Source organism: Pelosinus baikalensis, assembly GCF_020819555.1.
GTDB lineage: Bacteria > Bacillota > Negativicutes > DSM-13327 > DSM-13327 > Pelosinus > Pelosinus baikalensis.
In genome coordinates this window covers 1-57,671 of record NZ_JAJHJB010000018.1, presented here as the reverse complement: position 1 = coordinate 57,671, position 57,671 = coordinate 1, and the positions used below count along the sequence as shown (strand labels likewise).

Below are 57,671 nucleotides of genomic sequence, written 5' to 3'. Positions count from 1 at the left end.
CTAGAGGCAATTGTCAGCGATGTGAATGCCTCAAATATTGAAACGCTGTTAACGGATATTGACCTTGTCATGGATGGCACGGATAATTTTGAGACTCGCTTCCTTTTAAATGATGTCTGTTTAAAAAAGAATATTCCTTGGGTGCACGGGGCTGTATTAGGGAGTTATGGTCTTACTGCGAACATGATTCCAGGACAAACTCCATGTTATCGATGCTTCATGCCTGGAATGCCAGAAACAGGGGCTGGCGGCACTTGCAGCTCAGTTGGAGTGCTGAATATGATTACGGGTATCATTTCATCTTATGCATCGGCAGAAGCTTTAAAAATACTGGTTGGCAGTTCTGATATCAGAAAGTCAGCCCTTTTCATTGATGTTTGGAATAACTCTTTTCATAGCAAAGAGCTATCGAGGCAATCAGATTGTCCTGCCTGTGTTAAACATGAATATCATTATCTTGCTAAAGGAAAAGGTACCTATACGACTTTGCTATGCGGGCAAAAAGCAGTGCAGATTGTGCCAGGTCAGGTTCGCAAGATGGATTTTTCCGATATTCTAAAGCGTTTGGCCCATGTTGGAGAAATTCAATCCAATCCTTTTCTTTTGCGTTTGAAAATTCATGAGATAGAAATAACTCTTTTTGCTGACGGACGGGCGATTATCAAAAATGTTGAAAATGAAAATAAAGCAAAGGCCCTCTATACAGAGTATTTTGGATTGTGATCAATATGCAATGCATTACACATTTGTATATTTTTTGGATCATGACATTTAGTGATTGTCAATATGATTGTCCCGAGTGTAACTTTTCTTTCTCAGCAGTGTAGCTGCTGCCTGAAGAGCAATTAACGAGTGGTATTACAGAGGATCTTATACGCCTATCCATTGGACTGGAAGATATAGATGATTTACTGTATTATCTCGATAAAGCGCTTACTGTAAGTCAGTAATATAAAACAAACCGGTCTCTACAGTTTGAGACCGGTTTGTTTTTATACTGTTTTCATCCACTTTTCAAATTCCTCAACGACTTCCTCTCGGGCAACTTGCACGGCCTCGCCGCTCCACTCTTGTCCGGTATCCCCATCATACCAGAGGTCTTTATTGCTGAATGTACCTGTAGGGTATAATTTTTCTTGTATGGCTGTATGCATGCCATCAAGTAGGCTTTGCTTAATGGTTTTACGTGATGTTCTATGACCTGATTTTTCTGTAGGGGTTACTTCAAGACCCGTCTCCCCTTTGCTGATTTCAATATGAGATAACACTTTTCCTTGTGCTTGGGCTGCTGAAATGGACTGTCTGGCAGCACTAGTTGCTTGTTCATGGCTAATCGTATCGTCAGACACTGTAATTCTAATATTTCCTATGATTAGTTTATACATAGAATACACCTCCCAAGAAAAAATATATGCATTTTTAAAAAATATAGAACTAGATAATAGACACCAATAGTGTTAATTTGACTTTCAAGATAGGGTGGGATATAATATTATTCAAGTCCTAAGATACAGAGTAGTAGGCTTTGTTTATGGTGCAGAAAGTTGGCGGATGATGCGAGCCAGCCCTTAAATTTGCTGAACTCACTGTGGAGGATCAGCTATGAATTAGTAATAGCTGACGCTTGATTAGTGTTAACAATCATTGAGAGGATGGCAACAGCTGTCAATCAGGGTGGTATCGCGGGTGTATATAACTCGTCCCTGGCTAATAAGCCAAGGGGCGGTTTTTTATTTTTTATAAATAGGAGGATTTTAAATGAACGAAAGATATAATCCTAAAGAAATTGAATCTAAATGGCAGAAATACTGGACTGAAAATAATGCTTTTAAAACGGAACTCAATCGTCAGCGTCCAGAATATTATGTTTTAGAAATGTTTCCTTATCCTTCCGGCAATTTACATATGGGTCATGTTCGCAACTATTCCATTGGTGATGTAATTGCGAGATTCAAAAGCATGCAAGGTTATAATGTACTTCATCCTATGGGATGGGATTCTTTTGGGATGCCTGCTGAAAATGCGGCGATCAAGCATGGTGTTCATCCTGCAGAGTGGACCTGGGAAAATATCGCTAATATGCGGCGTCAACAGCAGGAATTAGGCTTATCTTATGATTGGGATCGAGAAGTGGCAACCTGTCATCCTGATTATTATCGTTGGACCCAATGGTTATTCTTATTGTTCGTAGAGCGTGGACTTGCCTATAAGAAGAAAGCTGCAGTGAATTGGTGTAATGAATGTAATACCGTGCTCGCAAATGAGCAAGTAATTGATGGTGCTTGCTGGCGCTGTGATTCTGTCGTAGTTAAAAAAGAATTAGAACAGTGGTTTTTCAAAATTACAGACTATGCGGATCGGCTTTTAAATGATCTTAGTGAGCTTAAGGGCTGGCCTGAGAGAGTTAAAACGATGCAGGAAAATTGGATTGGTCGTAGTGAAGGTGCGGAATTCAGCTTTGCTGTGGCCGGTTCTAAAGAAAAAATTGCTGTATATACAACACGACATGATACGGCTTTTGGTGTAAGTTATGTAGTATTGGCACCGGAGCATAAATTGGTAGAAAAGCTGATTGCTGGTAAAGACAATGCAGGGGAAATTCGTCAATTTGTTGATAAAGTACGCAATATGAGCGAGATTAGCCGAACCTCCAGTGAGTTTGAAAAAGAAGGTATATTTACAGGGGCTTATGCTATAAATCCGTTCACTGGTCAAGAGGTGCCAATTTGGGTAGCAAATTATGTTTTGGTGGAATATGGTACTGGGGCAGTTATGGGCGTTCCAGCCCATGATGAACGAGACTGGCAATTTGCCAATAAATATAATTTAACTAAAAAGATCGTTGTGCAGCCTGAAGGGCAAGAATTGGCACTAGACACGATGGAAGGCGCATACAGCGGCGATGGTATCATGGTCAATTCTGGGCAGTTTAGTGGTATGAAGAGTGAAGCAGGTAAAGTAGCAATCGCAAAATGGTTAGAAGAACAAGGCTATGGCAAACGCCATGTAAATTATCGTTTGCGCGATTGGCTGGTATCTCGTCAACGCTATTGGGGGGCACCAATTCCTCTTATCAATTGTGCTGACTGCGGTAGTGTGCCTGTTCCAAAGGAACAGTTACCTGTTTTATTGCCCGAGAATGTAAATTTTGCTGCAGGCTCGGTTTCGCCGTTAGCCAAGGTGGAAGAGTTTGTAAATTGTACATGCCCTAAATGTGGTGGCCCTGCGAAGCGTGAGACTGATACGATGGATACTTTTATTTGTTCCTCATGGTATTATATGCGTTATGCAGACCCTAAGAATACAAATCTTCCTTTTGATTCCTCAAAGGCTGATTATTGGGCACCTGTCGATCAATATATTGGTGGTATTGAGCATGCGATATTACATCTTTTATATTCAAGGTTTTTTACAAAAGTGCTTAAAGATGCAGGATTAGTAAATGTAAATGAGCCATTTAAGAACCTATTAACACAAGGAATGGTTATAAAAGATGGTTCCAAAATGTCTAAGTCTAAGGGTAATGTTGTGTCTCCTGAAGAAATTATTGCAAAATATGGGGCTGATACAGCTCGATTGTTTATTTTATTTGCTGCTCCGCCGGAACGTGACTTAGAATGGAATGATCAAGGCGTAGAAGGTTCTTATCGATTCCTTGGACGTCTGTGGAGAATTGTGGATCACTATGCTTCTTTCATGGCAGGAGAAGAATCGGGATATGACAATAGCACTCTTAGTAAAGAGGAACGAAATCTTAGACGTGTATTGCATGCAACGATTAAGAAAGTAACAGAAGATATTGGTGATCGCTTTAACTTTAATACCGCCATTAGTTCTATTATGGAATTAGTAAATGCAATGTATACCGCTAAGGATCAGAATCTAGCTGTCAATCCTGGGTTAGTGCGAGAACTTGTTTCAAGTTTATTATGCTTGTTAGCCCCTTTCGCGCCTCATATCACAGAAGAATTGTGGAGTGAAACCATTGGTCAAGGTAGTGTCCATAAACATATATGGCCTGTGTTTGATGAGGATGCTATAAAGTTAGAAGAAGTAGAAATTGTTGTACAGATTAATGGGAAAGTGCGGGAAAAAATTGTTGTTTCTGCCGCACTTACGCCAAAGGAATTAGAAGAAAAAGTATTAGAGCAAGAAAAAGTGCAGGTACTGATTCATGAGAAACAAGTGATAAAAGTAATTGCCATAGCAGGAAAATTAGTTAATATTGTAGTACGTTAATGAATTTATTTTAGAATGTAATGATATAGAAATAGTCCGGTCGAATATATCGATCGGACTATTTCTATATCATTACGTGGAACTGCTACTTAAAAAGAAGATATCCTTTAATTGAATCAAGAAACTTTTCTGAAAATAAATTGCCAAGAGAATCAAGGACATGTATAATAATACTAATAAGATAATATCAAAATGATAATATCAAAATGATGATATAAGAATTATCTTAAATGGAAACCGCCAATTACTCTATTTTTTTCTAAAGAAGACTTGATTCTGGTGGGGTTTTAACTTCCATCGGATATGATAATTAGCGGGAGGTTAAGGATATGAATGAATCCAAACATGGTTTTTTTAAAGATGATGGCAGCAACCATCAAATACATTCCTCGAATACGGTAGATATGGTTATTTTCAGTGCAATTGATAGTGAAGATAAAGATCCAAGACGACTGCCTGATAAGGTACTGCAAATTCTTTTGGTAAAAAAGAAAAAGGACGTATTAAAAACAAATGGCAATGCATCCCAAGAGGGAAAATGGTCTTTGCCAGGAGGGTTTGTTAATTACGAAGAAAGCATTGATGAAGCTGCTGTAAGGGAATTGAAGGAAGAAACAAACTTGGAGAATGTATATATGGAGCAGCTTTATACATGGGGGCGAGTCTATACTAACCTTCATAGAAGGGTGATAAGCACATCCTACATGGCCTTGGTAGATCGAAAAAAGTTTACTGTAAAATCAGGTGAAGATGCAGAAGATGTACGATGGTTTAATGTCCGCAGTAATGTGATTGGCAAATATAAACATCCAACGATAAATGGATATATTCTTGAGCAAACCTTTGAAATTATAATAGAAAATAAAGAAATAACCATAAAAGATCATGTGATAGTAAAAAATACAGTGGAGGGACATATCTCAAAAACAGAAAACACGTATGTCGAGAATAAAGATGGCTTAGCTTTTGAACATGCTAAAGTTATACAGTATGCTCTTGATAGGTTGAAAAATAAAGTAATGTATACAGACATTGCTTTTAGCTTGATGCCAGAATTATTTACGCTTACTGAACTGCAAAAAGTGTATGAGGTTTTATATCGCCGGGAATTAGCAGATGCTTATTTTCGAAAAAAAGTTAAACGAATGCTGACAAAAACAACATTATTATCAGAAGGCAAGCAGTTTAGACCTTCCAAGTTATATCTTTTTAATCCTCGATGGAAGGATGAAGAGGAATAATAGAGTGAGGCGCTACAAAGAAACAAAGAATCATAGTTTGTAAGTTTAAATAGTCTGTATCTTTATTCAATGTGAGAGAGGGGCAAAAAAATGGCTATATTTAATGGTGAAAGATTAGCAGCAGAAATTTTTAAAATTGAAGCAGATAAAATTCGGCGAGGCTGGTATTCTGATAAATATTTTAGTAATAATGTAATCTTATTAGAAGCATTGGCAAAGGAAGGGTATACGTTTTCCGGCAATAGTGACATTAAAGATGTGGATTGTTCTATGGTGCAGGTTGGCGATGTTGAAGTTGAAATGCAATTTTTTACTCGCAGAAGACCATGGAGTTTAGTCGCTGGGGTAGATGAGGCTTTAGCAATTATAAAAATGTGTACTGGCTATTTTGATGAAGAAGGAAAATTCGTAAATACCTACCATACATTAGAGGTTGAAGCAGTGCAGGATGGCACCTTCGTTGAGTATGATGGAGATCCATTTAGTGTACAACCCGTTATTAGAATTCGTGGCCGTTACCGGGATTTTGCTAATCTAGAGACGGTGATCTTAGGGGTTATTGCTGAGCCAACTCGAATTGCCACGAATGTATATAATACGTTAGTCGCTAGTCGCTCTAAAGATATTTTATTTTTTCCTGCACGATTTGCTCACTATAAAATGCAGGCTTTGCATGGATATGCCTATTCATTGGCGATTCAAGCCTACAACCAAAAATATAGTAAGAAAAATTCTCGATTTGTAAGTACAGATGAACAGGGAACTTGGTGGGGCGGAGAAGGTGGAGGAACCATTGCCCATGCGACAATTTGTTGTTTCTTGGGAGATACCGTTGAGACCATGATGCAGTATTCCCGCATTTTTGACAAAATCGTTTCCAGATTGGTATTAGTTGATTTTCATAATGATTGTGTCGGTGAAACGAAAGCTGTAATGACGAAGATGTTTGCTGCCTACCTTGCTTATTATAAGAAAGGTCAATTTGATGAAGCGGAAAAATATAAGCTATATGGGGTACGTCCTGATACCTCTAAAAATATGCGGGATAAATCCATTGTTCCTACGGGAAATAAGCAGCAGGATATGGGAGTGTCACCGAGACTTGTGTGGAATTTGCGAGAAGCAATTGACAGCGTTTATCATGAATGGGATCTAAATGAAGAGGAAACTGCAATTGCCAAAGAGTGGTGTGAACAAGTCAAGATTTGTGTCACAGGGGGATTTAATGCAAAAAAAATAAGAGAGTTTGAAGAGATGGATGTACCTGTGGACATTTATGGAGTTGGTTCTTCTTTACTGGAAAACTCTGATGAAACCAATAATGATTTTACTGCGGATATCGTTCGGGTAAAGATTAATAGTCAATGGTGCAATCTTTCTAAAATTGGCCGCTCTGTCTGCGAAAACCCTAATTTGGAAAAAATTCAATAATCATATAAGAAAATAATCCCTATTGTAAAGGAAAAACTATGTTTTTGTCGAAGGAATAAGCAAGTTACAATAGGGGGGGATATCGATGGTTGAGCAGCGGAATAAGTTATTATTTATTGTGATGCTGGCGATATTGATTGTAGCAGGCAGTTTCTATAGTTTTTGGCAGAAGAACACGGTGGCGGAAGTGGTATCTTCCGATGACGTTGCAGCTAAAAATGACTTTCGTCAGCCAGAACAATCTGATGAGATCTTTGTATATATAAGCGGTGCTGTTCATAAACCAGGTGTATTTAAAGCGTCTCCTAATGCTAGAGTATTTGATATTGTAGCGATGGCTGGCGGTCTTACAGCTGAGGCTGATAGAGCTAAAACCAATTTAGCTCAGAGTATCAAAGACGGCATGCATATTCATGTAGTGGATAAGCTTCCGGTTTCCAATGAACATTCAGCAACGACTGGCACCACCAAGACAAAAGTAGGTAATAAAGTCAATATTAATCATGCTGATAAAAGCGAACTAGACACACTGCCAGGTGTGGGACCTGCGTTAGCAGAGCGAATCATTGAATATCGCCAAACAAATGGCAGTTTTACCAGTATTGATGAGCTAAAGAATGTTCCTGGGATCGGATCAAGTAAATTTGTAAAAATGAAAGAAAAAATCACAAATTGATAATTAGATCAGTTTGTGATTTTCTAAAACTAAAGGCGCCATAGGCGATATTGTGGAAAATGCCGATATTTCCAAAGTATTCTAACTGGTGCTGAGTAGAGCACAACTATATTTTTATGGTAAGTTGTAAAATTAAATGCCGTAAGGCAGAAAAATAAAAGGCTCATGGGAATCCGGTATATAATGTTAAGCGACCAAGCAAAAACATTACCGGAGGAAAAACCCATGAGTCAAAAAGATTATACCGTAGAAAACAAGAAAAATAAACACATTTTTGCGAACATAAGCAATCGGGATTTACCTGTAAAAAAAGATAAGAAAAAAGGCATATATAGACGGGTAAAAATCGCACATAAAAATTTAAAAGGCACAAATATAGAAGAAAGACCAATTGAGATAGAGCACAGAGCAGAATACGGTCATTGGGAAATGGATTGTGTAGTTGGCTCACGCAAAGGTAAGGGTGCAGTTTTATTGGTTTTGAGTGAGAGATGTAGTCGAGAAGAAATCATTTGTAAAATGCCAGGAAAAACGCAAGAATCAGTAAAAGCAGCAATGGATAAGTTGGAAATAAAATACGGGAAACGCTTTAGAGCAAAATTTAAAACAATAACTGTAGATAACGGCAGTGAGTTTTTAAACTTTAAGCAAATTGAGCAATCAATACGTGTTCCTGAGGAGTCCAGAGTGAAAGTATATTATGCACATCCTTATAGTTCATGGGAGCGCGGAACTAATGAAAATATTAATAAAATGATCCGTCGATTTATTCCTAAAGGTACCGATATTGGTAAAATTACTCAAGCACAAATTAAAAGAATCGAACTATGGATAAATAACTATCCACGAAGAATCTTTGGATATCAGTCTGCGAGCGAGGTAGCTAGTAAGGTAAGTGCATAAACAAACATTTTTGTTGTCGAGGGAAGGTCTAATATCTAACATTATATGGATTTCCATAATATGGACGACATTTAAACTTGCAATTTATAAAAATACTGGATAGGTTGAAAAGATGTTGACGTAGTTCAATTTTTGTGTTATGATTTTTTAAACATAATAATTGCTGATCAGGATAACTGAAGGCTAAAGGTGTCTCTATAACGGAGATTCTTTTAGCCTTTTTTATATACTAAGCTGACTGGATAACCAGAGGCTGGCTTCTTTCGTAAAAGCGAAGGAACCAGTCTTTTTGATTTTAGGGAAGTGAGAAAATGTCAATTATGCTAGTTGGCGCAGATCATTTAGGAAGTATCGAAAAAAAATTGCAGACATTAGGAATTCATGCAATTGATCATGTTACAGGTAGAAATGTTTCTGATCGAAAACGCTTTAAGTTTCCCTTATCTACAACTTTGATTGTTATTTTTATTGATTATATTAATCATACTACAGCGAAAAATATTAAGCAGCTGGCCAAATCTCAAGGGGTTCCCCTCGTGTTCGCAAATCGTTCTTGGAGTTCATTACAAGATAATTAGTCGATTTCAATTTAAAAGAACTATGATAGCTATGTTTTTTATTAAGAAGGAGGTCTTTGTAGTGCAGTCCTGTTCCGATGCGAAGAATAATGTGGCAAATTTAAGAGGGGCGATTAAACCATTGCCTTCTCAAGTGTTTGATATTATTGAGCATTTTTTATTAAACGTTCAACATGGTCACTTAATTTTAATGATACAAGATGGATTTGTTGTTAAAATAGATAAAATAGAAAAGTTTATGATCTCGGCTAAAAGTAGAGAGGGTAGTTATTCAATAAAGGCAAAGAAAAAACATCCTATGCAAATGAAAATTTTATCTGATTTACAAAGCATACGATACGGACAATTGGTCATTCATGTGAATAATGGGCAAGTGGGGCAAATTGAAAAGACTGAAAAAAGGCGTATTGAAGAGCTAGAAGGACTGTATGGTGATGGCATATGAAATCTGAGAAGTCTTTTTAGCTTCGGTAACTATAAAATGAAGGTATACTCTTGTAATGATTTTTTTAATACTATGGTTGACAACAACATTTATAAGCGTATAATGAAATGAGAAAGTTATTGTTGTTGTTGATAATTTTATAGATGTATTATTATCTTGGTTGATCAGACACACTGAAGACTGGAGATGCTCTTTGAGGCATCTTCAGTTTTTTTATTGTGATAAAAGTAAAAGTGGAGGAAGAAAGATGAGTAGAAAAAAAGATATAGAGAGTTTAAGTTGCACAGATTGCAGTATTTACAATTGTAGAAGCCAGGACAAGAAATTCCCGGGGTTCTGTTTGACCACTAAAGATAATGATGGGCATTCTATTGCAGATGATATTGAAGAAATTAAAAATTATCTGCAAGGAGATGAACAAGATGCAGTGGTTGCTAGAGCATCAGCCCAAGTGGAGGGGCTTTTTTATGGCAAGTTAACAAGGGTAGAGGAAATTATTGAATTTGCTAACCGCATTGGTGCTAAAAAAATTGGTATTGCAACTTGTGCTGGTTTGATAGAGGAATCAAAAATCTTTGCAGATATTCTTACAGCCAGAGGCTTTGACTATTATAGTGCCATTTGCAAAGTAGGCTCTGTCGACAAAACAGAAATTGGCATATTAGAAGAGCATAAAATAAGACCCGGCGGCCATGAAGCAATGTGCAATCCTATCTTGCAAGCTCGTATTTTAAATTACCATAAGACAGATTTAAATGTCGTGGTTGGTTTGTGTGTAGGACATGATTCTTTATTTATAAAATACTCTGATGCACTGGTTACTACTCTTGTAACCAAAGATCGGATCACAGGTCATAACCCAGTTGCGGCTTTATATACGACTCACTCGTACTATAGACGATTACTGCAAGCAAAAGAATAATTCAGCTTTTGTATGTTCAAGAAAATGTGAATGACTTTTGAGGTGGAGTAGTATGATACAAGTAAAAGGGGTACACAAATCATTTGGAAAGCAGCAAGTATTAAATGGAATTGACCTTACCGTAGAGAAAGGTGAGGTAGTTGTGCTATTAGGTCCCAGTGGCTCTGGCAAGACAACTTTTTTACGGTGCCTAAATTTTTTGGAGCATCCAGATGATGGAGAAATTACAATTGGAGAGACTCGTGTTGATTGTAAAACCGTTACTAAGAAAGAAATATTGCAGCTTAGAAGAAATACTGCAATGGTTTTTCAATTATATAATCTGTTCAAAAATAAAACTGCACTGGAAAATGTAATGGAAGGGCTGGTCGCTGCCCGAAATATTCCTAAAATAGAAGCAGAAGAGATCAGCCGAAAGATTTTAGACAAAGTAGGATTGGCTGCTAAATATGATGCGTACCCCAGTGAATTATCAGGAGGGCAGCAACAGCGAGTTGGCATAGCAAGAGCCCTTGCCTTAAATTCGGAAGTCATTCTCTTTGATGAGCCGACCTCTGCTTTAGATCCAGAATTGGTTGGGGAAGTACTGGCTGTTATGAAAAAAGTGGCAAAGGAAGGGTTAACTATGATTGTTGTAACCCATGAAATTTCTTTTGCCAGGGATATTGCTAATAAGGTATTGTTTATGGATGGAGGAGTTGTTGTGGAACAAGGTACTCCTGAAGAGGTGCTTTTTCATCCAAAAGAAGAACGAACGAAGCAATTTTTAAAACGAATTTTACCTGCTTCGGATTATTCTATATAAAGACAGTAATTGTACTGTTTAAATATATAATTGAACAACAGAATGTTCAGTGAGGATGTGGTAACATGACAAATCGTAATATACTATTTGATTTTGATAAAACAATACCTCGCCAAGGGACTGGCAGCCGCAAATGGGATGCTTTGGAGAATGTATTTGGCAGTAATGATGTACTGCCTCTTTGGATCGCTGATATGGATTTTTCTTCACCCAAAGCAGTGTCCACTGCGATCATAGAACGTGCTAAGCATCCAATCTATGCGTACAATACTCAGGAGAAATCTCTTTATCAGTCCGTAATCGAGTGGGCGAAGAAACGTCATGGCTGGGAAATTGAAGAAGAGTGGATCCTGCTTGCTCCTGGTGTTGTTCCATCTATAAGTCTGTCAATTTTTGCACTTTCAGAACCAGGCGATGGTATTATTATTCAACCTCCTGTGTACCCGCCATTTTTTGCTTCTATTAAAGATAATGAACGTAAGGTAGTTGAAAATCCCCTTCTTTTAAAAAATGGACGCTATGAAATCGACTTTGAGGACTTAGAGCAAAAACTAGCTGATCCAAATAATAAATTGCTTTTATTATGCAGTCCCCATAATCCTGTTGGTCGTGTGTGGAGCAGAGAAGAGCTGGAAAAGGTATATGAACTTTGCCAAAAATATGAGGTTGATGTATTGGCAGATGAGATACACAATGATTTAGTATTTCAAGGTCACAAGCATACTATTTTTGCCTCATTAGGCACACCCGTATGTAAACAAAGTGTTACCTTTATGGCTGCTAGCAAGACTTTCAATGTGGCTGGGCTCAATTTCTCTTTTATAATTGTTCCGTGTAAACGCAGACGTGGGTTGATTCAGAATTGGATTACCAAGTTGCATATCAGCCGCAATAATGTTTTTGGCGGAATTGGTACTGAAGCTGCTTACAGAGACGGCGAAGCCTGGTTGGATGCATTGCTGATATACCTTGAAAAAAATGCAGATATATTGGTTGAGTTTATTCAAACCAGGTTGCCGGAAGTGAAAGTAAGTAAACCAGAAGGCACTTATTTAGTATGGTTAGATTTCCGTGCATATTTTACAAATGATAAAGAATTGCAGAAGTTTCTTGTACACACGGCGAAGGTTGGATTAAACGCAGGCAGAAATTTCGGAACGCAAGGTGAAGGGTTTGCTCGTATTAATATTGCCACGCAAAGAAGTGTCTTGCTAGAAGCGTTAACAAGAATTGAAAAAGCATTGTTGAACTACAAAAAAATATAAGACTAGACAAAAGAAACAATACAAAAATCCTGCACATTCATGCAGGATTTTTGTATTTTAGTGGAAAACCTATATGCTTATAAAGAATAAAGGTGTCTTGATCATTGAGAGGTAAAAGTAATCATTGAAGGGGTAATTGTCATATGCCCAATATCATTATTTTGATTACAGCAGCATTTACAGCTGGTATTTGGTGCGCTAGTTATTTTATGTGGTTGTTACCTTTTTTATATGTTGGCAGTTTTATTATTACTGTTATTTTGATTTGGAAAATTCACAAACAGCAGTCAGTGACTTGGCTGCTGGCTGTATTATTTTTTATAATCGGTATGTTGCGCTTTATTAATGCAGATGCTTTTGCTATAAACGATATCAGCCGATATGAGGGGGAAACGATAACTGTATATGCTACGATTGAAGAAATACCTCATGTGACGTATTTAGCACAAGAGAAAAGTAGAATTAGCTATATCCTAGCAATTAATGAAGCGCAAGCTAAAAATACTAAAAAAGAAACTGCTTCAGGAAAATTGTATCTGTATGCTAGACAAGCAAATCAGGAGCGGGTTTTTAAAGCGGGAGACAAGATTAAAGTAACTGCTGAAGTTATTGCTTTACATGGATATAATAATCCAGGACAGTATGACAGTGTCGCTGCTGCACATCTGCAGGGTATTAGAGGTCGTATGTCTGTTTCGGGTAATGCGATACACTTAGTTAGTGAGAATCACTCATTCTGGAAAGAAATTATGGAAAAATGGCGGATAGCGATAATCAGTAATATTGAACGTGTAATGCCACCGAGCCATAAGGCGATTCTTGTAGGAATGCTGTTTGGTGGTTATGGCGGAATTCCTCGGGATGTGGTGGCTGATTTTGCTACAACAGGAATTGTACATATCTTGTCCGTATCCGGCTCACATATTGCTTTGGTAGTAGGGGTCATAACCGTAATAGGCACAGGAATATTCAGGCGCTTTACCTTTGCGGATCAACTAATCCCCTTATTTGCAGCTCTTTTTATTACTTTATATGCCGTGTTTTGTGGATTGACACCACCAGTGTTACGTTCTCTTATAATGGGGTTGATTGGGTTAGGTGCGGTATGTCTGAATCGGGAGAAAGATGCTGCAGTTGCATTATGTTTATCCGTGTTAGGGATGCTGATTTATCAACCAGCATTAATTTATGACTTAAGCTTTCAATTATCTTTTACCGCAACAGCAGGCTTAGTGTTTTTAAATGCTAAAACTGTAAAAATGCTGGAAAGTACGATTCCACTTTGCCTGGCTCGGCCTTTGGGTGTTACCATAGCTGCCCAAGTAGGTGTATTGCCTTTTATTGCTTGGCATTTTAATAGTTTTTCTCTTAGCTCTTTTGTAGCGAACTTATTCATTGTTCCTATTATTGAAGGGATTGTCATATTGGGCTTGTTTGGTGCCTTTAGTAGTATGATCGTTGGTTTTATTGGAGCAATATGCTTAGTGACTTGCAGTTTAATGATTAGCTTGGTTTTACAATTGACGGAATGGCTGGCAGACATGCCTGCTGCAAAGATGTATGTGCCTTCGATTGGACTGGCTGGTAGTATAATATATTATTTTTTGGTAAGCTGGGTATATGGGTATAAACCGAAAAATATGTTATCCTTAAAAGATACGGTGGAAAGATGGCCTCAAAGAAGTGCTCTAATAGTGTTGATGCTTGTTTTTTGCATTCTAGTATATCGTGTTTATCCTGCTCCTCTTTCTGTTCATTTTATTGATGTAGGACAGGGAGATGCGGCTCTTATCATAACACCCCATGGACGGGCAATTTTAGTGGATACAGGAGGCACTCTAGGGGAAAGTACAGATTTTGATATTGGTTATAGAGTTCTGCTGCCGTATTTAAGACATTATGGTGTACTGACAATTGATTATCTTTTTTTGACCCATGGTCATCAAGATCATGCTGGGGGAGCGGCAGGAATCGCTGGAGAGATACCGATAAAGCATATTATGTTGTCTCGTGAAAATTATACTCAGGCAGTGTTAAATCTATTGAAGGCAGCACCTAACAGTACCCGTATTGCGGTTTATGAAGGGCAAAAAGTGGAGCTTGATGGTGCAGTTGTTAACGTACTGCATGCTGATACAGGATTGAAAGAAAAACAACCAAGTAATGAGGTGTCCAGTGTCGTACAGGTACGTTATGGAAAACATAGTTTTTTATTCACCGGAGATCTTCCAGCCCAAGGAGAAGAAGAGATGCTACATAGTGGTAGGGATGTTTCGAGTACGGTATTAAAAGTAGGTCATCACGGTTCAAAAACATCTTCTACCGTAAAATTCTTGCAGACTGTTGATCCGGAATATGCAGTTATTTCTGTAGGGAAAAATAATTCTTTTGGGCATCCTCATGAAGAGATCATCCAGCGCTTGTTGTTTTATGGGAGTAAAATCTATCGCACAGATGAGCAGGGAGCTATCGTATTTAAGACGAATGGCAGTACAATAACAGTTGATACGTTTTTAAAAGATTGAAGAATAACGGGAGGTATTTATGGGGTATGCAGAGGTTATTCAAGGGCTAAAAAAAGGGCAGGTGAAATCTGTTTACCTATTATACGGCGAAGAGGCTTATTTTATAAAGCAGCTCGAGCAGGCAGTGATCACTGCCGTATTAGCACCTGAGGAAATAGACATGAATCTTCTTACTTTAGATAAGGACCCAGCTATAAATGAATTAATTGCCTTAGTTGAAACGGTTCCATTTATGGGGGGGAAGAATGTAATTCATATTCGGGGTACTGCATTACTGCGTCCACGAAAAAATGGTGGAAATGAGCAAGGGGAAATCAGTGACAAGGTTGAGGAACGCTTATTTAAGGTCATCAGTGATATGCCGGATTATACGCATTTGATTCTCTCGACTATGGATAAGGTAGATAAACGGCGTAAATTGTTTAAACTAATCGAAAAGCATGGAGCTACTGTTGAACTAGCCAATATCAAGGCAAGGGATGTGAGAGGCTGGCTTACGGCTAAATTGGCTGAACTGAACAAAAGAATGGATAGCGATGCTATGGAGTATTTTGTAGGAGTAGTTAGCATTATGCCTCAAATATCCCTAAGCTTTTTGCATAACGAATTAGAGAAAGCTGCTTTATTTACAGACGGAAAAACTAGAATTAGTCAATCTGATCTCATAACGATTATGTCGAGTATACCGGAAATTTCTATATTTTCAATGATTGATGCAGTTAGTCAAAAGCAAATGGGCAAAGCATTACAGTTAATGGGAGAGCAGTTAAAGTCGGGAGAACATCCTCTTAAGTTGGTATCTTTATTAGCCCGGCAAGTACGCTTGATGTGGCAGGCTAAAGAGATGTCAAAGGGTGGATATGGCAGTAGAGAAATCGCCGAAAAACTTGGCTTAGTGCCTTTTATCGGTGAAAAAATGCTGAAACAAAGTAAGAATTTTACCCCAGAGGTATTAAAGGAAGTTACGTTAGCCTTAGCGGCAGCTGACTATGATCTAAAATCCGGTAGGGCTAATAAATCGGCTTTAGAGGAAATCATTATTGCTATGTGTAGATAAAGGTAGAGGGAGAAGAATCAGTGGGTGCGCCCACCTGATTCTTCTCCCTCTACCTTTAGTAGATGATAACGTAAAAAGCCTCTGAACATAGCAAAATGAACAGAGGCTTTAATCTTAATTAATTAGCTAAAGCGTTAATTTTACGAGCTAATCTCGATTTTTTACGAGCTGCGGCATTTTTATGAACAACACCTTTGCTGGCTGCCTTGTCAATAGTTTTGCTGGCATTAATAAGAAGAGCTTTCGCTTCATCAGTGTTACCAGCAGTTACAGACTCAACTACTTTGCGAGATACAGTTCTAATGGTTGATCTCACCGCAAAGTTTCTAGCACGTCGCTCAGCATCAGTTTTTACGCTACGTTCAGATGACTTAATGTTTGGCAAGTGATTCACCTCCTTAAAGAGCATGTTACCTATAGTATCTTAGCATGTGATTATGGAAAATGCAAGTAACAAATAATAATTTATAGCTATAAGTGGGAATTTCTCAATGGTTTGCATACTTATAGGAAGATACTTTTATTACGGGATGTGTTAATTGCATAGCTAGTAACATTTTAGGGCAAAATAATTTTGATTTTAGACCTAAGGAGTGGATAAAAGTGGAGCATTTTACAGGTACTTCTCGTACTGATTTAGCATTAGAAGCAAGAGAATTATTAACCAAACAAGTGAATGAAGATATTCCAGGAGTTTTGGTGGAAACATCAGAAGATGAAGAGGTTGTTCTTACTAAAGTTGATATTACTACACCGGAAGCGGAAAAGATCATGGGAAAGAAACAGGGAACTTATGTCACGATAGAAGCTCAGGGACTCCGTTATAAGAATACTCCTCTGCAAGAAAAAATAATGAAACTATTAGCAGATGAGTTGGTAGGTATGGCGGAACTATCCAAAAAAGCAACAGTCTTAGTAATTGGTTTAGGCAATCGTAATATTACTCCTGATGCTTTAGGTCCGCGGGCTATTGACAAAATTGTAGTAACACGACATTTGCAGGAAATCTTATCCCCTGAGCTCAAGGGAGGAGTACGGTCAATTTGTGCCATTGCACCAGGTGTTTTAGGGATTACTGGTATGGAGACTGTAGAGATTGTACAGGGATTGGTTAGTAAAATAAAACCAGATCTTGTTATTGCTATTGATGCCCTAGCTGCAGCTTCTAGCCGTAGAGTGATTACCACCGTACAATTAGCCAATACAGGTATCAGTCCTGGTTCTGGTGTAGGCAATAAACGATTTGGTTTGACCCAGGAATCCTTAGGAGTGCCTGTAATTGCTATTGGCGTACCGACCGTTGTTCATGCTTCTACCATTGCCATGGATACGATTAATATCTTGCAAGAGCATGCGCCATTCGCTCGCTACTTTAAAAGCATGGAGAATTTATCCGATGCGGACCGTCATACGATATTGCGTCAAGTATTACCAGAGGTATTGGGTGATTTGATGGTAACTCCCAAAGAGGTAGATCGTTTTATTGACGATATTGCGGTAGCTGTCGCTGGGGGAATTAATCAAGCCATGCACCCTCATATTGATTACGAAAATATACATGCTTATTTGCATTAATAAAATGTAACACTGGTAGAAAAAAGCTTTATTCCTCCTATGGATCTCTAAGCGTATTTCAGTACTATCCCTTTCCTCCCAAGCATATACATTGTATGTAAACAAAAAAGTGTGACAACCTGTGCCTTATTTCTTAGCGCAGATGTCAAGGGAGGAAAGGATGTTAACAAGGCGTGCACGTCACCAGGCAAGGTATCGGCATAAAAAAATAGGATTTGCAATACTTGCTCTGCTTTTCTTAAGCGTAGTAATGTGGCAAGGTTTAGATAAATCTCAAGATGTTATCCCAGCAAGTACAAATGGTTCCTTGCGACAAGAACAATATGGATTGCCTCAATGGCGTGATATATTATTTTCAGGCATTCCCGGTTTGATTCGTACTACAGAGCCTAGACCAGTAGTAATTGTAAAAAATGAGCAGAATGTACAGCAGCTGCTAAGAGAGACGATGCGGTTTTTAATTGGCGTGGATATTGCTGATATACGTTCTATATTGCAGGTTGAAATTCCCTTGTTGACAAAGGTTAAATCTTTACCTCAAACGGTGAGTGCTATGACCTTGCCCAACTTTCCTAAGTTTGAAAAAAAAGAAACGGTACCAAGCGGCAAGCCTTTGGTTGGTCTTTATTATACACATACAGCAGAATCCTATGTTCCTAATACGGGTGCTACTCATAAACCTGGAGGGCAGCTAGGCGATATTGTAGATGTAGGGGGAGCACTAGCCAAGCAATTAGGTACTTATGGTATTTCTACGCTGCAAAATACTACTGTTAATGATTATCCAAGCTTTATGAAAGCTTATGATGCTTCAGAGGTTACAGTAAGAAAAATGATAGCTGAGAACCCATCAATTCAGATGTTTTTTGACATTCATCGTGATGCTGGTAACAAAGAAAGTCACACCGCGATGGTAAATGGTGTAGAAGTTGCGAAAATTAAAATACTAGTTTGCATAGGGCAGCAGGATTTAGTTCAGCCTCATTGGCAGCAGAATCATGCTTTTGCTAAGTTAATTGATGCTAAATTAAATCAGCGTTTTCCAGGTCTTTCTTTTGGAATTCAAATGGAAAATTGGCGATATAATCAACATCTTCATCCACGGGCTTTATTGCTTGAGGTAGGGTGCCAGGAGAATACAAAAGAAGAAGCGCAGCGCGCCATGGAAATGTTCGGTGATGTATTAGCTGAGATTATTAATGAAAATAATATACAATAAAGAATGTAGATGTATATTTTATATTAAGAGGTGAGGATGTGTTTTGCTCCTTAGCTTATAGGGATGTTTTAATGATTGTTCGTGGTTTAATGATTTTAGTTGTAGTTATAGCCCTAGGGTTATCTGTAGCAGAACAACAATTAAATACGTTAACACAGCGGCAGGAATTTGTACGTATTTTTGATATAAGCCGCAATCACGAGGGTGTTTATACTATGGAAGTATTAGGCTCTGGCTGCAGTATCAGTGCAGTGTATGCAATCGCTGAAATTAAGAATCAGGATGCTAGTGTAAGTATTAAGACTCCTTTGATTAGCTGGACGGTTCCTAAGTATTTATATATTGATTGCCGCAAAGAGCTGGCTTGGCTGACTTCAAAAATGAAGCATTTGGAAAAGTATCTAAGACAAGGATGGGAAATCACAAATGTTTATTTACGGCAATTTAGGTAATACTTGCAGGTGTTAGGTTCCAGGTGTTATAATCAATAGCAGTAATTATGCTATTGATTTCGAGAGGAGGCCTATATGAAGACGAATAATATCCGCAATTTCTCGATAATTGCTCATATAGATCATGGAAAATCCACCCTTGCTGATCGCCTGATTGAGTATACAGGCACCCTATCTTCCCGGCAGATGGAAGCTCAGGTTTTGGATAATATGGATCTGGAACGAGAACGTGGTATTACAATAAAAGCCCAATCTGTAAGGCTGGAATATACGGCTAAAGATGGCGAGACTTACATGTTAAATCTTATCGATACACCAGGACACGTTGACTTTACCTATGAGGTATCACGTAGTTTGGCAGCTTGCGAAGGAGCACTCTTGATTGTAGATGCTGCCCAGGGGATTGAAGCCCAAACCTTGGCAAATGTGTATTTAGCTTTAGACAATGATTTAGAAATCATTACAGTTATTAATAAAATAGACCTGCCAAGTGCTGATCCAGAAAGAGTAAAACAAGAAGTAGAAGATGTAATTGGTCTGGATACTTCAGAGGCTGTGCTAACTAGTGCTAAATCGGGTATTGGCATTGAAGAGGTACTAGAAGCAATTGTGAAGAAAATTCCACCTCCTAAAGGTACCGTTGAAGAACCATTATGTGCACTTATTTTTGACTCTCACTTTGATGCCTATAAAGGTGTTATTGCCTATGTAAGAGTAATCAATGGTATTATTAAGCCGGGTATGAAAATGAAGATGATGGCTACAAATAAAATTGTAGAAGTAACTGAAGTAGGCGTCTTTAGACCTGCTATGACTAATGTCAGTGAACTTGCACCTGGCCATGTGGGGTTTGTAGCTGGGAGTATTAAAAATGTAAAAGATGTTCGTGTTGGCGATACGATTACAGATGCCGACCGTCCCGTTGCCGAGGCACTGTCAGGCTATCGTAAAGTTACGCCCATGGTATATTGTGGCTTGTATCCAGTAGACAGTTCTGAATATGATCTTTTGCGAGATGCTTTGGAAAAATTAAAGCTGAATGATGCATCCTTGGTCTTTGAACCAGAGACTTCTAGCGCTTTAGGTTTTGGTTTTCGTTGTGGATTCTTAGGGCTATTACATATGGAAGTGATTCAAGAGCGATTAGAACGAGAGTATAATATTACCTTAATTACAACAGCACCAAGTGTTATTTATAAAGTCTTCAAGACAGATGGAGAAATCTTTGAAATTGAAAACCCTTCTAAATTACCAACACCTCAGGAAATTGAGCATATTGAGGAACCATATGTTAAGGCAATGGTTATAGTGCCTAATGACTATGTAGGTGTGGTCATGGAACTATCACAAGAAAAACGTGGCGAATTTAAAGATATGAAGTATTTAGATGTGACTAGAGTGATGCTGACATATGAATTGCCTTTGAGTGAAATCATTTATGATTATTTTGACCGTCTAAAATCGGCTACAAGAGGCTATGCATCCTTAGATTATGAATTGTTGGGTTACCGAGAATCTAAGCTTGTAAAATTAGATATTTTACTAAATACAGAACCTGTGGATGCTTTGTCAATTATTGTACATCGTGATAAAGCAACCTATCGAGGACGAATTTTGGTCGAAAAGTTAAGAGGAATCATTCCCAGACAAATGTTTGAAATTCCCATTCAAGCTGCGATTGGCAATAAAGTAATTGCTCGTGAAACAGTAAGAGCCATGCGTAAAGATGTTTTAGCGAAATGCTACGGCGGCGATATTAGCCGTAAACGTAAACTTTTAGAAAAACAAAAAGAAGGTAAAAAACGCATGAAGCAGGTAGGTAATGTAGAAGTACCGCAAGAAGCCTTTATGGCTATATTAAAGATTGATTAAGGTGATGAAATGAAGACGGGTTTATACATTCATATTCCTTTTTGTCAGCAAAAATGTTTATATTGCGATTTTCCTTCCTATGATAATCTTACCCATCTATATCAGCCTTATGTTGCCGCCTTATGCCAGGAAATTTCTGGCTGGGGCGGTGTTTTATCTGGCACCTTGATTGATACAATCTATATTGGCGGCGGAACACCGACTCTTTTACCCGCAGATGCTTTAAAAACCATCTTAACTAAAGTGCATGAAAGTTTTTCCATTGACGAAGCTGCAGAAATTAGCGTAGAAGCCAATCCCGGCACAACGAATCAAGAGAAATTATTAGCCTTAAAATCAGGTGGTGTCAACCGGATTAGCTTTGGTGTGCAAACTTTTTCCGATGCATTATTAAAGTCAATTGGCAGGATACATAGTGCTGAGCAGGCTGTAAGATCAGTAAAGGAAGCGCAAGATGCAGGTTTTAGTAATATTAATCTTGACTTGATGTATGGATTGCCAGGTCAATCCTGTAAGGATTTAAAGGTTAGTATCCAAGAGGCAATCAAACTTGATGTTACTCATATCTCGGCTTATGGATTGAAAGTAGAAGAAGGGACACCTTTTGCTGCTATGGATCAGTTAGGAACACTTATATTGCCAGAAGAAGATGATGATGAAGAGATGTATACCTTTACAACTGAATATTTACCTCAGCATGGCTTTAGGCGCTATGAAATATCTAATTTTTCTAAAGTCGGGTATGAATGTCGTCATAATTTTAAATATTGGAAATATCATCCTTATGCAGGGGTGGGAGCCGCGGCTCATTCCTTTTTCCAGAAAGAGCGGCTTAGTAACATAACTGATGTATCCCAATATATAGATTGTGTGAAAAAAGGTAAGCTGCCAATTGAATTTCGAGAAAATCCTAGCAGTGCGATCGCTATGGCAGAATATATTTTTTTAGCCTTGCGGACGGTACAGGGTTTATCTATTTTAGAATTTCAGGAATATTTCAACCGTGGATTTTATTTGGAGTATGGAGAAATTGTGTCAGAACTACTTCAAAAAAAGTTGATTGCTGTAAAAGAGAATCAGATAAATCTTACTGTTTTAGGCATGAAGTATGGAAATGTTGTATTTCGTGCATTTTTACCTGGATAAATCAATTATTATATCTTGACATTCGGGCGCAGGAGTGGTATTTTTTTAGTAGGTGTTAGCACTCTACAAGGTCGAGTGCTAACAATAGGAGGTGGAACTCGTATGCTAGATAAGAGAAAACGTAGTATTCTTCAAGCGATTGTTGATGATTATATTTCCACCGCAGAGCCTATTGGCTCACGAACTATTGCCCGCAAACATGATTTAGGGGTTAGCCCTGCAACCATTCGTAATGAAATGGCTGATCTTGAACTATTGGGTTATATTGAGCAGCTTCATACTTCATCAGGGAGAATTCCTTCTGCAAAAGGGTATCGCTTTTATGTAGATTCTTTATTATCACCAACGCAAATGTCTGAAAGGGAAATTGCGTTAATTAAAAATTGGTATCAGGAGAAAACTCGTCATGTTGAAGAGGTTTTTCAGGAAACTGCAAAGATATTATCCAAAATAACAAGTAATATTTCATTAGTTTTAGTGCCGCAAGTAACCCAATGTGCCTTTAAGTATCTAAAATTTCTACCTTTTGATGACTGCCGCACAATTTTAGTTGTCGTGACAGATACAGGATTTGTAGAAAACAAGGTGATTGATATACCGACAGGGCTTTCATTTAATGATTTGCAGCGTATTGCAGAACACATTAATAGACGTTTATCAGGATTATCCTTTGAGAATATCGAATTATCCATTCTGCGAGAAATTCAAAATGAAATGCTAATTGATGTGGACTTGTTTGAAACTGCATTAGGGATACTAAAACAGGCATTGGTTGTGGAAAAGAATGAGCGATTGTATCTTGGTGGCACCACGCAATTATTAAGTCAGCCAGAATTTAAAAATATCGAAAAAGTAAAATCTTTTTTAGATATGCTGGAAGAAGAACATTTGCTGGCGAATATTTTGCAAAAACAAAAAAATGATGGTGTTATTGTTACTATTGGCGATGAAAATAAATATAGCGGAATTCAAGACTGCAGTATGGTGCAGGCTACTTATCGTATTGATGGTCAAGTAGTGGGAACGGTAGCTGTATTAGGTCCGACCAGGATGGATTATGGCAAGGTCATGTCAGTTTTAGAGTTTATGCATAATCATTTAGGAGAAGTACTTAAGAAGTATAAAATATAGAGTGGTAATACTCTTCCTTCTATAGTAAAGGGTATTACTGGCTCTATTATACATATAATAGAACTGTAATTTGGGAGGAACCAGGGATGAAGCTAAAGCAAGCTAATAGTGGTTCTGAAGTAGATGAAAAGTTAGCGGCACTAATGACAAATGGGAATGCCATCAGAGTGGTTACGTCAGCTGTTGAGGGCACTATTGGTCCTAAGGGGCTAGATACCATGTTATTGGGTTCTTCCGGTGAAGTCATAATTACAAATGATGGCGTTACTATTTTAGATAAAATGGATGTAGATCACCCGGCAGCCAGAATGCTGATCAATGTTGCCAGAGCCCAGCAAGCTGAAATTGGAGATGGCACAACAACTGCAACTATTATGGCTGGTGGTTTGGTAGGAGAAGGCGTAAATCAAGTCATAAGAGGTGTGCCCATTGCCCGTGTCATCGAGGGAATCAGACATGGTGTGACGCTGGCATTAGAGCAGATTAAGGATCGAGCAAAACATATTTTTGATATACAAGATCCCATCCTACACCGTATTGCTATGATTGCTGGCCGCGAATATAGTGATATTGCTCAATTGGTTATTAAGGCTGCAGGGCTTATCGGTATTGAAAAATTACGTGAGTCCAGTTTTAAACTGTCAGAGATTATTTTCTCTCAGGAAGGCGCTGAGAACGAGGTCTTTATGGGCGTTATCGTTGATAAACAGCGATTAAATCAAGATATGCCTGTAGAGAGTAGTCAAGTAAAAGTATTGGTCATTGATGATGCCTTAGAGCCTGAAGAAATTGGTGATGAGGCGTTAAGTACAGAAGCTGGTTTTAAGCGGTATCTGGAATTGCAAAATGAGTTTAAGACCAATGTACATAAAATTGTAGAACTTGGTGTTAAGGTAGTATTGGTAGATCGGGGTGTCCATGATAGTGCAGAAGAAATACTGACAGATGCTGGTATTATGGTAATTCAGCGAGTGGTGCCAGAGGAACTGCGCCGTGCCGCGGATCATGTAGGAGCGCGTATGATTAAACGCACAGGTCTTAAGAAAGATATTGCGAACATTACTAGCTCTTTGGGTTTGGCGACAAAAGTGTATGAAGATGAAAAATTGAAGCATATTCGTATGTTGGGTGGTGCTGGCAAGCCTATGGCTACCATTTTAGTGGGGGCAGCTACCAAAGAAGTGGTTGGTGAACGGCAACGTATTGCCAAAGATGCAGCCTCTAGTGTGCAAGCTGCTGTTAAGGGTGGTTATGTGCCTGGTGGCGGGTCTATTGAAATTGCTATTAGCCGTGACATTGCTAAGACTAGGGATGCAGTTAAAGGTATGGCGGCTTATGGGGTAGATTGTGTAATACATGCATTACGCAGACCGTTAGCACAAATTGTAGAAAATGCTGGCTATAATCCTTTGGAAAAGGTGGAGGATGTCATTGCAGCCCATGCCAATCAAAATAAAGATTCTTTAGGCATTGATTGCGATACTGGTGAAGTGGTTGATATGATGACTCTTGGCGTAGTGGATCCTACAACGGTGAAATTACATGCCGTGAAGGCGGCGGGAGAAGTTGCTATTGCTATTTTACGCATTGATACGATTATTAAGAAAAAAGAAGAATAGCATAAGGCCACTAAAATTGGCAGCAGAAGTTCGTATATTTTAAGATGGGGTGATTTATTTGAACGAAACAAAAGAAGAAGTAGAAGAAATAATTGAGGATCGATGTGTTGCACCTGATGAAACGATAGAAGTTTTAGATGAGATAGAAAATACTAAAATGCAGACGGAACTTGCAGATAAAGAGCGTCTGTTAGAAGAGAGTAATGACCGCTATAAACGATTACAGGCTGATTTTGATAATTTTCGAAGACGTACTCGTCAGGAAAAAGAAGAGCTATCAAATATCGTAGCACAAAATCTTATTTTAGAATTACTGCCTATTATTGATAATTTCGAGAGAGCCTTATGCAGTGTTGCTACTCAGGATGCGAATAAAATGCTGTCAGGAGTAGAAATGATTTACCGCCAATTAATGCAGGGGTTGGAAAAAAATGGACTGATGAATGTAGAGGCAGTTGGCAAAACCTTTAACCCTCAAGAGCATGAAGCTGTAATGAGAGTGGAGGATGCTGATCAGCCAGACGGTATAATTGTAGAAGAGCTGCAAAAAGGATATTCCGTAAAAGGTAAGGTTATTAGACCCAGTATGGTCAAGGTTGTAAGTAATTAGAAGTTACTTAAAAAAACTTCATTTTAAAAATAAAATTTTACATATTTCAAGGAGGAATAAAACAATGGCAAAAGTAATTGGTATAGATCTTGGTACTACAAATTCATGTGTGGCAGTAATGGAAGGTGGAGAGCCAGTTGTTATTGCAAATGCTGAAGGAAACAGAATTACTCCTTCCGTAGTAGGTTTTTCTAAAAATGATGAGCGTTTGGTTGGTCAATTGGCAAAGCGCCAAGCTGTGTCCAATCCTGAACGTACGATTAGTTCCATTAAAAGACATATGGGTACTGATCATAAAGTGAAAATTGATGATAAGTCTTATACTCCTCAAGAAATTTCTGCAATGATTTTGCAAAAATTAAAAACAGATGCAGAAGCTTATTTGGGTCAAACTGTTACGCAAGCTGTTATTACTGTACCTGCTTATTATAATGATAGTCAACGTCAAGCAACAAAAGATGCTGGAACCATTGCAGGTTTAGAAGTACTTCGTATTATCAATGAACCAACAGCTGCAGCTTTAGCTTATGGTATTGATAAAGGCAACGATCATACGGTATTGGTTTTTGACTTAGGTGGTGGTACTTTTGACGTATCTATCTTAGAACTTGGCGAAGGTGTGTTTGAGGTAAAGGCTACCAATGGTAATAATCGTTTAGGCGGAGATGACTTCGATGAACGTGTTATGAAATGGTTAGTTGCAGAGTTCAAAAAAGAAAATGGTATTGATTTATCAAAAGATCGTATGGCAGAACAACGCCTGCGTGAAGCTGCTGAAAAAGCAAAAATTGAACTTTCTGGTGTATTGACAACTAATATTAATTTACCATTTATTACTGCGGATCAAACTGGTCCTAAACATTTAGAAGTGAACTTAACAAGAGCTAAATTTGATGAACTAACTGCTGATTTGGTTGAATCTACTATGGGTCCAACTCGTCAGGCAATGAGCGATGCGGGCTTGTCACCTAAGGATATTGAAAAAGTAATTTTGGTGGGTGGTTCTACTCGTATTCCTGCAGTGCAAGAAGCTATCAAAGGCTTCCTGGGCAAAGAACCGCATCGTGGTGTAAATCCTGATGAGTGTGTAGCGGTAGGTGCTGCGATTCAAGCTGGTGTATTAGTAGGAGAAGTTAAAGATGTTCTTTTACTTGATGTAACTCCATTATCATTGGGAATTGAAACATTAGGTGGAGTATACACTAAAATTATTGAACGTAATACCACTATCCCTACATCAAAAAGCCAAGTGTTCTCTACTGCGGCTGATAATCAACCATCTGTAGATATTCATGTTCTGCAAGGTGAAAGAGAAATGGCTGCTTATAATAAAACATTAGGACGTTTTGAACTAAAAGATATTCCACCTGCACAACGTGGCGTACCTCGTATTGAAGTTTCCTTTGACATTGACGCTAACGGCATTGTTCATGTATCAGCTAAAGATTTGGGTACTGGTAAAGAACAAAAAATTACCATCACTTCTTCCGGCGGCATGAGTAAAGATGATATTGATCGTATGGTAAAAGAAGCAGAAGCACATGCAGCGGAAGATAAGGCTCGTAAGGACGAAGTAGAAGTTCGTAACAATGCCGATTCCTTGGTATACCAAGCTGAAAAGACAATCAAAGACATGGGTGATAAAGTCGAAGATAAGGAATTGCTTGAAAAAGTACAAAAAGCTGCTGACGCATTAAAAGAAAGCCTTAAAGGTACTGATACCGAAAAAATTAAAGCAGATACAGAAGAATTAACAAAGCCATTGTATGAAATGACATCTGCAGTTTATAATAAAGAGCAAGAGGCTACTGCTGAACAAGCGCCTGGTGCAGGCACTGAAGAAAAAGTGGTTGATGCTGAGTATAAAGTAGTAGATGAAGACAAAAAATAGGATAGTTGTTATAAGAAGGTTTAGTCATTGAATCAAGTAAGTTGACTTATGTTTGGCAGGGATATTTGCTTTCCCTGCCAAATACTATATAATTGGTAACAGGAAATAACCGCTAAAACACATGGGGCTTTTATGGCATTGTGTTTTGGTGGTTCAACTGTTTTTCTATTAAATATAAGTTTTAGGATGGTGTAATGTGAGTAAACGCGACTACTATGAAGTATTGGGCGTCAACAAAGGTGCGTCTGATGATGAAATAAAAAAAGCATTTCGTAAAATGGCCCGTAAGTACCATCCTGACGTAAATCGCGATAAGACAAAAGAAGCCGAAGAGCAATTTAAAGAAGTCAATGAAGCATATGAGGTTTTGTCAAATAGTGAGCGTCGGGCGCAATACGATCAATTTGGTCATGCTGCTTTTGATGGCAATGGCGGCGGCGGTGGTTTTGGTGGATTTGGCGGCGGTAGCAGCGGTGGATTTAATGATATATTTGATATGTTCTTTGGTGGGCAATCTGGTTTTGGCGGAAGACAGCCAGGACCTGAAAAAGGATCAGATTTGCGTTATGACATGGAAATTACTTTTGAACAGGCTGCGTTTGGCGTAGAGATGGAAATCCAAATCCCAAGAACAGAAGATTGTCAAAAATGTAGTGGATCAGGAGCCGCGCCAGGAACTCATGCTGAGACTTGCAGCCAGTGTAAAGGGACAGGGCAGATTCAAGTGGCGCAGAATACACCTTTTGGCCGAATGGTTAATACGAGGACTTGTGATCGTTGCCATGGAGAAGGAAAAATTGTACAAACACCTTGTAAAGAATGCCACGGACAAGGTAAAACCCGCGTAAAACGCAAGATTAAAGTGAAGATACCTGCAGGTGTTGATAATGGGTCAAGACTTCGTGTCAGCCATGAAGGAGAAGCGGGTATGCGTGGCGGTCCTCCAGGGGATTTATATGTTTATATCTTTGTAAAATCTCATAAGCTATTTACTCGTGAAGGCAGTGAGGTTATATGTGAAGTACCAATCAGTTTCGTTCAAGCTACATTAGGAGATGAAATTGAGGTTCCTACTTTAGATGGTAAAGTAAAATTAAAGGTTACAGAGGGCACACAGTCTGGGACGATTTTCCGGTTACGGGAAAAAGGTATTCCTCACTTAAGAGGTAATGGACGTGGTGACCAGCATGTAAGAGTGAAAGTGTTGACACCGCAAAAATTAAATGAAAAACAGCGTGAGCTTTTACAAGAATTTGCAAAAGCGAGCGGTGAAAATATTAATCCTGAACAAAAGAATTTTTTCAAGAAAGTAAAGGATGTGTTTGGGGTATAAGTAGGTTTAATAAACCACCAATGCACAACAGTGATTGTGCATTGGTGGTTTAAAATACCCTTTGTAACTAACCGGGCTTTTTGGTAAGTATAAGTTTTATAGGTGGTAAAAAGATGAGATTTTATGAACCACAAAGGCACAATGCCGCTGATGCGGCACACAAAGGCGTGCACAAAAAAATATAAATAAAATCCTTTGTGTCCTTTGCGTCTTTGGGGTTCGATTCATGTTATCTGTTTTAAGAAATATGTTAACGTTTTTCTTATTAGAGAAGAAAAGGGGCGATTGGTATGAAATGGGCTGAAATAAGCATTCTGACGACACATGAGGCTGCTGAAACGGTGGCTAATATTTTTCATGAATTAGGATCGAGTGGTGTGGTTATTGAAGACCCCGAGCTTGTGAATTCATACCTTGCTTCAGGTGTATGGGACTATTCGGATATTCTTCAGGAAAGTAATACGGAAGTGGTAACGGTTAAAGCATACTTACCTGTTGATCATCAGTTAGATGATAAGTTGCGGAGTTTTGAAGAAGAGTTTCAGCAGATTTCTTCCCGTGGCATGGATAAAGGTAGAGGAGAAATGCAGTGCCGAGAGGTGCAGGAAGAAGATTGGGCATCCTCGTGGAAAGCGTTTTTTCACCCGATAAAAGTAGGTCAATATATTGTAATAAAACCTTCTTGGGAAGAGTATGTAGCTACTGCTAACGATTTAGTTATTGAACTCGATCCTGGCATGGCCTTTGGTACGGGTACTCACCAGACAACAGCTATGTGCTGCCGAGCATTGGAAGAAACGGTAAAAGCCGGTGATCTTATTTTTGATGTTGGTACAGGGTCGGGCATATTATCCATAGCTGCGGCTAAACTCGGTGCTGCTAGTGTACAAGCAGTAGACTTAGATCATGGTGCAGTTCGAGTTGCCAAAGAAAATGTTGCTATCAATCAGGTAGAGAATATAGTACAGGTAGGTCAAGGCGACTTATTGACAGGTGTCACTGGTCAAGCTGATATTGTGATTGCAAATATTATCGCAGATGTAGTTATTAAGTTATTGGTGGATATACCAGTACGTTTGAAAGACGAAGGAATCTTTATTGCCAGCGGCATTATCGCGGAACGGCTTAGTGATGTTGCTGCTGCTATGATAGAGTATAATCTGATAGTAGAAAAAGTCATTGAAGAAGGCGGCTGGGTTGCGATTATAGCACGCAAAGGGGGCCGATAACTTGCGTCGGTTTTTTATTAAGACATCTTTATCTGAAGAAATGTTTATTGCTGGACAAGATGCGCATCATATTAGTAAAGTACTTAGACTGCAAGTTGGCGATAAGATTATAGTGATACCTCCTGATGGACAAGCGGGCACAGCCCAAATAATAGAGATTGCTGTCGATAAAGTTAGGCTGCTCCTACAGGGGACTCTAGAGGAAGAGAAAGAAGCACCTATACAAGTTTATTTAGCTCAAGGATTGCCGAAAAGTGATAAAATGGACTATATTATTCAAAAAGCAGTAGAGTTAGGGGTATCAGCCGTATTTCCCATACAAATGGATCATTCAGTGGTACAGTATGATAATGCTAAAAAAAAATCCCGAGGCGAGCGCTGGCAGAAAATTTCTGTAGAGGCAGCAAAACAGTGTGGACGTAGCTTTGTGCCTTCTGTGGAACCTATTCAAGGCTTGGCAGAATTGTTTTCCCATATTTCGGATGAGGTAGTTATTATTATGTTATATGAGGGACAAACTGAAAAGGGTTTAAAACAAGTTTTAGCAGAAAATCCGGCAAAAGCCTATCTTTTGTTAATTGGACCAGAGGGCGGATTTAGTGATCAGGAAGTTATTATTTCTCAAAAACATGGAGCTTTGGTTGTTACTATGGGACCGCGCATTTTACGTACAGAAACTGCATCCTTAGCTGCTGTGGCTATGATTATGTATGAATATGGTGATATGGGGGGCTAAGTGTGCCGCAAGTTGCGTTTACTACATTAGGATGTAAAGTGAATCAGTTTGAAACAGAAGTTATGGAAGGGTTATTTAAGCAGCGGGGCTATGAAAAGGTTCCTTTTGATCAAGTTGCTGATGTTTATGTTATTAATACTTGCTCTGTTACCCATTTGGGTGAAAAAAAATCTCGGCAAATTATTAGGCGGGCGATACGCCTTAATCCTGAGGCAGTTGTAGCTGTAGCTGGATGTTATGCCCAAATCTCACCGAAAGAAATTGAAGCGATAGAAGGCGTAAAAGTAATTGTTGGTACACAAGATCGTAAACGTATAGTGGATTTAGTAGAGCAAGCTGCTCATTGCATGAGTCCAGTAAATGTTGTGACCAATATTATGAATGCAGAGCATTTTGAAGATATTCCTTTATTTGAAGCCCCTGGGCGTACACGAGCTTTTCTGAAAATCCAGGAAGGTTGTACTAATTTTTGCACTTATTGTATTATTCCATATGCCCGTGGGCCTTTAAGATCCCGTTCTTTGGCGAGTATCATTCAAGAAATCGAAAAACTGATTGCCGCAGGCTTTAAAGAAATTGTATTAACAGGAATTCATCTAGGAGCATATGGTCATGATGTTGAAGATAAGATTACGCTGGCAGATGCTGTAAGATCAATCCTAAGTATAAAAGGTCTTGTTCGTCTTCGTTTAGGTTCTTTGGAGTCTATTGAAATATCAGATGAATTAATTGCCCTTATGAAGCAGGATGATAGGCTATGCAGTCATCTGCACTTACCTTTGCAAGCCGGTGATGCTGCTATTTTGAAAGCTATGAACAGGCATTATACCCTAGATGAATACCAACAGCTTATTACTAATATTAGAAATAAAGTTGAAGATATTGCTATTTCTACGGATATTATTGTCGGTTTCCCCGGTGAAACGCTAGAGATGTTTAATAATGCATTAACCTTTGTAGAAAAGATGAATTTTTCTCGCATGCATATTTTTCCTTACTCACGGCGTAGTGGTACGCCTGCTGCTGAATATTCTGGGCAAATACCAGAAGAAGAAAAAAAACGACGAGTACAAATTATGCAGGAATTAGCAGAAAAAAAAGCGGATGAATTTCTGCAGCGTTTTCTTAATCGGCAGTTCACTGTTTTATTTGAGATGGAAAATCAAAAAAATGCGAATATTATCGATGGTTTAACTGGAAACTATATTCGTGTTTATACGAATGGCAATCAAAATATGCAAGGAAAATCGTATCAGGTGTTATTGGAAAAACCATATCGTGATGGAGTATGGGGAAAAATAGTAGATTAAATTTGCAAAAAGAAGTCATTGGCGGCAGGATATCCGAGAAAAAAGCAGAATAATTTTAAAGACTCAGATAGAATATGTGTATGAATTATACTAGTAATAAAGATTAACCAATATTTGGTCTTTATAGTTGTGCTATTTGGGTAGTAAAAAGAGAAGGGAGGTGTTGTAGTATGCCGCAGGAATGTATTTTTTGTAAGATTGCAGCCAAGGAGATTCCTGTAACTGTTTTATATGAGGACGAGCATATGATCGTTTTTCCTGATATAAATCCAGTTGCCCCTGTCCATGTGTTAGTAATTCCCAAAAAGCATATTGCTAATCTCCTAGAACTAGCGCCTGAAGATGCATCACTAGTAGGTCATATCGTATTTACCATTTCCCAGCTTGCTTCTCAGTTAGGAATTGAGGAAGATGGATTTCGACTGGTTGTAAATACGAAAGATAATGGTGGACAAACGGTTCATCATTTGCATTGGCATGTACTTGGTGGTAGATTTATGACTTGGCCACCAGGTTGATATTGACAATGCTTACCTATATCGTGTATAATTTCTAGGTGTATGTAGAACAAATACACTTCCCCATATCGGTTCAGTGGAGGGAGGGATATCAGATGTCAGAAGTTAAAGTAGGAAAAAATGAAACAATTGATAGTGCACTCCGCAGATTTAAACGTACTTGTCAAAAAGCCGGCACTCTTGCTGAAATAAGAAAGCGCGAACATTATGAAAAACCTAGCGTAAAGCGCAAGAAAAAATCCGAAGCAGCGCGTAAACGCAAGTTTTAATTAGAGTTTCTAAGTTTCGGAGGTTTTTATATGTCTTTAAAAGAAAGATTGACAGAAGATATGAAGCAGGCTATGAAGGATAAAGAGTCAGGTAAATTGCGCCTTTCTGTTATTCGCATGGTACGTGCTAACATAAAGAATGTCGAGATAGACAGTAAACAAGAGCTTTCTGACGATGAGGTTTTAGGTGTTGTTTCCAAAGAAGTAAAGATGCGTCGCGATTCAATTGAAGAGTTCACGAAAGGCAATCGTTTAGATTTAGTTGAAAATCTTGAACAGGAAATTGAAGTTTTGATGAAGTATTTACCGGAGCAACTTAGTGAAACCGAAGTTCGTACTTTAGTGGAGCAGGCTGTGGCAGAATCCAAAGCGGTTAGTCCTAAAGAAATGGGCAAAGTAATGGCTGTCCTAATGCCGAAGGTCAAAGGACGTGCTGATGGTAAACTAGTTAATACCATAGTACGTGAGATGCTAAGTCAATGAGTTAATCTGGTACTTATTTCTTAATAAGTACCAGATTTTAATTTTTCAGGGTAAATGTATAACAAAAATAGCCCTGTTACTAGAAAATGAGTTCTTGTAACCATTATCTCTAGAAGAAGGGCTTTGGGAATTGCTTCATGATGTGATAAAAAATAAGACAAGCAGAAAGCTTGTCTTATTTTTAAATGTAATTGTAAGTGAAACATAAAGGTTATTATTTTAGCTATTACAAAAATAATTATAGATACAAAACAATAAATACGGTTAATAATACAATAGTGATTAAAGAGTTATAATAGAAAGTAGTAGAAAATAGTTATATATCGTAGAGATTACTTATAAAAATGAAAGTAATAACAATGTTGCGATAATTGGCATTTTAAATATGAATAGTAGAACATGTGATACAAATATGTAGTATAATTAGAGTGCGTAAATTATGTCACTTATTCCTTACAATTTAGACATTAACATACAAACTTCGACAAGTCAAGATGTTTGCTGTAAAAAAATAAAATAAAAGTAAAGGAGGAATAATAGATGAAAATCATATTAAGAATAGTTGTTGCATGTATATTTATTAGTATGCTGGCATGTGTCTATGAGCCGATAGTGGCTAATGCTCAGCAGGTAGTACTTATAAATGTTAAAGGTGAGATTGACGGTAGCCAAGCTGCATTAGTAAATCGAGCCGTACTTGAGGCTGAAAAAAACAATGCTGCTGCTATAATCATTGAAATGGATACTTTTGGTGGTTTGGTTGACTCTGCTGTTAAAATTCGTGATATGATTAGTCAGACCCCAATTACAACGATTTGTTATATTAAGAATCGAGCTTGGTCGGCTGGAGCCTTAATTGCCATTGCTCATAAGCACATTGCCATTGCACCAGGCGGCAGTATTGGCGCAGCGGAACCGATACCGACCACGGAGAAAACCATTGCCGCATTAAAGGCTGAATTTGCCGCGACTGCAAATAAAAGTGGACGCAATGTTAAAGCTGCGGAAGCGATGGTGGATAAAACAGTAGGTTTTCCCGGATATGCTGAGCCAGGGCAAATCCTAGCTCTTACTGATTATCAGGCAAAAGAGGTAGGCTATGCTGAAATATTAGCGGCTGATAGAAAAGATGTATTGGCCCACTACGGATTAACCGATCATGAGATGATCGAATATCATCTTGGTTGGCCCGAAAAAATAGCAGGATGGTTTTCTGACCCGGCAGTAAAGTCATTTTTAGTCTCCGTTATCTTTCTAGCTGTATTTACAGAAATTAAAACTGCCGGTATGGGAGTAGCAGCATTCATTGGTTTATTAGCGGCAATGTTATTTTTTGGCAGTCAATGGCTGACTGGTCTAGCAGGATGGTTTGAGCTTATTTTATTTGCTAGTGGTATTTTACTGATCCTAATAGAATTGTTTGTACCAGGTTTTGGCTTTTGGGGTATTAGTGGTGTTGGTTGTATTTTGGTGAGCTTGTTCCTTACTCTAGGTGGCAATGTAACAGCTCTTAGTTTATTGTCCATTAGCTTATTTATGGCAATTGCTGGTTTTCTATTAATACTTAAGTATTTGCCCTCAAGTAAATTATGGGCTAAATTGATTTTAAAGGATTCAGAGACAAAAGAAGCAGGCTTTAGTAGTAGTCATGATTATAGTGTTTATATAGGGAGAGAAGGTGTTGTTCTTACTTTGTTAAGACCATCAGGTGTAGCTGATTTTGATGGTGTTCAGTTGGATGTAGTATCAGAAGGTCAATATATTGAGCCAGATGTACGAGTAAAGGTGGTGAGCAGTAACGGTAACCGGATTGTAGTGAAGCGTATTTAAAATGGAGTAGGAGGTAATAATAATGGGGATTTTCAGTGTAATAGGACCTTTGTTTTTAGTGTTGCTGGTGGTAGTAGGTATTGCGATCTTTTTGCATTTTGTACCCCTTGGACTATGGATTTCAGCCATTGCCGCTGGAGTGCGTGTAGGTATCTTTACGTTAGTTGGAATGAGACTTAGACGAGTGCCTCCTTCTAATATCGTATTACCTTTAATTAAAGCAAATAAAGCAGGACTTGAGGTAAATGTAAATCAATTGGAAGCTCATTATTTAGCAGGAGGGAATGTGGATCGTGTGGTAGATGCTTTAATTGCTGCCCACCGAGCAGAAATTCCTTTGCCTTTTGCCAGGGCTGCTGCTATTGATTTAGCAGGTAGAAATGTTTTAGAAGCCGTCCAAATGAGTGTTAATCCTAAAGTTATTGAAACACCGGTTGTAGCTGCTGTAGCAAAGAATGGGATTGAGCTTAAAGTAAAGGCTCGCGTAACGGTAAGAGCGAATATTGATCGTTTGGTTGGCGGTGCTGGTGAAGCTACTGTTTTAGCCAGAGTTGGTGAGGGAATCATTACTACAGTCGGTTCGTCCGTTGATCATAAGGATGTATTGGCAAATCCAGATCACATCTCTCGTACTGTGTTATCAAAAGGTCTTGATGCAGGAACGGCATTTGAAATATTGTCGATTGATATTGCGGATGTGGATGTGGGACGTAATATTGGTGCGGAACTAATGACAGATCAGGCAGAAGCTGAAAAACGTATTGCTCAGGCAAAAGCAGAAGAACGAAGAGCCATGGCTGTTGCTCAAGAGCAGGAGATGAAGGCATATACACAGGAAATGCAAGCTAAGGTTGTAGAAGCGCAGGCAGAAGTTCCTCATGCCCTTTCAGTAGCCTTAACCGAAGGACGTATTGGAGTCATGGATTATTATAATATGAATAATATTATGGCAGATACGCAAATGCGGGAGACTATAAGTAAAGCGGGTCCAGCAGCGCCGTCTTCTAATAGACCTGAAGAACCAAGGAAATAGGTGATACTATGGATGATTTAGTACCTTTATTATTAGTTGCTATGGTGTACTTAGTACCAGCCGTGTGGCGCAGATTTATAGCGAAGAATCAGACACAAACGACGCATGTGCCGGAGCAGGTGATCATTCCTGAAATTGAATTTATTCCAGAAGAAAGTACAGGGGAGACAAAGGATTATAGCGCAAATTTGCCATTGGCAATTACCTCTCAAATAGAAAGTATCCATGCTATTGAAGAGGAAACATTGCCGTGGCAAGGTAAACTAACGGAAAATGTAGTAGTCAATGGAGTAATTTTTGCAGAAATTCTTCAGCCTCCCCGTGCATATCGTCCCTTTGTAAGAGGGATGAAATAAGGATAATCATTGTATTCCATTGCAAAAAAAAAATACCATAAAATTTCTAGATTTAGAGAAAAATAACAGGGAAAATAACCCCTGTTATTTTTTTTGCTATTTTGTACAACATACATATGTAAGGGTGACTGTTTTTATAAGACATAAGGAGAAGTTTAACAATAATTCATATAAATAGTAGAAAGGGGCGTGAACATCTGTGGAGACAGAGTATAAAGGAAGATTAACCTATGCAAAAGGCACATCAATCGAATTTGTGGTCGCACCTAACCAAGATGTTGACTTTGGTGATATTTTAGTAGTAGAGGGCAACAATAGTGATCGGTTTTATATCAGGGCTCATGATTTTAAGGTGAAGTCACGCTGGTCAGGTTTAAATGGTGTAGGTTACTTAATGAGTAAACTGGATGAGAATGGTCAGGTAGAAAATCAAGAAGAATTAGATTTTTATATGGGTGGTAACCATACTGTAAAAATTGGTATGGCAGAACAATTGTGCTATGTTGATGATAAAGGGCAACTATTAAATCCTAAAACATGCCCAGATTTTTTTTGTCAAGTGAGGACGTTAAATGCTCAAGATTCAAGTTTGCTTTCTGAAATTAAAGGTGATTTAGAAATTGGATTCTTGAAAAGCGGGCGAGGCGTATTGACCATGCCTGTTGGAATTTATGGTGCTAAATCCATAACGGAGCATATTGGTATATTTGGGACTACGGGCTCAGGAAAAAGTAATGTAGTAAAAGTGCTCGCAAGTTCCGTAATTGATAGTGGAAATTATGGTTTGCTAATTTTTGATGTGCATAATGAATATTTTAAAGACTTATCCTCTCATCCAATGTCAAGGGAGCGTTTATGTGTGTATCATACAGATGATAAACAGTATGGAAAAACGATCGAAGTTAATTTCTCGGAAGTTGGTCCAGAAGATATTACTGCTTGCGCTACCTTCACAGAACCTCAGATGGATGCAATTTACAAATTGTCATCTGTATGGAAAGAAGATTGGATGCGCTATGTTCTGCAATACGATACAAAAGATATAATCGATGAATTGGCTGGATGCACAGGGCAAAAATTTCATTCTCGAACCATCGGGAAAATAAAAAGCATTTGTTGGAACTTAGAGCAGGAGTTGCATGTAAAGCAGGAAGAAGCTACAGTCATTTCTCAAATTATCAATGAATTAGAACAGGGCAAGGTTGTACTTGTAGAGTTGAAGAATATTTCACCCGTAGGGGAGCAAGCCTTATCCACTTTATTATCTAAAAAACTTTTAAATAATTATGCTGGCAAAACGGAAGAAGAACGTAACCAAATAAAGCCAGTGTTAATTGTGTTGGAAGAAGCTCATCGATTTTTAGGTAAAAAAGAAAATAGCAGTAGCAACGTATTCTCTCGTTTGGTGAGCGAGGCACGAAAATTTAATTTGGGAATGTGCGTAGTGGATCAACAGCCTCGTTTGCTGGCAGATAAAGTATTATCTCAGTTAAATACACTCTTCATTCTTGGCTTGGCTTCTAAGGCTGATCGCAGCAAGATAGAAGCAATGTGTCGTAAAGATATATTGCAGCAGCGTAATGAAATAAAAAATTTAGATTGTGGTGAAATGATAGTAGCAACCAACTATATGCGCTTTGCAGCCCCTGTAAAAGTTCATAAATATGAAAATTTCTTGCAACAGCGATATGCTGACTATATACCAGCATTGCCCATTGTATAAGCGTGGAAAATATCCACGCTTTTTCTTATAATATAGAATTATAAGTTTTGTAGGCAAAAAAATATAAGATGATATGAACCACAAAAGCGCAATGCCGCTGATGCGGCACACAAAGGAGTACACAAAATAGGTTATAAATAGACCCCTTTGTGTACTTTGCGTCTTTGTGTTCCTTTCTATGTTTTATATTTTTTAGGTCAAAGTATTTTCTTATTTGCCTGTGCTATTTGGTGTTGTTTTAGCCTTTTGTACTACATGTTGGTTTTAAGCATATATATTTATATAGAGGGAGGGGGTTGTTGTGCAGTATCGTAGAAATAGGCATTTACAACGTTTAGCTGGCATATTAGAAATTCCTCAGGATATTGTGCTGGATTTGCCCCGCATTACGATGTTGGGTAACAAACAGTTACTATTGGAAAATCATAAAGGAATTATTGAGTATACTCCTTCGTTGGTACGTATAAAATTAGAACAGGGTGAACTCATCATCTGCGGTAAAGAACTAACACTTGGTAATTTACAGGTGGAACAAATATTGGTTGAAGGTACTGTGGAGGAAGTCAAGTATGATACGTAATATGTCCCATTACATTCATGGTACTGTTAAAATAAAGGTTAGTGGGTCTATGCCTGAGAAGTTTATTAATTTGTGTGTAATGAAAAATATCTTTCTATGGGGCCTTACTAAGAAAAATGAAGGACTTTTTGTTTGTATGAGTCTTTCAGATTTTTTTTCCATTAGACCTATCGTACGTAATAGTAAGAATCACATTAAAGTAGTAAAGTATTATGGATTTCCATTTGTGATAAAGAAAATAAAAAAACGTAAAATGATGGTAATTGGTCTAATTCTATTTTTATGTGTACTTAATACTTTGGTATCTTACATCTGGTTTATCGATATTATAGGTAATAAAGCGATACCTGCTCAGCAAATTAGAAATCTTATAGCGGAAAATGGGTTAAGACCAGGTATGCTTAAAAGTGATATTCCTGTAAAAAACATTGAAAATCAAGTAGCAATCACATTGCCGGAGGTTGCTTGGGTCGGAATTCGTTTCACTGGTATACATGCAGTCGTAGAAATTGTGGAGAAAACAATTTCCAAACCTCAAGATAAAGAGCCAGCCGATATTGTGGCAGTAAAAGATGGCGTTATTACAGAAATTATTGCCTTATCTGGACAGAGTGTTGTTAAAAAAGGTGATACAGTGAAAAAAGGAGATGTACTGATTAAAGGAGTTAGCTATGAGGGAGCGATGGTGGATTCTACTACGATAAACCCACCTCAGCAAAAAATTAGAGCCAAGGGTATTATTAAAGCGCGGGTTTGGTATGAAAGTTATGGAGAATCTGAATTGTTAACAACTGTTCATGAAAGGACAGGACGCCAGGAAATTGGTGTTGACTTAAGAGTTGGACAACAGGAATTCCAATTGAAAAAAGTTGCAGTAAAACCAGGTGATTTGGTGGAAGTAGATACCTTTAAGAAAAAGCTTTTTTGGTGGAGGAATCACGATATAATTGTCGAATCTACTATAAGTACATATTATGAACTTGATGAAAAGAGGATTGAAATAGGTATAGAGGAAGCGAAAGAACAAAGTAAGTCTAGGGCTTTTACATCATTACAATCCTTGATTCCTGAAACAGCACATGTATTATCAAGGAATATTGAAGTCTTACAAATGCCCGAAAAAAATTTGGTTCGTGTTAAAGTAAATGTAGAGACAGTTGAAGATATTGGTGAATTTACGAGTATAACTATAAAAAATGAGGTTAGTACACCGCCAAAATATAATTGATGATAAAGTTAAAATATGAAAAAGGGCTTGCATTTTGCTATAATCTGACAAGATGCCTAGGAAAGCCCTTTCTTCTTTTATTACTTTTATTCACTCATAGGAATGATCACAGCGATCTACATGGAAGTTCTTAAAATGACGAGAACAAGTGTGTTAAGAATAGGATTTAAGGTAATGGGGTAAACTCTTATTGTTATTTATTGCCAAAAATCTGGTTGTACATTGAATCTCATGTTGCTAAATATGGAGTTGAAATTCGTGATATCATTAAATAATAAGTTGCGAGAATTTTTTACTCAGCCTACAAGTATATATGGAAAGCCAATTGCACGGCGACTTGTATTAGGAGTAGCTTTTTTTCTGTTGTTCATGATTATTTTATCATCCGATTTTGTCTCGGATAAAGTATCTCTTGAAGTAGGACAAGTTAGTGACCGTGATGTAATAGCACCAAGGACGGCCGCATATGTAGATGTAATTAAGACGAAAAAATTTGAGGATGAAGTATTATCCAGTGTAGCGAATGTCTATGATTTAGATGTTACTGCAATCGCTAAAGCCGAAGAAAATATAGGCGCGATTTTTAGCGAGGCAAGGCAGGTTGTGGGAAATAAAGAGCTAGTTTCAGCAGAGCAAAAAAAGGAAAAATTACAGCAAGGGTTGCCGCTGCCATTGCCTAATAATGTTCTTGATGGATTAGTTCACCTTGACGCGGCATCAATGGTCAATGCAGAGGAACAGTCTAAATCTATTTTACGTAAATTCTTTCAGAGAGGTATTCGTGATGATGATTTAGATATTGCCAGGAAGCATATTGTAATTGAAACAGAAGAAATGGGTTTAGACAAAAGGGTTGAGTCTGTAATAGCTGGAATTGGACAAGCACTGTTAAAACCAAATTTTATTTTAAACGTTCGTGAAACAGATAAACGTAAACAGTCTGCTATAAACAGTATGGAACCAGTACGGGAAACGGTAAAAAAAGGTCAGATAATGGTAAGGCGCGGAGATATTGTCACTCCTGAACAAATTCACGCTGTAGAAGAATTGGGCTTATCCAAAGGGCATGTTAATGAAATGCGTATATTTGGACTTGCCATTTTTGTTATAGCTGTCATGATTATTATTTTGGGATACATGTATCGGTTTGCTTACCCTATTTATACAAATGATTTATATTTAGTGTTATTAGGATTAATTACGCTGGTAACCTTATTACTAGGTAAGGCTGCTCATTATTATTCTGATTTTTCAGCTCCAATTGCTGCTGGAGCTCTCCTCGTCGCCATATTGATTGATGCTCGCCTAGGAGTAGTGATTAGTATCGCTTTAGCACTGTTATTTGGTATTATTGTTGAACATGATTTACGAGCCGTATCAACAGTGTTAATTGGAAGCTTGATTGGTGTTTATAGTGTATCGAAGATGGCTCATGGCTATAGCCTGACAAAAACAGGAATTATCATTGCTGGCGTTAATTTTGTAGTGATTGGTGCCACAGGTTTTATTGAGCAATTAAATAGTGCGCAAATTCTCATGCAAGGAGTACAGGGTATTGTAAGCGGTATTGCAGCTTCTGTCATTACAACAGGGCTCCTGCCTTATTTAGAAAATGCTTTTAATATCACTACGCCCTTAAAGTTATTGGATTTAGCGCAGCCTAATCATCCTTTGTTGCAACGACTGCTTTTAGATGCTCCAGGGAGTTACCATCATAGTGTCTTAGTTGGAAATTTAGCAGAAACGGCTGCAGGTTATGTCCATGCAGATCCTGTGACCGTGCGCGTAGGGGCATATTATCATGATATTGGTAAAATTAAACGACCTTACTTTTTTGTGGAAAACCAAGCAGGGAATGAAAATCCTCATGATAAAATAGCGCCTTCGTTAAGTACCCTAATTGTAACCTCACATATCAAGGACGGCGTTGATTTGTGCCGTGAGTATAAATTGCCTCAGATTATTATTGATATTGTGCAGCAGCATCACGGAACGATGTTAGTGTCCTATTTTTATAAAAGGGCTACCGAAAATGAGCATAGTGAATGCATTATTGAGGCGGATTTTCGGTATGAAGGTCCACGTCCTCAGAGTAAAGAAGCAGCTCTTATTATGCTAGCGGATGCTTGTGAGGCGGCAGTACGTTCCATTGGCAAACCCAACAAAAATCGAATAGAAGCAACTGTTCGTAAAATCATTCGTGAACGTTTGCATGATGGACAATTAGATGAATGCAATGTAACATTAAAAGACTTGAACGTAATCGGCGATGTATTTATTCGAGTTCTTTCCAGTATGTTTCATACCCGAATTGAATATCCCGATACATTGAAAGAGTTGGAGAGGAGAAAAGCAAAGAATGGAAATAGCAATAAGCAGTCCTCTGCAAAAGATGATAGTAACGCTGGAAATGGAACAGATAGTGAAATCGGTGTTAAATAAAACTGCTGAAGTCTACGGAATCGAGCCTCATACAGAGGTGAGTGTTGTTTTGGCTGATGATGGTTACATTCATCAGTTGAATCGACAATATCGAGGAAAAGACTGCTCTACTGATGTATTATCCTTTGCGTTAAATGAAGGAGAAGAGCCTCAAATAGTTAATGGGCCAGAAGAGGTTTTGTTAGGTGATATTATTATTTCTCTTGAAACCGCAGCGCGGCAGGCGGAGGAATTTGGACATAGTTTAGAGCGTGAATTGGCTTACTTAACAACTCATGGTATCTTGCATCTATTGGGATATGACCATATGACAGAGGATGAAAAAGCAGAAATGCGTCAGGAAGAAGAACATATTTTATTTTTGTTAGGCATTACTCGTGTATAATGAGAAAGAAGCAAAGTTTGCTAATCTCCGTTAAAAGTGCTTTTGGGGGGATTTATTATTGCGTTACGCATGAGCGTAATATGAAAATTCACATTGGAGCGGGGTTAACTGTAGGATTTTTGTCTTGGTGGCTTGCATTAGATAAATATGAAATACTGATCTTGTTAGTAACGGTAGAAGGTGTATTAGTAGCAGAGATGATCAATACGGTGGTGGAAACTCTGGTAAATATGATATCGCCAGAGTTTCATCCTCTGGCAAAAATAGCTAAAGATGTAGCTGCTGGAGCTGTTCTGATAACCGCTATATTTTCATTAGTCGTTGGGTATATGCTCTTTTTTTCAAAACTTTAAAAGTAAAGGGGCGTATTATGAAAAAATTAATTCAAGCAGCAAAATCTGGACGAGAGTATGCTTATGTGCCTTATTCAAACTTTAAAGTGGGTGCTGCAGTATTAACAAAGAATGGAAAGATATATGTGGGCTGTAATGTTGAAAATGCTTCTTATGGCTTGTCTAATTGTGCAGAACGTACAGCTATTTTTAAGGCTGTTTCTGAAGGAAATCAAGAGTTGACAGCGATTGCTATTGTGGCGGATACGGTAAAGCCTGTAGCGCCTTGCGGAGCTTGCAGGCAGGTAATGTCTGAGTTTGGTATTAGTAAAGTGATTATGAGTAATTTGCAAGAGGAAGAATACATTGTTACTCTAGAAGAGTTATTACCCTATTCATTCGAAAAAAAACATTTGTCAGGAGAAAAGAATCATGGAAGTTAATAAAGATCATAAGTCAGGGTTTGTTTCAGTAATTGGCAGACCAAACGTTGGTAAATCTACTTTAATTAATAGTCTCATTGGACAAAAAGTCGTGATTATGTCGGATAAACCTCAGACAACGCGTAATAAGATTATGTGTGTTCTTACACTTGATGATGCACAAATTTTATTTATTGATACGCCTGGTATACATAAACCTAAGCATAAATTGGGCGAATACATGCTTAAAGCAGCAGAAAATACGCTGCGTGAAGTAGACGTCATTTTTTTTGTTGTAGATGCTACTGAGGATATTGGTGGAGGCGAGCGATACATACTGGAATTATTATCACTAGTTAAAACACCAGTTATTTTGGTAGTCAATAAAATTGATAAGATCGAGAAAACCAAACTGCTGCCAATCATACAAAAGTATTCTGCTTGCTATGAATTTGTAGGTGTGGTACCTATTTCCGCGATGGAACATACCAATCTGGATGGTTTGATTATAGAGGTGAAAAAATATTTAGAGCCTGGTCCTCAATATTATCCGGAAGATATGATTACGGATCAACCGGAACGTTTAGTAATTGCCGAGATGATTCGTGAGAAAGTTCTTCATGCTACACGAGATGAAATTCCCCATTCTATTGCTGTGGATATTGAGGAAATCACAACTAGAGCAAATGAAGATTTATACATCCGGGCTGTGGTTTATGTAGAGCGGGAATCCCAGAAGGGAATTGTAATTGGTGCTAAAGGACAATTGCTAAAAGAAGTGGGGAAGCTGGCACGGATTGATATTGAAAATCTTTTAGGATCAAAAATATTTTTAGATTTATGGGTTAAAGTGAAAAAAGACTGGCGTAATAAAGAAGGCAGCTTACGAAGCTTTGGTTATGAGTAAAAGTTGGTTGCTAAAACTTCATTAGGTAAATTATTTACTGTGGCTGTCACATTGTGACAGCCATTCTTTATTGACCGAAATGCTACAAGATGGTATCATTTGTAAAGAGAGGTGAAATCGGTCTTTATGTTGGAAGGGGTTAATATTATTATGACAAATTGGGTTATAATAAATTAAGGGACAAATCATTGAACGTTTTCTAGTTAGATAAATTGTTTTTGCAAATTATATTGCAAGAGTTGCATAGGAAGCATTAAGACTAGTTTTCACTGCCGAACCGTAATATTTTGAGGGAGAGATGCGCTATCGAGTCGCCTTTATATAGCTCGCTAAGTTTATTGGCAGCTTTTTTATTGGTTTTACTAAATGGTTTTTTTGTAGTTGCGGAATTTTCTTTGGTGAAGATTCGTAAAACTCGTATAGAAGAACTAGTACAGCAAGGAAATTCACGAGCTGAATTAGCATTAAAAATTATATCTTCTTTAGATACGTATCTAAGCGCAATTCAATTGGGGATTACACTCGCTTCATTGGCTTTAGGTTGGATTGGGGAACCTGCCATGTCCTCTATTTTACAGCCTTTAATATTTGCCTATTTACCAGGATCACAATTAGTATTACACACCATAACAGTCGCTATTGGATTTACTATTATTACCTTACTGCATGTAGTGATCGGTGAATTGATTCCGAAGTCATTAGCTATTCAAAAAGCGGAAAGCATGCTGCTTTGGGTAGTATGGCCATTATATATATTCCATAAAATTGGTTATCCTGTGATTACGCTATTTGATCATACTGCTTGGTTTTTCCTGAAGCTTTTAGGTGTCAAGCCAACGAGTGAATCTGACTTAGCTCATTCGGAAGAAGAATTAAGGATGATTGTAAGCGCCAGCCACCGAGGCGGGGTATTAGACCAAATGGAAAGTGATCTTTTAGATAATGTTTTTGATTTCGCTGATCGTTTAGCACGCGAGGTTATGGTGCCTCGTCAAGATATTGTTTGTTTATTTGCTGATGACTCATACGAAGAAAACATAAAAGTAGTCCGTGAAACGCATCATACTCGTTTTCCATTATGTTTAGAAGATAAAGATCATATTATGGGCATGATTCATCTTAGAGATCTAATGGACTTCGATCTTTGCAATACAGAGCAAAAAGATTTAACAACGATTATGAGGGAGATCTTGGTAATTCCCGAAGGCATGTCAGTAGCTAAAATCTTACAGATGATGCGGCGCAAGCGTATTCATCTTGCGGTTGTGGTTGATGAATACGGCGGTACTGCGGGGCTTGTTGCCATGGAAGATATTATTGAAGAAATCGTTGGTGATATTAAAGATGAGCACGATGAATTGATTCAACCAGAAATTCAACGTATGCCTGATAATACCTATGAATTTGATGGCAGAGTACTGTTAGAGGATGTAGCGGATTTATTAAATATTCGCTTGGAAGAACATGAAGAGGATACCATTGGCGGATATATATTTGGCGTATTAGGGCGTCGTCCTGAAATCGGGGATGAGGTAACAATTGGTGAATATAGCTTTGTTCTGCTACAAGTCAATGGTTTTCGTGTAGTTCGGGTAAAAGCCTTGCCTCTTCCTAAAACGGATGAGAGTGAAGCTTAGCTATAAAAGAAGATACTTGGAAAGGAGGTTTATAAGGCGAGGAAGTTGGAAGGTCGTGTCGAAAAAATATGTGCGAAAGGATGATGTCAAGTGTTGTTACGGGATTTAATGTGGGAAGTTTTCCAAAGCACCGGACAAATTGAAGCATATTTGATCTATCGTTCATGCACTGAATCTAACGTGATACCTGAAACACCACCAGTTACTAAGATCGGCTTATAATCTCTTGGAATTAAAATCATATAGATTTAAACAAAATAGGGGCGTATGCATTGTGAACGCCTCTTACATATTCAAATTATATTTTAAGCAGTAGGTTAATTGAGGGAAATATGGCACAATATCAAACAGAAGCCATCTTAGTTGCAGCACGTGATTGGGGTGAAGCGGATAAGATGGTAACTTTATTTTCTCGGGAGCATGGCAAGATTATTGCCTTTGCCAATGGAGCTAGGCGGCCTAAGAGCCCCTTAGCTGGTGGTATGCAACTTTTTACCCATATGGATGTAAGGGTGGTTTCAGGGAAAAACTATGATTCTGTGAAACAATGTGAGATGAAAAATTCTTTTCGTCAAGTACAAGAGGATTTTAACTGTATGGCTTATGGTACATTTATTGCAGAACTAGTAGCAGAACTTTGTCCGGAAAAGCAGCCTGAACCTCAAGTATTTGATTTGTTATTAGAAGTACTAAAAATACTTCCTATGCGTAATCCGCGCATGGTAGCCCTAGCTTGGGCTTGGCAAATGCTATTTATTATGGGATATTATCCTGACTTTAAGCAATGTGTTATTTGTGGACAAGCCTTAGTATTACCTAGTTATTTTTGTTTTTTAAACGGAGGCTGCATCTGCTCGAATTGTGACCATGGAAAACTGCCAGAAGTGAATGGAAAAATAGTTGATTTTATCGATTGTTTATTACATGTCAACTGGAAAAATCCGGTTGAATTTACTGTAAGTGGTGCAGTTTTAATGCAAACAGAGAAAATCTTGATAGAGTATTTGACGCAATGTTTGGACAAGCCACTTAAATCTATGAAGTTTATAAAACAAGTTGCTGAAGTAATGCAAGATGAAAAATGAGAGCAGCTAAAAGTTGTTGCCACAACAATGTAACAAAATGGAATTTTTGAATAAGGATTATCACTGTTGGAAATAATAACAAAAATATTTCTTAGGAGGATTTCATCATGGAAGAAATAACATTAGAAAAAATTGATATTATACGAGGGCGTACAGGGCTTTCCTATCGAGAGGCTAAAGAAGCATTAGAACGGAATCAAGGAATTTTACTTGATACGTTAATTGAATTAGATGAGAAGAAAGAAATAAACTGGACAGAGGGCTTTTCTGTACGATCTGGAGAAGTGATTGATAAGGTAAAAGCTCTTATCCACGAAGGCAATGTTAATAAAATTAGTATAAAGAGTGAAGGACGTACCTTAGTTGAAATTCCTGTAACACTTGGCGCTCTAGGAGCTGTAGTGTTACCACAAATTGCAGCATTAGGAGTATTAATAGCAATGTTTAAACGGTGTAGTATCGAAGTTGTGCGCAATGATGGCAGTACTACAGAGACAAAAATATCAGATGATGATACAGCAGTTGATGAAGAAAAAAATGAGTTTCATAAAAATAGTGGACTTTAGACGCTACTATATACCATTGACAATATAAATAACTTTTGTTATGATTTTAACTAAATTAAGGCAATGAAGGAAAAAAGTAGCCTATTGTTTTTAGCGAGTCAGGGATGGTGTAAGCTTGGCAATGTAATGGGTGAAAGGCATTCCTAAGCCGTAAGAGGAAATTCTGCGCATGCGCTCGATAGTGTGGAAGAGTAAAACTTGCTATAACTTAAGGTGGATCATGTTCTCATGGTCAATCAGGGTGGAACCGCGGGAAAAACCTCTCGTCCCTGTAACGATATGTTACTGTGGATAGGGAGGTTTTTATTTGTAAACAAGCAGTCGCATACGTTTATTTGCATAAGCAAGGCTGAGGATTGCATTTTGGCTGAGACTTAATGTAGATTAAGTTTTTTACTATTAAGGGAGGCGTATTATTAGTGACTTTTCAAGAGATTATTTTGACACTACAAAATTTTTGGGCTGGACAGAAATGTATTTTAATGCAACCGTATGATGTGGAAAAGGGGGCAGGTACAATGAATCCTGCAACCTTTTTACGAGCTTTAGGACCAGAACCTTGGAATGTTGCATATGTGGAACCTTCGCGTCGTCCTGCAGATGGACGTTATGGAGATAATCCTAATCGTTTGTTACAGCATCATCAATTTCAAGTTATCATGAAACCATCACCTGCAAATATTCAAGAACTCTATTTAGAAAGTTTGGTAGGTTTAGGAATTGATCCCAGTCAGCATGATATTCGTTTTGTTGAAGATAACTGGGAATCTCCAACCTTAGGTGCATGGGGACTTGGCTGGGAAGTGTGGTTAGATGGTATGGAAATTACCCAATTTACTTATTTCCAACAAGTTGGCAGTATTGATGTAAAACCTGTCTCTGTGGAAATTACCTATGGTTTAGAGCGTTTGGCAATGTATATTCAAGGAAAAGAAAATGTGTATGAACTAGAATGGGTAGATGGCGTTACTTATGGCGATGTTTTTCACCGTAATGAAGTAGAACAATCTCATTATAATTTTGAAATTGCTGATACGGATTTGCTATTCCAGTTGTTTGATATGTATGAAAAAGAAGCCATCCGAGTCATTGAAGCAGGCTATGTATTACCCGCCTATGATTATGTGTTAAAATGCTCTCATACTTTTAATCTATTAGATGCCCGTGGTGCGATTAGTGTTAGTGAACGTACCGGTTTTATTGGAAGAGTTCGTAATATGGCCAGATTGTGCGCACAAGGCTATTTAGAACAACGAGAAAAATTAGGCTTTCCCTTGCTTAAGGAGGGTAAATAATTATGGCAAAAGATTTATTATTTGAAATTGGTACGGAAGAAATTCCTGCAAGATTTATGGCAGGCGCTTTAAGCCAACTTGAGAATATTGCTAGAAATAAATTTGATGAACTTAGAGTTGGCTATAGAGATATTCAAGTGCTAGGGACTCCTCGACGATTAGCATTGATTGTGAGAGATGTAGTAGAAGAACAAGCGGATAAGAATAGTGAAAATAAAGGCCCTTCTATAAAGATTGCATTTGATGCAAATCATCTGCCAACAAAAGCTGCTCAAGGATTTGCCCGGGGGCAAGGTGTCGATCCAACTGATTTGGTGGTAAAAGATGGATATGTTTATGCTCTTGTACATGAAGTGGGCAAACCTGTCACGACCTTGTTGCCTGAGATCTTAAGCAATATTATTGATAGTCTTAATTTTCCTAAGAATATGCGATGGGCTAACTTTGATAGAAAGTTTGTTAGGCCTATCCGTTGGATAGTAGCACTTTTTGGTAGCGAGATCATTCCTTTTACCATTGCAGAAGTATCAACGGGGAATGCGACTCGCGGTCATCGTTTTTTAAGTAAAGGTGAATTAATCGTAAATTCTGTGGATGATTATTTTACTGTATTGCAGGAAAACTACGTTATGGTAAATCAAGAAGAGCGACGCAGCGTTATTCGTGAGCAAGTTCAGGAAATTGCCCTAAGTCAAGGTGGTACTGCTGCTATTGATGAAGATTTATTAGAAGAAGTAGTATATCTTGTGGAATATCCGACAGCTCTTTGCGGACGATTTGAAGAAAAATATTTATCATTGCCTCCAGAGGCTGTTATTACGCCTATGCGCGAGCATCAGCGGTATTTTCCTGTAGTCTCAAAAAATGGAAAGCTCTTACCTGTATTTATTACGGTACGTAACGGTTCCGCCGACCATATTGATATTGTTCGTCATGGTAATGAAAGGGTACTCAAAGCAAGATTAGCCGACGCTCAGTTCTTTTTTGAGGAAGATAAGAAGATAAAATTAATTGATCGCTTAGATAAACTTAAGACGATTGTTTTTCAAGAGGGATTAGGCACTGTTTATGATAAAACCATACGTATTGAGCATCTCGCGTTAGCTATTGCAAAATTTATAGGTACTGAAAATGTAAATAGGATTATTGAACGGAGTGCCAAACTTGCAAAGGCTGATTTGGTAACAGGGATGGTTTGCGAGTTTACCGAACTGCAAGGGACTATGGGGAAAGAATATGCATTGTTAAATGGAGAACAACCTGAGGTAGCTCAGGCAATATTCGAACACTATTTACCCCGTTTTGCTGGTGATATTTTGCCGGAAAGTGTAGCAGGAAAGGTGATTAGTATCGCTGACAAACTGGATAATATCGTAGCAACTTTCAGTCGTGGTCTAATACCAACGGGTTCTCAAGATCCTTATGCATTAAGACGCCAGGCATTAGGGATTGTTAATATCTTAATTGATAGCAACTATCATGTTTCGATGAATGCTATGCTGGTTCAAACTATGGATTTATTGGGTATTGTTCCTGAAAAGCGAGAGAAGTTGCTCATAGAAATTCAGGAGTTTTTCCGATTACGAATTAAGAATGTCTTAGCTGATGAAAATATTCGTTATGATATCGTTGATGCTGTAATGGGCACTAGCGTAGATGATGTATATGATACTTGGTTGAGGGCTAAAGCTATGGCAAATGATGGCGGCAGCAGCGAAATGCAGAAGGCTGTGCAAGCATTTACTCGGGTTGGTAATTTAGTCAAAAATGTTACAGCTGTTCAGGCAATTGATGAGAGCTTATTTACAGTAGATGAGGAACGCGTTCTCTATTTTGCCTATAAAGATGCATATGAAGAGATTCAAAGTATGACGGAAAGAAAAGACTATTGTGGTATACTCAATGCAATGATCAGGATGACTGAGCCAATTGATGCGTTTTTTGGTGCAGTTATGGTTATGGTTGAAGATGTAGCAGTAAAAAATAATCGTTTAGCATTACTCAAAGGAATTACAGGTCTTACTACGAATGTAGCAGATTTAAGTAAAATTGTAGCTTTATAAATCATATAAGAAAGAGCCTGTACAATGGATGCAGGCTCTTTTATACTTTTAACATGTAATAATTATCTATGTTTATTGGCAGAATGTTATAAAGAGAGTCTTTTAGAAGAGGATTTTGTATGATTTTAACGTATTATATAAATTGGAATTGGCTTTTATTAAAATAAATATACAATAGAATTATTAGTATAGGAGGGAGCATCATAGCTAAATCATCAGTAATTTATGCTTTATCGGATTCTATTGGTGAAACGGCGGAAATGATAGCTAGAGCCACAGCAAGTCAATTTAAAGCTGGAGCGTTTGAAATTATTCGTATTCCGTATATTAATAGTACCATTCAGATTGAAAGAATTTTAGAAGATGCAGCAAATTATACCAGTGTGATTTGTCATACCATTGTAGGACGTGAATTAAGAGAAGCGTTATTAGAACAGGCACAACGTTATAACATTCCTACGATTGATATTATGGGACCCATGATTGATGCTGTACAGCATGTATCAGGATTTGTTCCGCAATTAAAGCCAGGATTGGTTCATACTTTGGATCAAGCTTACTTCAAACGGGTTGCAGCAATTGAATTTGCGGTAAAATATGATGATGGGAAAAATCCTGACGGTATACTAAAAGCCGATGTGGTACTGGTTGGAGTATCGCGTACCTCAAAGACACCCTTGAGCATGTATCTGGCTCATAAAGAATTACGGGTTGCCAATGTACCGATGGTGCCTGAAGTGGCTCCGCCAAAAGAATTATTCGAAATTCCTACAGAAAAAATTGTCGGTTTAATTATTGATCCTGCCAAATTAAATAATATTCGGGCCGAGCGACTGCGTTCTATGGGATTAGACCCGGAATCCTGTTATGCTGATTCTGCACGAATCAAAGAGGAAGTAGAATATGCTAAAAGCATTATGCATAAATTAAACTGTCCTATTATTGATGTGTCAAATAAGGCTATTGAAGAAACTGCTAATAAAATTATGGAATTGATCTGTAGCAAAAAACAATCTAATATCTTTGGTGCGGATTATTGCTCACAAGTATAATAAAAAAACCTCCGGTAAAAATCCGGAGGCTTTTTTATTATAAGAATGTGTCTGTTGTTATATTATATTTTGCTGTATCCGCGGACCAGGAATTCCCATTTTGTTCAATTTGTACATTATCGCTAAAAAAGGCATTTTTATCTCGCCAGTTGTAATCGACGTGATTAGCTGTAACATTTAGGTTTGTGCGAGTAAAATGTACATTTCCTTCGACGATAGCTCGGTCTTGGGCACCATATACATAGACACTATCTGCAGTGAATAAAATATCATCTTGCTTTACTGTAATATTGCCACTTCCCCAAACTTCTAATGAGCCCATATTAACTTTTGCTTGATCTGCAGTAATCACACGGTTTTTAACTTGTATGTATACATTTCCATTTAATACATATAAACCGGTATTAATGTCAAAATATTGCTGATCTGCTGTAATAGTGGGTTTGGCAGCGAGAGTAGTTGCTGTAAATATCAGCATAAACAGTAAAGTAAATATGAAAGTTTTAGTTTTCATAATAATCTCCTCTCCGTATAAGTAAAGCATATAAACAAATCCTTAATAATATTATAACAGATTTTGTAGGAAAATGGAGGTGTAAATGCTTGGTATGCTGAAAAGAGTATATAAGATTCATTCGTTATCAAACTAGGTGTAATAATGAAGCAAACAATGCTTCTATCTAAAAAAAACGAAGGTTATGAAGTAAAATGCGGAGGCGATATTATGAATATACGTGAACGTATTGAGGAACAAGAATATAAAATACTGTCATCCTTTGCTAGTAAAAGTAGGGAAGCAATACGAGATAAAGAAGAAGAGGTATGTGAGTTTCGAACCGCTTTCCAGCGTGATCGTGATCGTCTTATCCATAGTAAGGCTTTTCGCCGATTAAAGCATAAAACCCAAGTTTATATTTCTCCTGGAGATCATTATCGCATGAGAATGACTCATAGTTTAGAGGTCTCACAAATATCTCGAACCATTGCCCGAGGATTAATGTTAAATGAAGATTTAATTGAAGCTATTGCCTTGGGACATGACGTTGGGCACACTCCTTTTGGTCATGTTGGCGAGTATGCTTTGCGTGAAATTATTGGTCGTTACCACCATAATGAACAGAGTTTAAGAGTCGTAGAACATCTCGAACGAAATGGCAGAGGACTGAACTTAACATTAGAAGTTAAAGATGGCATATTAAATCATACAGGTTTAAATAAGCCTTTTACCTTAGAAGGAAACGTAGTGCGTATTGGCGATCGTATCGCTTATTTATGTCATGACTATGATGATGGTATTCGAGCAGGGATGATCAGAACTGTTGATTTACCAGAAAAGGTGGCAAAGACATTAGGAACAAACCCGTCTAATATGATTACTGTAATGGTTTCTGATATGATTCGGACATCTGAAGGACGTAATGAAATACATATCTCGACTAACGTTAAAAATGCCATGGAAGAATTTCGTGAGTTTATGTTTCGAAAAGTATATCGTTCAACAGATTTAGAGCCGGATCGCAAGAAGGCGAAATATATCATTCATAAATTATATGAATACTTTACCCTTCACCCTGAAAGCTTACCACAGGAATTTTTAGAACGTGAAAGTATTTGGGGATTGGAGGTAACCATTGTTGATTACATTGCAGGTTTGACAGATAGTTATGCAGTTCATTTGTTTGAAGAGTTATTTATTCCGGCAAAGTGGATTGCCCGATGAGTTATAAGAAGAAGTTTCAATTTGTTATCAAAAAAAATATTAGTTGTCAAGAGGGAAAAGAGGATATTTATAAGTTATATTGAATACTATTGTTTATGAAAGTAAAATGAATGGAGTTATGTCCTAATTTGGAGCTCATTCTAAGATCTTTCAATTAATAGTATGAAATAATAAGTACTATGGTGCATGAATCTTATAGCAGGATTATGGGAATTTGTGTAGAAATAAATCACAAATCGAAAGTAGTTTTTCTTTTAATCATATTGGATATGCTAGTATTAGCAGGAATATGGGAAAAAATCGCGAAAACAGGAAAACAGGATATTCTTGTATCATAAGTCGAAAAGTTGATTAGTAGGAATATTTATTCATGAAAAATTAACAGGCTATATGGTTACGAGTAGGTTAAAGGTGAGTTTATGAAAGATGGGATTTATGATGAATTTATTGATAGGTTGCGTTCGGAGAGTGATATTGTAAGCATCTTATCAGATTATGTCCCTTTAAAAAAGAAGGGAAAAAACTATTGGGGCTGCTGTCCGTTTCATCATGAGAACACTCCTTCATTTTCAGTAACACCTGACAAAGGTTTTTTTTATTGTTTTGGTTGTCAAAGTGGGGGAAATGTATTTAATTTTTTAATGAAAATTGAAAACATTAGTTTTTTTGATGCGGTAAAAGTATTGGCGCAAAAAATGAATATTCCTTTGCCAGAAAAAGAGAAAAGTTCGCGGGAATTGGCAAGGGAACGTGAGAATAGCAAATTATACCGTGTCAATGAAATGGCTAGGGAGTTTTTTTATGCTTGTTTGACAAAAACTGTTTATGGTAAAAAAGCAAGAGAATATTTAAATTCCCGTGGTGTTACAGATGACGTCATTGAACGTTTTAAAATTGGCTTTGCTCCTCCTGCTTGGGATAAATTAGTAAACGCTTTTTTAGAACGTGGTGTAGAACAAGAGGTTTTGCTAAGAGCTGGTCTAATCGTAGAGAGAAATTCTGGTGATGGTGTTTATGACCGGTTTCGTAGTCGTGTAATATTTCCTATTTCTGATGCTCGAGGGCGGGTAGTTGGTTTTGGGGGAAGGGTGATTGATGATAGCCAACCTAAATATTTAAATTCACCAGAAACCTCTGTTTTTAATAAAAGATATATTTTGTTTGGTTTTGATGCTGCACAAAAGTTTATTAAGGAATCCGGGCAAGCCATTGTAGTAGAAGGTTATATGGATGCCATTACGGCTCATGCTTTTGGTATTCGAAATGTTGTGGCATCATTAGGTACAGCTTTTTCTCCTGAGCAGGCTAAATTATTGCTTCGTAATGCTAAAGATATATTTTTTGCTTATGATAGTGATGCTGCTGGGCAAAATGCTACAGTACGAGCTTTGTCAATTCTACGAAATTTAGGTGCGAATGTGAGAGTGATTTTGATTCCTGATGGCAAAGACCCTGACGAATTTATTCGCAAACATGGAACTGAGGCTTTTCAATCACTCATCCCAGAAGCATCTGATATTTTAGAGTATCAAATTAAGCAAGCTTTTCAAAGTATAGATTATAGCGGTCTGGAAGGTAAAGTTGCCGTTGTATCTAAAATAGTACCTATATTGGCAGAAGCGGATAATGCAGTAGAAGTGAACGCGTATATTGCTTCTATTTCACAGACGCTGGCAATTGATGAAAGTGCTATACGCAGCGAAGTTCGTAAATTTTTGTTTCAGCAACAAAAGGATAAAAATGTAAATAAAGGGAAGAATATATCTAATATGTTAGTTGTGAAGCAACCTTCAATCGCATTAGAACAAGCTGAAAGTCATATTATTCGATTAATGTGTGGGAATAGCTCTCTTATACCATATATTAAAGAGAAACTGTCTATTGAAGAAATACAAGGAGAAAATAGACGCGAAATAATCAATTTAATATTTAAAGAGTATAATATGGGAAAAGATATTACAGATACTGCTTGGACAATGATGCTAAGTGAAGCAGCAAATGCAGAACTATCTCATATTATGCTAATTGATATACAATATAATGATACTGATAATATCAAAATGGTTGATGATTGTATAAAAAATATGCGCCTAACAAATTTAAAGTTTTTATATGAACAGCACCGATTAAGGGCTGATGAATTAGAACGTCTGGGGGATAGTGGTTTTCTGCAGGCATTAGCAGAAAGTCAGCGAATAAACGATGAAATTAATAAATTGCGCAACTTATAATTCCAAAAAGAAACTACGCCTTGATTGGAGTGGCCAATGGAGGAGGGGAGTAAAATGACAGAGAAAAAGATGATATCAAATGAATTTGTAACTAAATTGGTGAACAAAGGGAAAAAACAGGGTGGCGTGTTAACTTATAGTGAAATCATGGATACTCTCCAAAGTGAAGATTTATCTCCTGATGAAATTGAAGAGATATATGAAGTCTTTTCTAGTAAGGGGATTGAGATAGTTGACGAGCTTCCTGATGATACTGAAAGACATGATGAACCTGATGTAGCAGAAGTAGAAGAAGTAACTCCAGAAGAAGTAGATATTGATTTAACAATTCCGGAAGGTATTAGTATTGATGATCCGGTTCGTATGTATCTTAAGGAGATTGGTCGAGTACCTTTACTGACAGCTGATGAAGAAATTAAATTAGCGCAACGTATGGAAGAAGGCGACGAGGAAGCAAAAAGGCGATTGGCAGAAGCTAACCTGCGCTTGGTTGTAAGTATTGCAAAACGCTATGTTGGGCGGGGAATGTTATTTTTGGACTTAATTCAAGAAGGTAATTTGGGCTTAATTAAAGCCGTTGAGAAATTTGACTATAATAAAGGCTATAAATTTAGTACCTATGCTACTTGGTGGATTCGCCAAGCAATCACAAGGGCAATTGCTGACCAAGCTCGAACGATTCGTATTCCAGTGCACATGGTGGAGACGATTAATAAATTGATACGCGTGTCTAGGCAATTATTACAAGAACTAGGACGTGAGCCTCAGCCAGAAGAAATTGCAAAAGAGATGGATATCAGTGTTGAGCGTGTAAGAGAAATTATGAAAATTGCTCAAGAGCCAGTATCTTTAGAAACACCGATTGGTGAGGAAGAAGATTCTCACTTAGGTGACTTTATTGAAGATCAGGATGCGCCAGCTCCTGCCGAGGCTGCTTCCTTTATGCTCTTAAAGGAACAATTAGAAGAAGTGCTAGAAACTCTTACTCCGCGAGAAGAAAAAGTTCTTAGATTACGGTTTGGACTTGATGATGGGCGAGCGCGCACACTAGAAGAGGTAGGGCAGCATTTCGGTGTTACCCGTGAACGTATTCGCCAGATTGAAGCAAAAGCTCTTAGAAAGTTACGTCACCCTAGTCGTAGTAAGAAATTAAAAGATTTCTTAGAGTAATAGTAAGTTTAATTTCATTTCTTAAAAAAAGTTGTTGACGTAACATTGGTATTGTATTATAATAGTTAATGTTGACGACATTCCTCGATAGCTCAGTTGGTAGAGCAATCGGCTGTTAACCGATCGGTCGTAGG

General features: G+C 37.9%; 53 protein-coding genes, 1 pseudogene and 2 other annotated features (1 of these 56 running past the window's edge). Of the genes and pseudogenes, 51 read left to right on the top strand and 3 right to left on the bottom strand.

From position 1 onward, the window contains the following. Both LMF89_RS13670 and LMF89_RS25810 read left to right on the top strand, forming a co-directional pair. A protein-coding gene (locus LMF89_RS13670) for a ThiF family adenylyltransferase (RefSeq protein ID WP_229535576.1) crosses the window boundary here: on the top strand, positions 1–723 show its 3' portion. It extends 300 nt beyond the left edge of the window; only the last 723 of its 1,023 coding nucleotides appear in the window; its start codon lies off the left edge, out of view; its stop codon occupies positions 721–723. A gap of 104 nt (positions 724–827) precedes the next feature. After that, on the top strand, positions 828–950 hold the full coding sequence (locus LMF89_RS25810; protein WP_369412606.1) for a PLP-dependent transferase: 123 nt from the start codon (positions 828–830) through the stop codon (positions 948–950). 42 nt (positions 951–992) lie between these two features. On the opposite strand, the gene LMF89_RS13665 is transcribed toward LMF89_RS25810, so the two are convergent. Further along, positions 993–1,385: a hypothetical protein gene (locus tag LMF89_RS13665; protein WP_007954417.1), complete on the bottom strand. Its 393-nt coding sequence runs from the start codon at positions 1,383–1,385 to the stop codon at positions 993–995. A 111-nt stretch (positions 1,386–1,496) separates the two neighbouring features. Beyond that, positions 1,497–1,708: a binding site (T-box leader), on the top strand. Between the two features lie 50 nt (positions 1,709–1,758). Between LMF89_RS13665 and leuS the strand changes: the two genes are divergently transcribed. The 12 genes and pseudogenes from leuS to holA all read left to right on the top strand — a co-directional run bounded on the left by leuS (position 1,759) and on the right by holA (position 16,087). Continuing rightward, positions 1,759–4,239, top strand: coding sequence for a leucine--tRNA ligase (gene leuS / locus LMF89_RS13660; RefSeq protein ID WP_229535575.1), 2,481 nt, complete (start codon positions 1,759–1,761; stop codon positions 4,237–4,239). Between the two features lie 329 nt (positions 4,240–4,568). Then, positions 4,569–5,480 (top strand): NUDIX hydrolase, encoded by a 912-nt coding sequence (locus LMF89_RS13655; protein ID WP_229535574.1) that lies wholly within the window; start codon positions 4,569–4,571, stop codon positions 5,478–5,480. A 90-nt stretch (positions 5,481–5,570) separates the two neighbouring features. Further along, complete coding sequence (locus LMF89_RS13650) at positions 5,571–6,911, top strand: nicotinate phosphoribosyltransferase (protein WP_229535573.1); 1,341 nt, start codon at positions 5,571–5,573, stop codon at positions 6,909–6,911. An 85-nt stretch (positions 6,912–6,996) separates the two neighbouring features. Further along, the gene (locus LMF89_RS13645) at positions 6,997–7,587 is read left to right on the top strand and encodes a ComEA family DNA-binding protein (protein WP_229535572.1); all 591 of its coding nucleotides are present in this window, start codon (positions 6,997–6,999) and stop codon (positions 7,585–7,587) included. A 270-nt stretch (positions 7,588–7,857) separates the two neighbouring features. Next, positions 7,858–8,490, top strand: a pseudogene (locus LMF89_RS13640) (IS30 family transposase); the annotation flags it as partial. A gap of 311 nt (positions 8,491–8,801) precedes the next feature. Continuing rightward, positions 8,802–9,068 carry a DUF2325 domain-containing protein gene (locus tag LMF89_RS13635; RefSeq protein ID WP_229535571.1) on the top strand — a complete coding sequence of 89 codons (267 nt, stop codon included), beginning with the start codon at positions 8,802–8,804 and terminating at the stop codon, positions 9,066–9,068. A gap of 61 nt (positions 9,069–9,129) precedes the next feature. Then, on the top strand, positions 9,130–9,513 hold the full coding sequence (locus LMF89_RS13630; RefSeq protein ID WP_229535570.1) for a DUF2292 domain-containing protein: 384 nt from the start codon (positions 9,130–9,132) through the stop codon (positions 9,511–9,513). Between the two features lie 247 nt (positions 9,514–9,760). Further along, positions 9,761–10,435, top strand: a complete 675-nt coding sequence (locus LMF89_RS13625; protein ID WP_229535569.1) for a DUF1847 domain-containing protein — start codon at positions 9,761–9,763, stop codon at positions 10,433–10,435. A 52-nt stretch (positions 10,436–10,487) separates the two neighbouring features. Then, complete coding sequence (locus tag LMF89_RS13620) at positions 10,488–11,240, top strand: amino acid ABC transporter ATP-binding protein (RefSeq protein WP_229535568.1); 753 nt, start codon at positions 10,488–10,490, stop codon at positions 11,238–11,240. Between the two features lie 65 nt (positions 11,241–11,305). Next, positions 11,306–12,505 (top strand): MalY/PatB family protein, encoded by a 1,200-nt coding sequence (locus LMF89_RS13615; protein WP_229535567.1) that lies wholly within the window; start codon positions 11,306–11,308, stop codon positions 12,503–12,505. A gap of 143 nt (positions 12,506–12,648) precedes the next feature. Continuing rightward, positions 12,649–15,030 carry a DNA internalization-related competence protein ComEC/Rec2 gene (locus LMF89_RS13610; RefSeq protein ID WP_229535566.1) on the top strand — a complete coding sequence of 794 codons (2,382 nt, stop codon included), beginning with the start codon at positions 12,649–12,651 and terminating at the stop codon, positions 15,028–15,030. A 19-nt stretch (positions 15,031–15,049) separates the two neighbouring features. Then, positions 15,050–16,087, top strand: a complete 1,038-nt coding sequence (gene holA / locus LMF89_RS13605; protein WP_229535565.1) for a DNA polymerase III subunit delta — start codon at positions 15,050–15,052, stop codon at positions 16,085–16,087. Positions 16,088–16,205: 118 nt separating this feature from the next. On the opposite strand, the gene rpsT is transcribed toward holA, so the two are convergent. Further along, positions 16,206–16,472, bottom strand: a complete 267-nt coding sequence (gene rpsT / locus LMF89_RS13600) for a 30S ribosomal protein S20 (protein WP_007936526.1) — start codon at positions 16,470–16,472, stop codon at positions 16,206–16,208. 218 nt (positions 16,473–16,690) lie between these two features. Here rpsT and gpr point away from each other — a divergent pair, with 218 nt between their 5' ends. The 34 genes from gpr (at position 16,691) to LMF89_RS13430 (ending at position 52,416) form a co-directional block, all read left to right on the top strand. Next, positions 16,691–17,662, top strand: coding sequence for a GPR endopeptidase (gpr, locus tag LMF89_RS13595; protein WP_229535564.1), 972 nt, complete (start codon positions 16,691–16,693; stop codon positions 17,660–17,662). Positions 17,663–17,822: 160 nt separating this feature from the next. Next, on the top strand, positions 17,823–18,881 hold the full coding sequence (gene spoIIP, locus LMF89_RS13590) for a stage II sporulation protein P (RefSeq protein WP_229535563.1): 1,059 nt from the start codon (positions 17,823–17,825) through the stop codon (positions 18,879–18,881). A 38-nt stretch (positions 18,882–18,919) separates the two neighbouring features. After that, the gene (locus LMF89_RS13585; RefSeq protein ID WP_007954378.1) at positions 18,920–19,333 is read left to right on the top strand and encodes a hypothetical protein; all 414 of its coding nucleotides are present in this window, start codon (positions 18,920–18,922) and stop codon (positions 19,331–19,333) included. Between the two features lie 75 nt (positions 19,334–19,408). Then, the gene (gene lepA / locus LMF89_RS13580; protein WP_229535562.1) at positions 19,409–21,205 is read left to right on the top strand and encodes a translation elongation factor 4; all 1,797 of its coding nucleotides are present in this window, start codon (positions 19,409–19,411) and stop codon (positions 21,203–21,205) included. 9 nt (positions 21,206–21,214) lie between these two features. After that, positions 21,215–22,351: a radical SAM family heme chaperone HemW gene (gene hemW, locus LMF89_RS13575; RefSeq protein WP_229535561.1), complete on the top strand. Its 1,137-nt coding sequence runs from the start codon at positions 21,215–21,217 to the stop codon at positions 22,349–22,351. A gap of 102 nt (positions 22,352–22,453) precedes the next feature. Beyond that, on the top strand, positions 22,454–23,482 hold the full coding sequence (hrcA, locus tag LMF89_RS13570; protein ID WP_007954368.1) for a heat-inducible transcriptional repressor HrcA: 1,029 nt from the start codon (positions 22,454–22,456) through the stop codon (positions 23,480–23,482). A gap of 86 nt (positions 23,483–23,568) precedes the next feature. Beyond that, positions 23,569–25,101 carry a TCP-1/cpn60 chaperonin family protein gene (locus tag LMF89_RS13565; protein WP_007954366.1) on the top strand — a complete coding sequence of 511 codons (1,533 nt, stop codon included), beginning with the start codon at positions 23,569–23,571 and terminating at the stop codon, positions 25,099–25,101. A 49-nt stretch (positions 25,102–25,150) separates the two neighbouring features. Further along, the gene (grpE, locus tag LMF89_RS13560) at positions 25,151–25,711 is read left to right on the top strand and encodes a nucleotide exchange factor GrpE (protein WP_007954364.1); all 561 of its coding nucleotides are present in this window, start codon (positions 25,151–25,153) and stop codon (positions 25,709–25,711) included. A 64-nt stretch (positions 25,712–25,775) separates the two neighbouring features. Next, entirely contained in the window at positions 25,776–27,602 is a 1,827-nt protein-coding gene (gene dnaK / locus LMF89_RS13555; protein WP_229535560.1) for a molecular chaperone DnaK, read from the top strand. Between the two features lie 196 nt (positions 27,603–27,798). Continuing rightward, positions 27,799–28,935 (top strand): molecular chaperone DnaJ, encoded by a 1,137-nt coding sequence (gene dnaJ / locus LMF89_RS13550; RefSeq protein WP_229535559.1) that lies wholly within the window; start codon positions 27,799–27,801, stop codon positions 28,933–28,935. 290 nt (positions 28,936–29,225) lie between these two features. Beyond that, positions 29,226–30,164, top strand: a complete 939-nt coding sequence (prmA, locus tag LMF89_RS13545) for a 50S ribosomal protein L11 methyltransferase (protein WP_007954361.1) — start codon at positions 29,226–29,228, stop codon at positions 30,162–30,164. Between the two features lies 1 nt (position 30,165). After that, positions 30,166–30,900, top strand: coding sequence for a 16S rRNA (uracil(1498)-N(3))-methyltransferase (locus tag LMF89_RS13540; RefSeq protein ID WP_229535558.1), 735 nt, complete (start codon positions 30,166–30,168; stop codon positions 30,898–30,900). A 2-nt stretch (positions 30,901–30,902) separates the two neighbouring features. Next, the gene (gene mtaB / locus LMF89_RS13535; protein WP_229535557.1) at positions 30,903–32,210 is read left to right on the top strand and encodes a tRNA (N(6)-L-threonylcarbamoyladenosine(37)-C(2))-methylthiotransferase MtaB; all 1,308 of its coding nucleotides are present in this window, start codon (positions 30,903–30,905) and stop codon (positions 32,208–32,210) included. 170 nt (positions 32,211–32,380) lie between these two features. Next, a complete protein-coding gene (locus LMF89_RS13530) occupies positions 32,381–32,728 on the top strand; it encodes a histidine triad nucleotide-binding protein (RefSeq protein WP_007954357.1) in 348 nt (115 codons plus the stop codon). Between the two features lie 95 nt (positions 32,729–32,823). After that, positions 32,824–32,997, top strand: a complete 174-nt coding sequence (gene rpsU / locus LMF89_RS13525; protein WP_007936555.1) for a 30S ribosomal protein S21 — start codon at positions 32,824–32,826, stop codon at positions 32,995–32,997. A 30-nt stretch (positions 32,998–33,027) separates the two neighbouring features. Further along, positions 33,028–33,480: a GatB/YqeY domain-containing protein gene (locus LMF89_RS13520; protein ID WP_229535556.1), complete on the top strand. Its 453-nt coding sequence runs from the start codon at positions 33,028–33,030 to the stop codon at positions 33,478–33,480. 540 nt (positions 33,481–34,020) lie between these two features. After that, positions 34,021–35,310, top strand: coding sequence for an NfeD family protein (locus LMF89_RS13515; protein WP_229535555.1), 1,290 nt, complete (start codon positions 34,021–34,023; stop codon positions 35,308–35,310). 22 nt (positions 35,311–35,332) lie between these two features. Next, positions 35,333–36,343 carry a flotillin-like protein FloA gene (gene floA, locus LMF89_RS13510; protein ID WP_255711332.1) on the top strand — a complete coding sequence of 337 codons (1,011 nt, stop codon included), beginning with the start codon at positions 35,333–35,335 and terminating at the stop codon, positions 36,341–36,343. 8 nt (positions 36,344–36,351) lie between these two features. After that, complete coding sequence (locus tag LMF89_RS13505; RefSeq protein WP_229535554.1) at positions 36,352–36,699, top strand: hypothetical protein; 348 nt, start codon at positions 36,352–36,354, stop codon at positions 36,697–36,699. A gap of 199 nt (positions 36,700–36,898) precedes the next feature. Continuing rightward, complete coding sequence (locus LMF89_RS13500) at positions 36,899–38,422, top strand: ATP-binding protein (protein ID WP_229535553.1); 1,524 nt, start codon at positions 36,899–36,901, stop codon at positions 38,420–38,422. A gap of 301 nt (positions 38,423–38,723) precedes the next feature. After that, positions 38,724–39,002: a sporulation protein YqfC gene (gene yqfC / locus LMF89_RS13495; protein WP_007936567.1), complete on the top strand. Its 279-nt coding sequence runs from the start codon at positions 38,724–38,726 to the stop codon at positions 39,000–39,002. Next, on the top strand, positions 38,992–40,230 hold the full coding sequence (gene yqfD, locus LMF89_RS13490; protein WP_229535552.1) for a sporulation protein YqfD: 1,239 nt from the start codon (positions 38,992–38,994) through the stop codon (positions 40,228–40,230). The genes yqfC and yqfD overlap by 11 nt, the downstream gene beginning before the upstream one ends. 258 nt (positions 40,231–40,488) lie before the next feature. Beyond that, positions 40,489–42,672: an HD family phosphohydrolase gene (locus LMF89_RS13485; protein WP_229535551.1), complete on the top strand. Its 2,184-nt coding sequence runs from the start codon at positions 40,489–40,491 to the stop codon at positions 42,670–42,672. Next, the gene (gene ybeY, locus LMF89_RS13480; RefSeq protein WP_229535618.1) at positions 42,623–43,057 is read left to right on the top strand and encodes an rRNA maturation RNase YbeY; all 435 of its coding nucleotides are present in this window, start codon (positions 42,623–42,625) and stop codon (positions 43,055–43,057) included. The genes LMF89_RS13485 and ybeY overlap by 50 nt, the downstream gene beginning before the upstream one ends. After that, positions 43,057–43,410 (top strand): diacylglycerol kinase family protein, encoded by a 354-nt coding sequence (locus LMF89_RS13475; RefSeq protein WP_255711330.1) that lies wholly within the window; start codon positions 43,057–43,059, stop codon positions 43,408–43,410. The genes ybeY and LMF89_RS13475 overlap by 1 nt, the downstream gene beginning before the upstream one ends. A 17-nt stretch (positions 43,411–43,427) precedes the next feature. Further along, complete coding sequence (locus LMF89_RS13470; protein ID WP_229535549.1) at positions 43,428–43,832, top strand: cytidine deaminase; 405 nt, start codon at positions 43,428–43,430, stop codon at positions 43,830–43,832. Continuing rightward, positions 43,822–44,718, top strand: coding sequence for a GTPase Era (gene era / locus LMF89_RS13465; RefSeq protein WP_229535548.1), 897 nt, complete (start codon positions 43,822–43,824; stop codon positions 44,716–44,718). The genes LMF89_RS13470 and era overlap by 11 nt, the downstream gene beginning before the upstream one ends. Positions 44,719–45,071: 353 nt before the next feature. Then, the gene (locus LMF89_RS13460) at positions 45,072–46,355 is read left to right on the top strand and encodes a hemolysin family protein (protein ID WP_017531234.1); all 1,284 of its coding nucleotides are present in this window, start codon (positions 45,072–45,074) and stop codon (positions 46,353–46,355) included. Between the two features lie 90 nt (positions 46,356–46,445). Further along, complete coding sequence (locus tag LMF89_RS13455; RefSeq protein WP_229535547.1) at positions 46,446–46,577, top strand: YqzL family protein; 132 nt, start codon at positions 46,446–46,448, stop codon at positions 46,575–46,577. Positions 46,578–46,687: 110 nt separating this feature from the next. Next, on the top strand, positions 46,688–47,440 hold the full coding sequence (gene recO, locus LMF89_RS13450; protein WP_229535546.1) for a DNA repair protein RecO: 753 nt from the start codon (positions 46,688–46,690) through the stop codon (positions 47,438–47,440). Between the two features lie 107 nt (positions 47,441–47,547). Further along, entirely contained in the window at positions 47,548–48,006 is a 459-nt protein-coding gene (locus tag LMF89_RS13445) for a DUF4342 domain-containing protein (RefSeq protein WP_229535545.1), read from the top strand. A gap of 54 nt (positions 48,007–48,060) precedes the next feature. Continuing rightward, positions 48,061–48,280, top strand: a binding site (T-box leader). 145 nt (positions 48,281–48,425) lie between these two features. After that, a complete protein-coding gene (glyQ, locus tag LMF89_RS13440; protein ID WP_007936582.1) occupies positions 48,426–49,301 on the top strand; it encodes a glycine--tRNA ligase subunit alpha in 876 nt (291 codons plus the stop codon). Positions 49,302–49,303: 2 nt separating this feature from the next. Further along, entirely contained in the window at positions 49,304–51,364 is a 2,061-nt protein-coding gene (gene glyS / locus LMF89_RS13435; RefSeq protein WP_229535544.1) for a glycine--tRNA ligase subunit beta, read from the top strand. A gap of 221 nt (positions 51,365–51,585) precedes the next feature. Beyond that, entirely contained in the window at positions 51,586–52,416 is an 831-nt protein-coding gene (locus tag LMF89_RS13430; RefSeq protein WP_081490006.1) for a pyruvate, water dikinase regulatory protein, read from the top strand. Between the two features lie 37 nt (positions 52,417–52,453). On the opposite strand, the gene LMF89_RS13425 is transcribed toward LMF89_RS13430, so the two are convergent. Further along, positions 52,454–52,930 (bottom strand): LptA/OstA family protein, encoded by a 477-nt coding sequence (locus LMF89_RS13425; protein ID WP_229535543.1) that lies wholly within the window; start codon positions 52,928–52,930, stop codon positions 52,454–52,456. 210 nt (positions 52,931–53,140) lie between these two features. On the opposite strand from LMF89_RS13425, the gene LMF89_RS13420 reads away from it, so the two are divergent. The 3 genes from LMF89_RS13420 to rpoD all read left to right on the top strand — a co-directional run bounded on the left by LMF89_RS13420 (position 53,141) and on the right by rpoD (position 57,537). Then, the gene (locus tag LMF89_RS13420; protein WP_229535542.1) at positions 53,141–54,136 is read left to right on the top strand and encodes a deoxyguanosinetriphosphate triphosphohydrolase; all 996 of its coding nucleotides are present in this window, start codon (positions 53,141–53,143) and stop codon (positions 54,134–54,136) included. 419 nt (positions 54,137–54,555) lie between these two features. Further along, the gene (dnaG, locus tag LMF89_RS13415; protein ID WP_229535541.1) at positions 54,556–56,367 is read left to right on the top strand and encodes a DNA primase; all 1,812 of its coding nucleotides are present in this window, start codon (positions 54,556–54,558) and stop codon (positions 56,365–56,367) included. 54 nt (positions 56,368–56,421) lie between these two features. Beyond that, positions 56,422–57,537 carry an RNA polymerase sigma factor RpoD gene (rpoD, locus tag LMF89_RS13410; RefSeq protein WP_007936591.1) on the top strand — a complete coding sequence of 372 codons (1,116 nt, stop codon included), beginning with the start codon at positions 56,422–56,424 and terminating at the stop codon, positions 57,535–57,537. Positions 57,538–57,671: the final 134 nt, after the last annotated feature.

Bases quoted from the DNA above. Each gene is read 5' to 3' on its own strand.
- LMF89_RS13665 (WP_007954417.1), bottom strand. From the start codon at position 1,385: ATGTATAAACTAATCATAGGAAATATTAGAATTACAGTGTCTGACGAT.
- leuS (WP_229535575.1), top strand. From the start codon at position 1,759: ATGAACGAAAGATATAATCCTAAAGAAATTGAATCTAAATGGCAGAAA.
- LMF89_RS13655 (WP_229535574.1), top strand. From the start codon at position 4,569: ATGAATGAATCCAAACATGGTTTTTTTAAAGATGATGGCAGCAACCAT.
- LMF89_RS13650 (WP_229535573.1), top strand. From the start codon at position 5,571: ATGGCTATATTTAATGGTGAAAGATTAGCAGCAGAAATTTTTAAAATT.
- LMF89_RS13645 (WP_229535572.1), top strand. From the start codon at position 6,997: ATGGTTGAGCAGCGGAATAAGTTATTATTTATTGTGATGCTGGCGATA.
- LMF89_RS13635 (WP_229535571.1), top strand. From the start codon at position 8,802: ATGTCAATTATGCTAGTTGGCGCAGATCATTTAGGAAGTATCGAAAAA.
- LMF89_RS13625 (WP_229535569.1), top strand. From the start codon at position 9,761: ATGAGTAGAAAAAAAGATATAGAGAGTTTAAGTTGCACAGATTGCAGT.
- LMF89_RS13620 (WP_229535568.1), top strand. From the start codon at position 10,488: ATGATACAAGTAAAAGGGGTACACAAATCATTTGGAAAGCAGCAAGTA.
- LMF89_RS13615 (WP_229535567.1), top strand. From the start codon at position 11,306: ATGACAAATCGTAATATACTATTTGATTTTGATAAAACAATACCTCGC.
- LMF89_RS13610 (WP_229535566.1), top strand. From the start codon at position 12,649: ATGCCCAATATCATTATTTTGATTACAGCAGCATTTACAGCTGGTATT.
- holA (WP_229535565.1), top strand. From the start codon at position 15,050: ATGGGGTATGCAGAGGTTATTCAAGGGCTAAAAAAAGGGCAGGTGAAA.
- spoIIP (WP_229535563.1), top strand. From the start codon at position 17,823: ATGTTAACAAGGCGTGCACGTCACCAGGCAAGGTATCGGCATAAAAAA.
- lepA (WP_229535562.1), top strand. From the start codon at position 19,409: ATGAAGACGAATAATATCCGCAATTTCTCGATAATTGCTCATATAGAT.
- hemW (WP_229535561.1), top strand. From the start codon at position 21,215: ATGAAGACGGGTTTATACATTCATATTCCTTTTTGTCAGCAAAAATGT.
- hrcA (WP_007954368.1), top strand. From the start codon at position 22,454: ATGCTAGATAAGAGAAAACGTAGTATTCTTCAAGCGATTGTTGATGAT.
- LMF89_RS13565 (WP_007954366.1), top strand. From the start codon at position 23,569: ATGAAGCTAAAGCAAGCTAATAGTGGTTCTGAAGTAGATGAAAAGTTA.
- dnaK (WP_229535560.1), top strand. From the start codon at position 25,776: ATGGCAAAAGTAATTGGTATAGATCTTGGTACTACAAATTCATGTGTG.
- prmA (WP_007954361.1), top strand. From the start codon at position 29,226: ATGAAATGGGCTGAAATAAGCATTCTGACGACACATGAGGCTGCTGAA.
- LMF89_RS13530 (WP_007954357.1), top strand. From the start codon at position 32,381: ATGCCGCAGGAATGTATTTTTTGTAAGATTGCAGCCAAGGAGATTCCT.
- rpsU (WP_007936555.1), top strand. From the start codon at position 32,824: ATGTCAGAAGTTAAAGTAGGAAAAAATGAAACAATTGATAGTGCACTC.
- LMF89_RS13520 (WP_229535556.1), top strand. From the start codon at position 33,028: ATGTCTTTAAAAGAAAGATTGACAGAAGATATGAAGCAGGCTATGAAG.
- LMF89_RS13515 (WP_229535555.1), top strand. From the start codon at position 34,021: ATGAAAATCATATTAAGAATAGTTGTTGCATGTATATTTATTAGTATG.
- floA (WP_255711332.1), top strand. From the start codon at position 35,333: ATGGGGATTTTCAGTGTAATAGGACCTTTGTTTTTAGTGTTGCTGGTG.
- LMF89_RS13505 (WP_229535554.1), top strand. From the start codon at position 36,352: ATGGATGATTTAGTACCTTTATTATTAGTTGCTATGGTGTACTTAGTA.
- yqfD (WP_229535552.1), top strand. From the start codon at position 38,992: ATGATACGTAATATGTCCCATTACATTCATGGTACTGTTAAAATAAAG.
- ybeY (WP_229535618.1), top strand. From the start codon at position 42,623: ATGATAGTAACGCTGGAAATGGAACAGATAGTGAAATCGGTGTTAAAT.
- LMF89_RS13475 (WP_255711330.1), top strand. From the start codon at position 43,057: ATGAGAAAGAAGCAAAGTTTGCTAATCTCCGTTAAAAGTGCTTTTGGG.
- LMF89_RS13470 (WP_229535549.1), top strand. From the start codon at position 43,428: ATGAAAAAATTAATTCAAGCAGCAAAATCTGGACGAGAGTATGCTTAT.
- era (WP_229535548.1), top strand. From the start codon at position 43,822: ATGGAAGTTAATAAAGATCATAAGTCAGGGTTTGTTTCAGTAATTGGC.
- recO (WP_229535546.1), top strand. From the start codon at position 46,688: ATGGCACAATATCAAACAGAAGCCATCTTAGTTGCAGCACGTGATTGG.
- LMF89_RS13445 (WP_229535545.1), top strand. From the start codon at position 47,548: ATGGAAGAAATAACATTAGAAAAAATTGATATTATACGAGGGCGTACA.
- glyS (WP_229535544.1), top strand. From the start codon at position 49,304: ATGGCAAAAGATTTATTATTTGAAATTGGTACGGAAGAAATTCCTGCA.
- LMF89_RS13425 (WP_229535543.1), bottom strand. From the start codon at position 52,930: ATGAAAACTAAAACTTTCATATTTACTTTACTGTTTATGCTGATATTT.
- LMF89_RS13420 (WP_229535542.1), top strand. From the start codon at position 53,141: ATGAATATACGTGAACGTATTGAGGAACAAGAATATAAAATACTGTCA.
- dnaG (WP_229535541.1), top strand. From the start codon at position 54,556: ATGAAAGATGGGATTTATGATGAATTTATTGATAGGTTGCGTTCGGAG.
- rpoD (WP_007936591.1), top strand. From the start codon at position 56,422: ATGACAGAGAAAAAGATGATATCAAATGAATTTGTAACTAAATTGGTG.